Annotated in this window: 51 protein-coding genes (2 of these 51 cut by a window edge); 12 read left to right on the top strand and 39 right to left on the bottom strand. The window is 47.4% G+C overall.

Going from position 1 to position 57,671, the window contains the following annotated elements; genetic code table 11:
* The 5 genes from sucA to sdhC all read right to left on the bottom strand — a co-directional run.
* Window positions 1-315, bottom strand: partial view of a 2-oxoglutarate dehydrogenase E1 component gene (gene sucA / locus AAA946_RS03860; protein ID WP_338163696.1) — the start only. Its footprint begins 2,493 nt before the window's first position; the window shows 315 of its 2,808 coding nt (coding positions 1-315); the start codon lies at window positions 313-315; its stop codon lies off the left edge, out of view.
* Between the two features lie 99 nt (window positions 316-414).
* Complete coding sequence (locus AAA946_RS03855) at window positions 415-1,125, bottom strand: succinate dehydrogenase iron-sulfur subunit (RefSeq protein WP_338163695.1); 711 nt, start codon at window positions 1,123-1,125, stop codon at window positions 415-417.
* A gap of 15 nt (window positions 1,126-1,140) precedes the next feature.
* A complete protein-coding gene (gene sdhA, locus AAA946_RS03850) occupies window positions 1,141-2,907 on the bottom strand; it encodes a succinate dehydrogenase flavoprotein subunit (RefSeq protein WP_338163694.1) in 1,767 nt (588 codons plus the stop codon).
* Window positions 2,908-3,255 (bottom strand): succinate dehydrogenase, hydrophobic membrane anchor protein, encoded by a 348-nt coding sequence (gene sdhD / locus AAA946_RS03845; RefSeq protein WP_112461227.1) that lies wholly within the window; start codon window positions 3,253-3,255, stop codon window positions 2,908-2,910.
* A complete protein-coding gene (gene sdhC / locus AAA946_RS03840) occupies window positions 3,249-3,641 on the bottom strand; it encodes a succinate dehydrogenase cytochrome b556 subunit (RefSeq protein ID WP_112461226.1) in 393 nt (130 codons plus the stop codon). Before sdhC ends, sdhD begins: the two co-directional genes overlap by 7 nt.
* A gap of 394 nt (window positions 3,642-4,035) precedes the next feature.
* On the opposite strand from sdhC, the gene AAA946_RS03835 reads away from it, so the two are divergent.
* Window positions 4,036-5,325 (top strand): citrate synthase, encoded by a 1,290-nt coding sequence (locus AAA946_RS03835; RefSeq protein WP_338163693.1) that lies wholly within the window; start codon window positions 4,036-4,038, stop codon window positions 5,323-5,325.
* Window positions 5,326-5,389: 64 nt separating this feature from the next.
* Here the strand turns inward: AAA946_RS03835 and AAA946_RS03830 are convergent, their stop codons facing one another.
* Window positions 5,390-6,148, bottom strand: coding sequence for a Nif3-like dinuclear metal center hexameric protein (locus tag AAA946_RS03830; protein ID WP_338163692.1), 759 nt, complete (start codon window positions 6,146-6,148; stop codon window positions 5,390-5,392).
* An 84-nt stretch (window positions 6,149-6,232) separates the two neighbouring features.
* Here AAA946_RS03830 and AAA946_RS03825 point away from each other — a divergent pair, with 84 nt between their 5' ends.
* A complete protein-coding gene (locus AAA946_RS03825) occupies window positions 6,233-7,003 on the top strand; it encodes a DUF1853 family protein (protein WP_338163691.1) in 771 nt (256 codons plus the stop codon).
* A 15-nt stretch (window positions 7,004-7,018) separates the two neighbouring features.
* Here AAA946_RS03825 and AAA946_RS03820 read toward each other — a convergent pair whose 3' ends face one another.
* The 21 genes from AAA946_RS03820 to rpsB all read right to left on the bottom strand — a co-directional run bounded on the left by AAA946_RS03820 (window position 7,019) and on the right by rpsB (window position 29,787).
* Window positions 7,019-7,867 (bottom strand): endonuclease/exonuclease/phosphatase family protein, encoded by an 849-nt coding sequence (locus AAA946_RS03820; RefSeq protein ID WP_338163690.1) that lies wholly within the window; start codon window positions 7,865-7,867, stop codon window positions 7,019-7,021.
* A 64-nt stretch (window positions 7,868-7,931) separates the two neighbouring features.
* Window positions 7,932-8,270 carry a nitrogen regulatory protein P-II gene (gene glnB / locus AAA946_RS03815; RefSeq protein ID WP_042500895.1) on the bottom strand — a complete coding sequence of 113 codons (339 nt, stop codon included), beginning with the start codon at window positions 8,268-8,270 and terminating at the stop codon, window positions 7,932-7,934.
* Between the two features lie 174 nt (window positions 8,271-8,444).
* Window positions 8,445-8,756 (bottom strand): c-type cytochrome, encoded by a 312-nt coding sequence (locus AAA946_RS03810; RefSeq protein WP_338163689.1) that lies wholly within the window; start codon window positions 8,754-8,756, stop codon window positions 8,445-8,447.
* A gap of 108 nt (window positions 8,757-8,864) precedes the next feature.
* On the bottom strand, window positions 8,865-10,175 hold the full coding sequence (gene tilS / locus AAA946_RS03805) for a tRNA lysidine(34) synthetase TilS (RefSeq protein ID WP_445206088.1): 1,311 nt from the start codon (window positions 10,173-10,175) through the stop codon (window positions 8,865-8,867).
* A 77-nt stretch (window positions 10,176-10,252) separates the two neighbouring features.
* Window positions 10,253-11,212, bottom strand: a complete 960-nt coding sequence (accA, locus tag AAA946_RS03800; RefSeq protein ID WP_338163687.1) for an acetyl-CoA carboxylase carboxyl transferase subunit alpha — start codon at window positions 11,210-11,212, stop codon at window positions 10,253-10,255.
* Between the two features lie 51 nt (window positions 11,213-11,263).
* On the bottom strand, window positions 11,264-14,743 hold the full coding sequence (gene dnaE / locus AAA946_RS03795; protein ID WP_338163686.1) for a DNA polymerase III subunit alpha: 3,480 nt from the start codon (window positions 14,741-14,743) through the stop codon (window positions 11,264-11,266).
* Between the two features lie 78 nt (window positions 14,744-14,821).
* Window positions 14,822-15,448 carry a ribonuclease HII gene (gene rnhB / locus AAA946_RS03790; RefSeq protein ID WP_338163685.1) on the bottom strand — a complete coding sequence of 209 codons (627 nt, stop codon included), beginning with the start codon at window positions 15,446-15,448 and terminating at the stop codon, window positions 14,822-14,824.
* Complete coding sequence (gene lpxB / locus AAA946_RS03785; RefSeq protein WP_338163684.1) at window positions 15,445-16,587, bottom strand: lipid-A-disaccharide synthase; 1,143 nt, start codon at window positions 16,585-16,587, stop codon at window positions 15,445-15,447. Before lpxB ends, rnhB begins: the two co-directional genes overlap by 4 nt.
* 95 nt (window positions 16,588-16,682) lie before the next feature.
* Window positions 16,683-17,471, bottom strand: coding sequence for an acyl-ACP--UDP-N-acetylglucosamine O-acyltransferase (lpxA, locus tag AAA946_RS03780; RefSeq protein ID WP_338163683.1), 789 nt, complete (start codon window positions 17,469-17,471; stop codon window positions 16,683-16,685).
* Between the two features lies 1 nt (window position 17,472).
* Window positions 17,473-17,904 (bottom strand): 3-hydroxyacyl-ACP dehydratase FabZ, encoded by a 432-nt coding sequence (gene fabZ / locus AAA946_RS03775; RefSeq protein ID WP_418642295.1) that lies wholly within the window; start codon window positions 17,902-17,904, stop codon window positions 17,473-17,475.
* Between the two features lie 179 nt (window positions 17,905-18,083).
* A complete protein-coding gene (lpxD, locus tag AAA946_RS03770; RefSeq protein ID WP_338163681.1) occupies window positions 18,084-19,115 on the bottom strand; it encodes a UDP-3-O-(3-hydroxymyristoyl)glucosamine N-acyltransferase in 1,032 nt (343 codons plus the stop codon).
* 22 nt (window positions 19,116-19,137) lie between these two features.
* Complete coding sequence (locus tag AAA946_RS03765; RefSeq protein WP_042500989.1) at window positions 19,138-19,638, bottom strand: OmpH family outer membrane protein; 501 nt, start codon at window positions 19,636-19,638, stop codon at window positions 19,138-19,140.
* A 63-nt stretch (window positions 19,639-19,701) separates the two neighbouring features.
* Window positions 19,702-22,140: an outer membrane protein assembly factor BamA gene (gene bamA, locus AAA946_RS03760; RefSeq protein WP_338163680.1), complete on the bottom strand. Its 2,439-nt coding sequence runs from the start codon at window positions 22,138-22,140 to the stop codon at window positions 19,702-19,704.
* A 47-nt stretch (window positions 22,141-22,187) separates the two neighbouring features.
* Window positions 22,188-23,546, bottom strand: a complete 1,359-nt coding sequence (gene rseP / locus AAA946_RS03755; RefSeq protein ID WP_338163679.1) for a sigma E protease regulator RseP — start codon at window positions 23,544-23,546, stop codon at window positions 22,188-22,190.
* 47 nt (window positions 23,547-23,593) lie between these two features.
* Entirely contained in the window at window positions 23,594-24,793 is a 1,200-nt protein-coding gene (ispC, locus tag AAA946_RS03750) for a 1-deoxy-D-xylulose-5-phosphate reductoisomerase (protein ID WP_338163678.1), read from the bottom strand.
* Window positions 24,794-24,854: 61 nt separating this feature from the next.
* Window positions 24,855-25,697, bottom strand: a complete 843-nt coding sequence (locus tag AAA946_RS03745) for a phosphatidate cytidylyltransferase (protein WP_338163677.1) — start codon at window positions 25,695-25,697, stop codon at window positions 24,855-24,857.
* Between the two features lie 12 nt (window positions 25,698-25,709).
* Window positions 25,710-26,465 carry an isoprenyl transferase gene (locus tag AAA946_RS03740; protein WP_338163676.1) on the bottom strand — a complete coding sequence of 252 codons (756 nt, stop codon included), beginning with the start codon at window positions 26,463-26,465 and terminating at the stop codon, window positions 25,710-25,712.
* Between the two features lie 94 nt (window positions 26,466-26,559).
* Window positions 26,560-27,117, bottom strand: a complete 558-nt coding sequence (gene frr / locus AAA946_RS03735) for a ribosome recycling factor (protein ID WP_042476355.1) — start codon at window positions 27,115-27,117, stop codon at window positions 26,560-26,562.
* Window positions 27,118-27,200: 83 nt separating this feature from the next.
* Window positions 27,201-27,932: a UMP kinase gene (gene pyrH / locus AAA946_RS03730; RefSeq protein WP_234494393.1), complete on the bottom strand. Its 732-nt coding sequence runs from the start codon at window positions 27,930-27,932 to the stop codon at window positions 27,201-27,203.
* 152 nt (window positions 27,933-28,084) lie between these two features.
* Complete coding sequence (gene tsf, locus AAA946_RS03725) at window positions 28,085-28,927, bottom strand: translation elongation factor Ts (RefSeq protein WP_338163675.1); 843 nt, start codon at window positions 28,925-28,927, stop codon at window positions 28,085-28,087.
* A 128-nt stretch (window positions 28,928-29,055) separates the two neighbouring features.
* Window positions 29,056-29,787, bottom strand: a complete 732-nt coding sequence (gene rpsB, locus AAA946_RS03720; RefSeq protein ID WP_338163674.1) for a 30S ribosomal protein S2 — start codon at window positions 29,785-29,787, stop codon at window positions 29,056-29,058.
* Between the two features lie 388 nt (window positions 29,788-30,175).
* Here rpsB and map point away from each other — a divergent pair, with 388 nt between their 5' ends.
* From map to AAA946_RS03705, 3 genes are all read left to right on the top strand, one after another.
* On the top strand, window positions 30,176-31,054 hold the full coding sequence (gene map / locus AAA946_RS03715; protein ID WP_338163673.1) for a type I methionyl aminopeptidase: 879 nt from the start codon (window positions 30,176-30,178) through the stop codon (window positions 31,052-31,054).
* 115 nt (window positions 31,055-31,169) lie between these two features.
* On the top strand, window positions 31,170-33,794 hold the full coding sequence (glnD, locus tag AAA946_RS03710; protein ID WP_338163672.1) for a bifunctional uridylyltransferase/uridylyl-removing protein GlnD: 2,625 nt from the start codon (window positions 31,170-31,172) through the stop codon (window positions 33,792-33,794).
* Between the two features lie 180 nt (window positions 33,795-33,974).
* Window positions 33,975-34,358 (top strand): DUF3461 family protein, encoded by a 384-nt coding sequence (locus tag AAA946_RS03705; RefSeq protein WP_112461211.1) that lies wholly within the window; start codon window positions 33,975-33,977, stop codon window positions 34,356-34,358.
* Between the two features lie 72 nt (window positions 34,359-34,430).
* On the opposite strand, the gene AAA946_RS03700 is transcribed toward AAA946_RS03705, so the two are convergent.
* On the bottom strand, window positions 34,431-36,017 hold the full coding sequence (locus AAA946_RS03700) for an AbgT family transporter (protein WP_338163671.1): 1,587 nt from the start codon (window positions 36,015-36,017) through the stop codon (window positions 34,431-34,433).
* Window positions 36,018-36,384: 367 nt separating this feature from the next.
* Here AAA946_RS03700 and tsaA point away from each other — a divergent pair, with 367 nt between their 5' ends.
* From tsaA to AAA946_RS03685, 3 genes are all read left to right on the top strand, one after another.
* Window positions 36,385-37,083 carry a tRNA (N6-threonylcarbamoyladenosine(37)-N6)-methyltransferase TrmO gene (gene tsaA, locus AAA946_RS03695; protein WP_338163670.1) on the top strand — a complete coding sequence of 233 codons (699 nt, stop codon included), beginning with the start codon at window positions 36,385-36,387 and terminating at the stop codon, window positions 37,081-37,083.
* A 149-nt stretch (window positions 37,084-37,232) separates the two neighbouring features.
* Window positions 37,233-38,948 carry a proline--tRNA ligase gene (locus AAA946_RS03690; protein WP_338163669.1) on the top strand — a complete coding sequence of 572 codons (1,716 nt, stop codon included), beginning with the start codon at window positions 37,233-37,235 and terminating at the stop codon, window positions 38,946-38,948.
* Between the two features lie 111 nt (window positions 38,949-39,059).
* A complete protein-coding gene (locus tag AAA946_RS03685) occupies window positions 39,060-39,731 on the top strand; it encodes a tellurite resistance TerB family protein (RefSeq protein WP_338163668.1) in 672 nt (223 codons plus the stop codon).
* 67 nt (window positions 39,732-39,798) lie between these two features.
* Here AAA946_RS03685 and AAA946_RS03680 read toward each other — a convergent pair whose 3' ends face one another.
* A complete protein-coding gene (locus tag AAA946_RS03680) occupies window positions 39,799-40,065 on the bottom strand; it encodes a DUF3622 domain-containing protein (protein WP_338163667.1) in 267 nt (88 codons plus the stop codon).
* Between the two features lie 194 nt (window positions 40,066-40,259).
* Window positions 40,260-44,189, bottom strand: coding sequence for a phosphoribosylformylglycinamidine synthase (purL, locus tag AAA946_RS03675; protein ID WP_338163666.1), 3,930 nt, complete (start codon window positions 44,187-44,189; stop codon window positions 40,260-40,262).
* Between the two features lie 296 nt (window positions 44,190-44,485).
* On the opposite strand from purL, the gene mltF reads away from it, so the two are divergent.
* Entirely contained in the window at window positions 44,486-46,060 is a 1,575-nt protein-coding gene (gene mltF, locus AAA946_RS03670; protein ID WP_338163665.1) for a membrane-bound lytic murein transglycosylase MltF, read from the top strand.
* A 553-nt stretch (window positions 46,061-46,613) separates the two neighbouring features.
* Here mltF and tadA read toward each other — a convergent pair.
* The gene (tadA, locus tag AAA946_RS03665; RefSeq protein ID WP_338163664.1) at window positions 46,614-47,186 is read right to left on the bottom strand and encodes a tRNA adenosine(34) deaminase TadA; all 573 of its coding nucleotides are present in this window, start codon (window positions 47,184-47,186) and stop codon (window positions 46,614-46,616) included.
* 7 nt (window positions 47,187-47,193) lie between these two features.
* Window positions 47,194-48,063 carry a LysR family transcriptional regulator gene (locus AAA946_RS03660; RefSeq protein WP_338163663.1) on the bottom strand — a complete coding sequence of 290 codons (870 nt, stop codon included), beginning with the start codon at window positions 48,061-48,063 and terminating at the stop codon, window positions 47,194-47,196.
* Between the two features lie 198 nt (window positions 48,064-48,261).
* Between AAA946_RS03660 and AAA946_RS03655 the strand changes: the two genes are divergently transcribed.
* Both AAA946_RS03655 and fghA read left to right on the top strand, forming a co-directional pair.
* On the top strand, window positions 48,262-49,386 hold the full coding sequence (locus AAA946_RS03655; protein ID WP_338163662.1) for an S-(hydroxymethyl)glutathione dehydrogenase/class III alcohol dehydrogenase: 1,125 nt from the start codon (window positions 48,262-48,264) through the stop codon (window positions 49,384-49,386).
* 54 nt (window positions 49,387-49,440) lie between these two features.
* Window positions 49,441-50,286 (top strand): S-formylglutathione hydrolase, encoded by an 846-nt coding sequence (gene fghA, locus AAA946_RS03650; protein WP_338163661.1) that lies wholly within the window; start codon window positions 49,441-49,443, stop codon window positions 50,284-50,286.
* Between the two features lie 92 nt (window positions 50,287-50,378).
* On the opposite strand, the gene AAA946_RS03645 is transcribed toward fghA, so the two are convergent.
* The 5 genes from AAA946_RS03645 to AAA946_RS03625 form a co-directional block, all read right to left on the bottom strand.
* Complete coding sequence (locus AAA946_RS03645) at window positions 50,379-51,938, bottom strand: AbgT family transporter (RefSeq protein ID WP_338163660.1); 1,560 nt, start codon at window positions 51,936-51,938, stop codon at window positions 50,379-50,381.
* A gap of 403 nt (window positions 51,939-52,341) precedes the next feature.
* Window positions 52,342-52,752, bottom strand: coding sequence for a type IV pilus modification PilV family protein (locus tag AAA946_RS03640; protein ID WP_338163659.1), 411 nt, complete (start codon window positions 52,750-52,752; stop codon window positions 52,342-52,344).
* A complete protein-coding gene (locus AAA946_RS03635) occupies window positions 52,742-54,010 on the bottom strand; it encodes a hypothetical protein (RefSeq protein ID WP_338163658.1) in 1,269 nt (422 codons plus the stop codon). Before AAA946_RS03635 ends, AAA946_RS03640 begins: the two co-directional genes overlap by 11 nt.
* Window positions 54,007-54,615, bottom strand: a complete 609-nt coding sequence (locus AAA946_RS03630) for a PilW family protein (RefSeq protein WP_338163657.1) — start codon at window positions 54,613-54,615, stop codon at window positions 54,007-54,009. The genes AAA946_RS03635 and AAA946_RS03630 overlap by 4 nt, the downstream gene beginning before the upstream one ends.
* A gap of 1 nt (window position 54,616) precedes the next feature.
* Entirely contained in the window at window positions 54,617-55,129 is a 513-nt protein-coding gene (locus AAA946_RS03625) for a GspH/FimT family pseudopilin (protein ID WP_338163656.1), read from the bottom strand.
* A gap of 114 nt (window positions 55,130-55,243) precedes the next feature.
* Between AAA946_RS03625 and AAA946_RS03620 the strand changes: the two genes are divergently transcribed.
* Window positions 55,244-55,660 (top strand): type IV pilin protein, encoded by a 417-nt coding sequence (locus tag AAA946_RS03620; protein ID WP_338163655.1) that lies wholly within the window; start codon window positions 55,244-55,246, stop codon window positions 55,658-55,660.
* A gap of 92 nt (window positions 55,661-55,752) precedes the next feature.
* Here the strand turns inward: AAA946_RS03620 and dnaJ are convergent, their stop codons facing one another.
* On the bottom strand, window positions 55,753-56,895 hold the full coding sequence (gene dnaJ, locus AAA946_RS03615) for a molecular chaperone DnaJ (RefSeq protein ID WP_338163654.1): 1,143 nt from the start codon (window positions 56,893-56,895) through the stop codon (window positions 55,753-55,755).
* A gap of 357 nt (window positions 56,896-57,252) precedes the next feature.
* A protein-coding gene (gene dnaK / locus AAA946_RS03610) for a molecular chaperone DnaK (protein ID WP_103881154.1) crosses the window boundary here: on the bottom strand, window positions 57,253-57,671 show its end. The gene runs 1,495 nt beyond the window's last position; 419 of the gene's 1,914 nt are visible here — the last part of the coding sequence; its start codon lies off the right edge, out of view; the stop codon is at window positions 57,253-57,255.

Raw genomic sequence — 57,671 nt, 5'->3', positions numbered from 1 at the left:
TTGATGCCCGCGGAAGCGGTAAGCATTGATAAGCTGTAGGACTTTTACTTGTTTTGCATCGACCTCGGGGTCACTTACTTGAGCACTTGAATGCTTTGTTTCTTGAGCGAGTCGTCGGAAGTAATCACGGACACGTGAATGCGGCTGTTCCACCACATCAGGCTGCACAGGCAGCCCATCAAATACACGTCTCCACTCCTCACTTACCTGATCGGGATCACTTAGATACAGTTCGTAGAGATCTTCTACGTACGTTGCATTGGCGCCTGCCAAGTGTGAAGACTCGAGCCATGCCTTCATCACACCATTGTGCATATTTTCCCTTAACCAGTAGTTTTCACGTATGCTTCGGTCTACGCCGAGCTATAAGAAGCCGACTCTCCGGGACGTCGAGTCGGCAATTTTTATTTGTTATTACACCGAACGATTCACAAGCATTGATTTGATATGACCAATGGCTTTCGTTGGGTTGAGTCCCTTAGGACATACACTGACACAGTTCATGATGCCGTGACAACGGAAAACACTAAACGCATCATCAAGATTTGATAAGCGTTCATCCGTTGCGGTATCACGACTATCAATCAGCCAGCGATACGCAGCGAGAAGACCTGCAGGTCCAATAAACTTGTCTGGGTTCCACCAGAAAGATGGACAAGACGTCGTACAACACGCACACATGATGCACTCATACAGTCCATCAAGGTGAGCACGTTCTTCAGGCATTTGCAGGTTTTCACGCGACGGTGGCACATTTCCATCTGAGATAAGAAATGGCTTAACTTTCGCGTAGTTATCATAAAACTGAGTCATGTCGACAATCAAGTCTCGAACCACCGGAAGTCCCGGTAATGGTCGAATGACAATCTTGCCACCCTCAAGCGCTGATAGCGGTGTTATACAGGCAAGGCCATTTTTGCCATTCATGTTCAAGCCATCAGAGCCACACACACCTTCACGGCAAGAGCGACGGAACGAAATTGTTGGGTCTTGCTCTTTCAATAGTATTAGAGCATCAAGCACCATCATGTCCGACCCTTCATCCACCTCTAAGGTGTAGTCTTTCATGTAGGGTTTGTTATCTACATCCGGATTGTAACGGTAAAGAGAGAAATTAAGTTTCATAGTATTGTCCTCCCTTTAGTACGTACGTGCTTTCGGCGGGAAAGCTTCACGGTGAACAGGGGTCATGTTGACATCACGCTTCGACATCTGCTCAGTTTCAGGGTTGTAGATTGAGTGACATAGCCAGTTCTCATCATCACGCTCTGGGTAATCAAAGCGAGCGTGAGCACCGCGACTCTCGGTACGGTAGTTTGCTGCGACTGCAGTCGAGAAGGCTGTTTCCATCAAATTATCAAGCTCTAGACACTCTACACGCTGAGTGTTGAACTCTTTCGACTTGTCTGCAAGATGCGCTTCTTTCAAGCGGTCACGAATCACTTTTAGCTCTTCTAGACCGGTTGCCATCGCATCACCTTCACGGAATACCGAGAAGCTGTTTTGCATACAGGTTTGCAGATCTTTACGGATTTGAGCTGGGTCTTCACCCGATGCACTGTTCTCCCAACGCATGGTACGAGCCAGTGAAGCTTCAATGTCTGACTCAGTTGCTGGGCGAGCTTCCGTTTGCGCAGCCAGCGTCTCACCTAGGTGAAGACCGGTTGCACGACCAAACACGACAAGGTCAAGTAGCGAGTTACCACCTAGACGGTTCGCACCGTGTACAGATACAGAAGCAATTTCACCACAAGCGAATAGACCTTGAACTTCCAGATCGTTGCCTGAAGCGTCTTGTTTGATCGCTTGACCAGACACCTGAGTCGGTACACCACCCATCATATAGTGACAGGTTGGGATAACTGGGATTGGCTCTTTCACTGGGTCAACGTGTGCGAATGTACGAGACAGCTCACAAATACCAGGTAGGCGAGACTCAAGAACGTCTTTACCTAGGTGATCCATCTTAAGCTTGATGTGTGGACCCCAAGGGCCATCACAACCGCGACCTTCACGAATTTCGATCATCATTGAGCGCGCAACCACATCACGACCCGCAAGGTCTTTCGCGTTTGGCGCATAACGCTCCATAAAGCGCTCGCCATCTTTATTAAGAAGATAACCACCTTCACCACGACAACCTTCAGTAACAAGTACACCTGCGCCAGCAATACCCGTTGGGTGGAACTGCCACATTTCCATATCTTGCATAGGTACACCAGCACGAAGGGCCATGCCGACGCCGTCACCTGTATTAATATGAGCATTGGTTGTGGAAGCGTAAATACGACCAGCACCACCAGTTGCAAGAATGGTTGCTTTGGCTTTGAAATAGCAAATCTCGCCAGTTTCCATACACAAGGCGGTACAACCTAGTACAGCACCGTCTTGGTTCTTAACCATATCAAGCGCATACCACTCAGAGAAAATCGTGGTCTTGTGCTTAATATTTTGCTGATAAAGAGTATGCAAAAGCGCGTGACCTGTACGGTCCGCTGCGGCTGCCGTACGAGCGGCCTGCTCACCACCAAACTCTTTAGACTGGCCACCAAATGGACGCTGATAAATCGAACCGTTCTCGAAACGAGAAAATGGTAAGCCCATTTTTTCTAATTCGATGACCGACTTAGGACCATTTTTACACATATATTCGATAGCGTTTTGGTCACCGATATAATCAGATCCTTTGACAGTGTCATACATATGCCACTGCCAGTTATCTTTATGAGAGTTGCCCAATGCCACTGTGATACCGCCTTGCGCCGATACCGTATGTGAACGAGTTGGGAACACTTTTGAAAGCAAAGCACAAGAGAGGCCTTGCTCAGAAATTTGCAGTGCAGCGCGCATGCCTGCACCACCAGCGCCGATTACTACGGCGTCAAACTCACGAACTGGAATAGACACTTACGCACCCCACAGAATAAAGAAACCAGAGAAGAAATAACCAAGCAACACAGCGACAATGCCTAGTTGTAGAACACCACGTAACATAGTGTGCTTGATGTAGTCTGTAAGAACTTGCCATAGACCAATCCATGCGTGGATCAGTACAGAGACCAATGCCAACATGGTGAACACTTTAGTGAAAGTACCACCAAAGAAATTAGTCCACGATACGTAGGAAATATCCCCTGCAAAAGCGCAGAAGCTCACGAGATAAATCGTGTATAAAGTCATAATGATGGCGGTAGCACGAATCAAAAGATAATCGTGGACGCCGTTACGACCAAAAGTTGAAACGTTGTTTACCATACCAATACTCCAGCCAGCAGAGACAGGATGCCTGTCACGATGAAGGCAACCTTGGCACTTTTCGCGCCCGATTCGAGCTCTTCAAAGTAACCTAAGTCCATAATCAAGTGGCGAACACCACCCACGATGTGATACGCAAGTGCTGTCAAAATGCCCCAAAGAATAAATTTGACGAAAAAGCCGTCGACGATGTCGGCCGCCTCGACAAACCCTACTGGGGACGAGAGTGATTTGGCTAATAACCAAAGGAGAATACCGATCGACACAAACGTTATCACACCAGACACACGGTGCAGGATAGACGCGATTGCAGTGATCGGAAAGCGAATTGTCTGTAAATCTAGATTAACAGGTCTGGACTTTCTTTCTTTCACGGGCTTGCTCACTCAGCTCCATTGAGCATTTATTGTTATGAATATTTTTTGGTCTGTAAGCCTCAAAAGTTAACATAAACTTAACAAAAATTTCGTGTTACAAGGGAGATAATTGTTGCAACAATGTTAACAAATGAGAATCCAAAACCACCTCACTTCGGTTTGTATACTCGATTTTTAAAGGCTAGGACCAACAATTTCACCGCAACTATACGGTTGGCAACATTCTAATACAATTGATGTAACAAAATATGCTACACAGAACAGATTTTTAACCATTTTTCTATAAAAAATCATAACAAGTGCACACAACATCGTATAAAAATTGACTTTGCCCCCGAAGCAAAGTAAAAAATTGGCACACAAACATCCTGGACGGATTAAATAATAAACAAAGGAGATTGTTATGGCAGATAAGAAAGCGACCCTTCACATTGAAGGTCAAGCGCCAATCGAGCTGCCGATTATGGAAGGTTCTATCGGACCAGAAGTAGTCGATGTTCGTAAGCTTGGAGCGAATGGTTACTTTACATTTGACCCGGGTTTTCTTGCCACTGCATCTTGTGAATCTCAAATCACTTATATCGACGGCGGCAAAGGTGTTTTGCTACACCGTGGCTTCCCTATCGATCAGTTAGCTAACAATGCAGACTACCTTGAAGTGTGCTACATCCTTCTTGTTGGCGAAGCCCCATCACGTGAAGAATATGAAGAGTTCAAGCAAATTGTTACTCGTCACACTATGGTTCACGAGCAAATCGCGAGTTTCTTCCACGGTTTCCGTCGCGACGCTCACCCAATGGCCGTTATGTGTGGTGTAGTCGGTGCACTTGCAGCCTTCTATCACGACTCCCTCGATATCAACAATGACTCACACCGTGAAATTGCGGCTTACCGCCTAATTTCTAAGATGCCAACCCTTGCAGCTATGTGCTACAAGTATTCTATCGGTCAACCATTCATCTACCCACGCAACGACCTAACGTATGCGGAGAACTTCCTACACATGATGTTCGCAAACCCTTGCGAAGAGTACGAAGTAAACCCTATCGTTGCGCGTGCAATGGACAAGATCTTTACCCTACACGCAGACCACGAGCAAAATGCTTCAACGTCAACGGTACGTCTAGCAGGCTCATCTGGCGCTAACCCGTTTGCATGTATTGCAGCAGGTATCGCGTCGCTATGGGGGCCTGCACACGGCGGTGCAAACGAAGCGTGTTTGCGTATGCTTGAAGAGATTGGTTCTGTAGACAAGATCCCTGAGTTCATCGAACGAGCGAAGGACAAAGACGACCCATTCCGCCTAATGGGCTTTGGTCACCGTGTTTACAAGAACTACGATCCACGTGCAACCGTTATGCGTGAAGCGTGCCACGATGTACTGAAAGAGCTCAACATTCAAGATCCACTACTAGATGTAGCAATGGAACTTGAGCGTATCGCTCTATCGGACGAGTACTTCGTAGAGAAGAAACTGTATCCAAACGTAGACTTCTACTCAGGTATCATTCTTAAAGCGATTGGTATCCCTGTGTCTATGTTCACCGTTATCTTTGCTATGTCTCGTACTGTGGGTTGGATTGCTCACTGGAACGAAATGCACAGCGATCCAGATAACCGTATCGGTCGTCCACGCCAGCTATACACAGGTCAAGCTATGCGTGACTTCAAACCGCTACACGAGCGCGAATAACGATAAACACAACATCAAAAAGCAAAAGAGCAGCCTAGGCTGCTCTTTTTTTATCGATTCATCGTTAGACCGGATTATCGATGTCCTTAAACTCAACATCGAGCCCATGCTCTTTAGCCAACCATTCGCCCAACGCTTTAATTCCATAACGCTCGGTTGCATGATGCCCTGCGGCAAAGTAGTGAATATTCAGTTCGCGCGCTGTGTAGGTCGTGCGCTCCGAGATTTCTCCCGAAATAAACGCATCCAAGCCTTTTGACGCAGCAAGCTCAATGTAGTCTTGACCACCACCTGTACACCAGCCAACGGTTTCAATCAGCTTCTCCGCCATATCAGGCGCGATATGCAAAGGCTCACGATTCAACGTTTTGGCAATCTTAGCTGCAAACTCAGCGCCAGTCATCGGCGTCGCCAATTTGCCGAACATCGCCACAGACTGAGGGTGTCCCTCAAGGCCATCAATGACTTCAATATCAAGCAATTGCGCTAATCTAGCGTTGTTACCTAGCTCCGGGTGGATATCAAGTGGCAGGTGGTAGCCAAATAGGTTCACGTCGTTTTTAATAAGAGTACGAATGCGCTTACCCTTCATTCCGCGAATAGGCTCCGGCTCACCCTTCCAGAAATAGCCATGATGAACCAATACGGCATCCGCTCCGACACTCACAGCGTAATCAATAAGCGCTTGTGATGCGGTGACACCGGTAATCACTTTTTTGATATCACTCGCACCTTCGACTTGAAGTCCATTTGGGCTGTAATCTTTAATCAGTTGCGGTGAGAGTTTTTCATTGAGGATAGCTTCAAGCTTTAGGTTATTCATGGCACTTCCTGAGCAAATTCTTGATTTCCGTGGTTATAGCAATTTACTCTAGCAATGTCGAAAGGAAAACGTAAAGAATACGCTATGCAAACCATCAGGGACTTTATTACTTGGATAAATGAAAGCCAGAGCCTCGTCACAGGACATTCGAGCGTGGCTGAAGGTTTTCCCAAGGTATCCAATCAATCGAGCGCACAAGACGATTCAGAGTACCTAGGCAACCCTAGGCTTGGCTTTCTTTATCAGGAGCTGTGTCGACGTTTGTTTGAACAAAGCGACAGCCATAGTGTCTTTGCTGAAGAGATACAACTGCAGCACGATGGACGCACCTTGGGGGCTATCGACTTTCTTATCGAAAAACCAGAACAGCAACAGATCGAACACTGGGAGGTAGCGATTAAGTTCTATTTGCTGAAAGATGGGCTCTGGTATGGGCCGAATGCAAAAGATAGGCTAGATAAGAAAGTGAGCCGCATGCTAGAGCATCAGCTAAAAATGTCTGATACCCCCGCGTTTAAGGCTCAGTTCCCTGATATTGTCAGCCCTTCCCAACATTTGTTGATGCAAGGCCGATTGTATATCAACCCGTTTGACCAAGAGAAGACGCCAACCCAATGCTTAGGCCTTGAGATCAATCCACAGCGCGTTACTGGTTATTGGTGCTACCAATCTCAATTTCATCTTATCAATGAACCGATATACCGGTTAGAAAAACCGCTTTGGGCGACCGGAAAGCCACAACGTGCAGAGTGCGATGCTGTGTCGACGCTACCCAAGCACTTTATTCATTGTCAGGCCAAAAGCGGCCAGTTCTGGTTTGTCGTCCCCGATGACTGGCCGCAAAGCAGTATGTAACCGTAAAGCCGGAGACTACTGAGCCAACACGAACTCAGCCAGCAAGGGGTTATGATCCGATGCATCACTCTCTGGCGTACTCATCGCCTCTAACGTCATGCCTCGATAGAAAATATGATCGAGTGGGAGTCCGGTAACAAAGCGCTTCCTATTATCGGGAGTAAATTTGACCTCTTGGATCTGATAGTCATTGAGGGCTTGTTTGAGTACTGCCATTCGCGACTCACTCCAGCTGTTAAAGTCGCCAGCAATGAGCAGTGGACCTGAGTGAGACTCGAGCACTTGTTTAAAGGAGTCGAGCTGCTGTTTGTACTCTTGGGTGCCAATGGTAAAGTTCACTGAATGAATATTCAGCGCAATCAAGGTTTGCCCATTAGAGAGCGCATATTCCGCATAGAGCCCTGATTTAGGAAGTTGCAACCATGGCTCAACCTGAAGGTTTGCACACGCAACCTTTGGCATGGTTCGACTCAAATTCAAAACACCACTTGAAACATCAAAGGCTTTAAACGCGCTAACCTGGTTACTGCCCCACTCGGAGCGTTGAAGCCAATCGAGAAACTGATCATCTAGGCTTGCCTCTTGAAGCAACACTAACTGCCTGTCTTGAGTTCGCTCTGTTAGCTCAGAGAGAAGGTTCTCCCGGTTTTGTTTGTAGACATTCCACACCAACACATTGAGTCGCCCTTCATCATCAAGCGCCTGCGGTGTTGGGTTGTGATAACACTTCAATTCGGTATCAACCTGCGTGCCGCGAACGGTGGTGATCTCTGGCGTATCAGAAACCGTAAACACACTCTGAAAGCCGCCTACCGCCATGCCTGCTGCGGCCACTATGCCGACTAAAATCCACTTTAACTTCATCGCTCACCCTAAAGTAAAAAAGGAGTAGTTGCCTACTCCTTTTAATGTTAGTGCTACTCGCGGTTTAGATCGCGTCTTCGTCTTCTTCGCCAGTACGGATACGAACAACACGCTCGATGTCAGTGATGAAAATCTTGCCATCACCGATTTTACCGGTTTGCGCCGTCTCGATAATGGTTTCTACACATTGATCCGCAACATCGCTCGCCACCACGATTTCAAGCTTCACTTTTGGCAAGAAATCAACCATGTATTCTGCACCACGGTACAACTCAGTATGGCCTTTTTGACGACCAAAACCTTTCACTTCAGAAACCGTCATCCCCGTGATGCCAACTTCTGCCAATGCTTCACGCACATCATCAAGCTTGAATGGTTTGATAATCGCTTCAATCTTTTTCATGTTCTTCCCTTACATCACTTTTGTTAACGACATTATCTGGTAGGTCGCGATAACAATCAACGAAAACAAAAAGCTCGAAGGCTAGCTTCGAGCTTTTTATCAAAGATATTTGCAACACGTTGTTTTGTTGCGCCTATATCCAACTAGTGGATGTTAGATGTCATCCAGAGCACGCTATTTCAGGCTTGCGTAGTAAGCCGCTAAGTTAGCAATGTCTTCGTCGCTAAGCATTGACGCCTGCGCTTGCATCACTGCCGCCAAACCGCCGTTACGCTGTTTGCTTTTGTATGCGTTAATAGAAGTAACCAAGTACTGCTCGTTTTGACCTTTTAAGTTTGGATATCCTGGTATCACTGCGATACCATCGGCGCCGTGACATGCGGCACACACCGCCGCTTTTGCTTTACCCGCCGCTACATCGCCTGCGACTGCTGCACCGCTCATAAGACCCGCTGCTACCAATGCGCCAATCATCAACTTTTTCATTGCTTTTCCTTGTGATATGTCCATATGTGCTCAGAACCAGCCTACAATACTCTGCTACAAGCCGCTTCCCAGCGTTTATTATAGTTACGATTGTGACATGAAAAAGGGTCATTTGTCCCATACGAGTTCACAATCTGAGCCGTAAAAGTCCTTGTCTACAAATAAGTTAGCAACGGCAACCACTTTATCCCCCATCATCAGAATAGGCGTTCTACGGCGTTGCCAACTTGGGATGTGGTACTCTTGAAATAGCTTTTTAAGCTTACGTGAGCCTGCTCTACCATGGGGGTGAGCCGATAGCCCCTCAGGCTCGAACATGACCACCAGCGGCTCAGTGAGCGTCGTCCGGTCAAGTTGCATTAAGGTATCCCCCCCTGTTTTTTGCGCTAGGGTCAGTCCACCCAGGCCATCGGGCAATAGTACTCGCGCATCAAATGCCACTGACTGCCTCCAATGGGTGATATCTTGATGCGGCGCTATCCAATACAGGTGCATTCTGAATCGACGTACACTTCCTGTAGCCAAAGACATGGTTGGGTTTGCGTCTGGTTTCGCTAGTGCGACATCTTTCCAAAGCTGCTGCAGCTGGGTTTCGCTCGGCAGCACCGTAGTGTGCGTCTCAAGCCACATGCGAAGTAGCTGATCTCGTTTTAAGGCAGAGCAGCGGCTCAATTTATCGACATCAATCCCCGCAAACGTATTTAAGCAAGACTGAAGTTCAGGCTGCAGCAGCTCCGCCAGTAGCTGCTCTTGTTTGGCACACAAGCGAGCACTGCGACGTACTGCTTTACTAAAGCTTGGCCAGCGTTCAGTGATGACAGGTATGACTTGGTGACGCAAGAAATTACGGTCAAAACGAGTATCTTGGTTGCTGTCATCTTCAAGCCAAACTAGCTGCTGAGCGTGAGCGAAATGCTCAATGTCAGTTCGGGATACATCAAGAAGAGGTCGCAATAATTCACCTTCCCCAAATGAAGTCAACTGCGCCATGGATGAAAGCCCCTTTGGTCCACTGCCTCGCTTTAAAGCCAGAAGAAAGGTTTCAGTTTGATCATCTAGGTGCTGCCCGGTCAGAAGTATATCGCCCGTATTGATATGAGAAGCTAACGCTCGGTAACGAGCATCACGTGCCAATTGCTCGACACTGTCACCACTTTCTAAATCAAGCGATACATATTCAGCGACGAACGGGATTTGTTCTTGTTCAGCCCATGCCTGGCACTGCTCTAACCACTGGTCAGCGTATTGGCTCAAACCATGATGAACATGCACAGCAAGCAACTCTAGGTTAGGGCGCTGGGCGCGATAAAGCGCTGCTAGCCGAAGCAAAACGCGAGAATCCACTCCACCACTGAATCCGATAACAACGCGACCTTCATCAGACAGGTGACGCTGCATGGTATCAATAAAGTGCTGCATTAGTGACATAGACAAATTCCTAGAAGCAAAAAATAAGGCGAGCATCATGCTCGCCTTATTATATAAACCAAATCTGCTTAGCAGTAGCCGTAACTCATCAAACGTTGATAACGACGCTCAAGCAGGTTGTCATCATCTAGTTGGTCTAGCTCTTCTAGCTGACGAAGTAGCGTCGCTTTCATGTTCGCTGCCATTTGAATCGTATCACGGTGCGCGCCGCCTAGAGGCTCTTCAATGATCTCATCAATAAGCTCTAGCTCTTTAAGACGTGGAGCAATCAAGCCCATCGCTTCGGCCGCTTGAGGAGCTTTGTCTGAATCACGCCATAGGATAGATGCACAGCCCTCAGGTGAAATAACAGAGTAGGTAGAGTATTGAAGCATGTTCACGTAATCACCCACGCCAATCGCCAACGCGCCACCAGAGCCGCCTTCACCGACAACGTTACAAATAACCGGCACTTTCAGGCCAGCCATCACTTTAAGGTTCATCGCAATCGCTTCTGATTGACCACGCTCTTCTGCACCAACACCCGGGTAGGCACCTGCGGTATCGATAAACGTAATGATTGGCATATTAAAACGCTCAGCCATGCGCATTAGACGCAGTGCTTTACGATAACCTTCTGGCTTAGGCATACCAAAGTTACGTTTTACTTTTTCTTTCGTTTCACGGCCTTTTTGGTGACCGATGATCATGACAGGACGACCTTCAAGGCGAGCCATGCCACCTACAATCGCTTTATCGTCAGCAAACGCACGGTCACCAGCCAACTCGTCAAACTCAGTAAACACGTGCTCAACGTAATCCAGCGTGTAAGGACGCTGTGGGTGACGAGCAAGTTGTGCTACCTGCCATGCACCAAGATCACTAAAGATTTTCTTTTTAAGCTCTAAGCTTTTCTTCTCTAGTTGTTCAATTTCTTTATCTAAGTCAATTGCACTGTCACCACCATGACGCGACACGTCACGCAGTGCTTCAATTTTTGCTTCTAGTTCGGCAATTGGCTTTTCAAATTCAAGAAAGTTCAAGCTCATCTATGAATCCTTTTCGATTCCGCCCAGACACCGATGTGTGCCCAAGCTCAATTAGTTAAATTCGAGTTCTACCTGGTCTTTACCAAGTAACTGCTGTAATTCTTCCAGTAACGCATCATTCGGCGTTACACGCCACTGTGTTCCAAGCGTGAGCTTCGCTCTTGCATCCGCTCGCTGGTAATAAATATTAACAGGTACCGTGCCATCTTTGTGAGGCGTTAATATTTCTGTGAAGCGCTGGTAAAAACGCTCATCAATTTGTTGCTCTAGCAACGAAATGGACAACCCTCGAGTAAATTTCTCTCGAGCGCTACCGAGATCTAAAACTTCGCGGGCGGACATTTTAAGGCCACCATTGAAGTCATCAAAGCTGACCTGTCCCGAAACGACCACTATTTTATCGTTTTCTAACAATTCAGCATATTTATCTAGCGCATCTGAGAACAACATCACTTCCATGCGTCCACTGCGATCATCAAGCGTCATGATACCGATACGAGTACCTCGTTTGGTTGTCATCACGCGTGACGCTATCACCAGGCCCGCCACCGTCAGAGATTGATCTCGACGTGTCGGTGTCGCATCTTTTAGTCGACAACTGGTGTATTTAGTAAGTTCCTTCAGATAGGCGTTAATTGGGTGCCCGGTCAAATAAAGACCCAAAGTTTCTCGCTCACCTTCGAGCCAGACTTTTTCTGGCCACGCAGGCACCTGAGTATACTTATTTTCGACTTCTTCCGGCGCATCCGTCAGCACACCGAACATATCCCCTTGACCGAACGCTTCAGCTTGGTGATGTTGGCTAGCGGCCTTTACCGCGTCATTCAGCGAAGCCATTAACGCCGCTCGATGAGGACCAAGTCTGTCAAGCGCACCTGCCATAATCAGCTTTTCAATCACACGCTTATTGACTTTTTTCAGGTCAATACGGGCACAGAAATCAAACAGATCGCGGAAGTAACCATCTTTGTTTCTTGCTTCAATGATGGCATCGATAGGGCCTTCACCCACGCCTTTTATCGCGCCGATACCGTAAACAATGGCACCTTCGTCGTTGACGTTAAATCGGAATAAACCCGCATTGATATCAGGCGGTAACACCTTGAGTTTCATGCGGAAGCATTCATCGACAAGACCGACGACTTTTTCGGTGTTATCCATATCGGCTGTCATTACCGCTGCCATAAACTCAGCTGGATAATGCTTCTTTAGCCACAGCGTTTGGTACGATACCAACGCATAAGCTGCCGAGTGCGATTTGTTAAAGCCATAACCTGCGAACTTTTCTACCAAGTCGAAGATCTTCATCGCCAATTCGCCGTCGACACCATTGCTAATGGCGCCCTCTTCGAACACGGCACGCTGCTTGGCCATCTCTTCTGGCTTTTTCTTACCCATCGCACGACGCAGCATATCCGCACCACCGAGCGTATAACCCGCTAGGATCTGGGCAATCTGCATCACCTGCTCTTGGTAAAGAATGATGCCATAGGTTGGCTCTAGCGTTTCTTTCAGTGATTCGTGTTGCCACGTTTCATCTGGGTAGGAAACCGCTTCTCGTCCGTGCTTACGGTCGATAAAGTTATCGACCATGCCTGATTGCAACGGCCCCGGACGGAACAATGCCACCAGTGCGATGATATCTTCAAAACAGTCTGGCTGAAGACGCTTGATTAGCTCTTTCATACCACGTGATTCGAGCTGGAATACCGCCGTGGTTTCTGAGTTTTGCAATAATTGGAATGACGGCTGGTCATCAAGAGGAATCGATTCGATACGAACCGGCTCTTTGCCCTCTTTTTCCAATCGTGGGTTAATTAGCCCCAGCGCCCAGTCGATAATGGTTAGGGTTCTTAGACCCAAGAAGTCGAATTTAACTAGGCCGGCCGTTTCTACGTCGTTTTTATCAAACTGCGTTACCGGGAAATGACCTTCAGAGTCCGCATAGATCGGCGCAAAATCGGTGATAGTCGTTGGCGATATAACCACACCACCAGCGTGTTTACCGGCGTTACGAGTACAACCTTCAAGGATGCGACACATATCGATGAGGTCGCGAACCTCTTCATCCGCGTCATACAATTGAGGTAGCGCAGGCTCGACGTCAAACGCTTTTTGCAGCGTCATGCCCGGGTCACCAGGGATCAGTTTGGAGATACGATCCACAAAGCCAAATGGATGGCCAAGTACACGACCTACGTCTCGAATAACCGCTTTTGCGGCCATGGTACCGAAGGTAATGATCTGCGATACCGCATCTCGGCCGTACATTTCTGCGACGTGATCAATTACTTGGTCACGCTTATCCATACAGAAGTCGACATCGAAATCGGGCATGGAGACACGTTCTGGGTTCAAGAAGCGCTCGAACAGCAAGTCGTATTCAAGAGGATCGAGGTCGGTGATTTTAAGCGCATACGCCACCAGCGAGCCCGCACCCGAACCACGACCCGGACCTACCGGTATCGCATTGTCTTTTGACCACTGGATGAACTCCATTACGATCAGGAAGTAACCTGGGAAGCCCATCTGGTTGATAACGTCGAGTTCAATTTGTAAGCGCTCGTCGTACTCAGGCCTGCGCTCAAGTCGCACCTGTTCATCAGGGAATAGGAACTCCAAACGTTCTTCTAGGCCTTCTCTCGACTTCATTACGAGGAAGTCGGTTTCCTTCATGCCTTCTGTCGGGAACGCGGGTAGGAAGTACTCACCAAGCCTAACGGTTACGTTACATCGCTTAGCGATTTCGACTGAGTTTTGCAACGCTTCTGGAATGTCGGCAAATAGCTCGCACATTTCCTCTTCACTACGTAGGTATTGTTGGTCACTGTAGCGCTTAGGACGACGAGGGTCATCGAGGGTATAGCCATCATGAATGGCCACGCGGATCTCATGGGCATCGAACAGCTCTTTATCAACGAACACCACTTCATTGGTCGCCACGACTGGAAGCTCTAACTCTTCAGCGAGATCGACGGCGAAATGCAGGTAGCTCTCCTCGTCGGCCCGTCCAGTACGAATCAACTCAAGGTAATAGCGGTCTGGAAAGTGAGTTTGATAAAAAGCGGCGCACTGTTTGGCTAAGCTTTGATTGCCTTTGAGTAGGGCTTTGCCCACTTCACCGTCCTTTGCGCCAGAGAGCACAATCAGCCCTTCAGACAATTCAGCCAGCCACGCTTTGTCGATGACAGGTTGATGCTGAACATGACCTCTGAGGTATGCCTTGGAGATCAGTAACGTCAGGTTGTTGTAACCTGTGTTATCTGCAGCAAGCACCGTAATGCGAGTCAGCTCATCGCCAAACTCATCCGATTGCACCGCAAAGTCAGCCCCAATCAGCGGCTTAATGCCCGCAGAGTGGGCGTTGCCATAAAACTTTACGAGGCCACATAGGTTAGTAAAGTCGGTCAATGCCATTGCTGGCATGCCAATCTCTGCCACCTTCTTCACCAATGGTGGTACTTTGGACAAGCCGTCCACCATTGAGAAGTCACTGTGAACACGTAAGTGTATAAACTTGGGGTCTGACATAATGAATCCTAAATCGTCATGACATCCTAACAGCTATGATTGAGCCATTAGTGTTTAATTAGCGTTACTCTTCAATACCTAGTCTTCAATGCCTAGGGCGCGCTTTACTGGTTTGAAGCTTTTGCGATGCTGAGCAATCACACCGTGTTGCTCAATAGCCTCAAAATGCGCTTTAGTTGGGTAGCCTTTGTGCTTAGCGAACCCAAACTCAGGGTGCAGAGCATCCAGCTCTTCCATCTCTTGGTCACGCACCACCTTCGCAATAATGGAAGCGGCACTGATTTCAGCAACACGAAGATCACCTTTAACCACGGCTTGTGCACCCATTGGTAGCTCTGGCGTTCGATTGCCGTCAATCAACACCATATCAGGCTGAACCTTAAGTCCGGCGACTGCGCGCTGCATCGCCACCATGGTCGCTTGTAGGATATTGAGCTCATCAATTTCTTCAGGAGAACAGCGCCCTACCGCCCAAGCGAGTGCCTTTTGTTTGATTTCTGGATACAGCGCCAGACGCTTTTTCTCAGACAGCTTTTTCGAGTCGTTCAGACCTTCAATCGGATTGTTTGGATCTAAGATCACCGCCGCTGTCACTACATCGCCAACCAATGGCCCGCGGCCAACTTCATCCACACCAGCAATCGCGGTATAGCCTTGTGGATATTCAAAAGGAGGCAGTTCTACTGGCGTTTTCTTCTTGGTCATAATCTATCTATCAATTTAAGTACGGCGTCTGCCGCCTGTTTATCGGCATCCTTACGGATCCAATGATGCATTTCGGTGAACTTCTCAATCATATCGTGATTGTCACCATTTAGCAGTCGCGTCAGCTCGGCATGCAAGTTTTCGGGTGTGCAGGCATCTAACAGGAATTCTTTGACTATTTCATCATCAGCCAAAATATTTGGCAATGAGACATATTTGGTCTTCACCAAACGCTTTGCTAAAAAGGCCGTGATGGCATTCATCTTGTAGCCAACGACCATGGGTCTTTTTAGTAGCATACATTCTAATGCAACTGTGCCGGAGGCCAGCAATACAGCGTCTGATGCAGTGATCACGTTGCGCGCTGTATCTTGTACAATATGAAAGTCTAACTCGGGCGCATAATGCTGCCATGCTTCGATAAATTGCTGTTTGCGCTTATCGTTAACGGCAGCAACCACAAAACCCAGCGAAGGGTCATCACTATTGAGCTTCTTACACGTTTCAATAAACGGCTGGGAGAGCATCTTGAGTTCGTTACCACGACTGCCCGGCAATACCGCCAACCACTTCCTACCTTGCTCCAGTCCTAATAGCTGCTGCGCAGCAACTTTGTCAGACTCAAGAGGGATCGCATCGGCAAGCGTATGACCAACAAACTCACACGGGACATTAAACTTATCGTAAAACGCTTTTTCGAATGGGAGAAACGCCAACACCAAATTAGTCGCCTCAGCGATGCCATGGATGCGTTTTTGGCGCCAAGCCCACACTGAAGGGCTAACGTAATGCACCGTTTTTGTGCCCGCTTTTTTCAGGTCTAGCTCAAGCCTTAAATTAAAGTCTGGCGCATCGATACCTACAAAAACATCCACAGGATTGTTGGTAAAGTACTTCACCAACTCAGCTTTAACGTGCAACAAGCGCCTAAGGCGCCCTAGCACCTCAACCAATCCCATGACAGCGAGCTCTTCCATGTCGAATAGAGACTGACAGCCCTCGGCAATCATCTTTGGCCCACCAATGCCAACAAACTCAGCGTCGGGATAACGTGCCTTTAGTGCTTTAATAAAGCCCTCACCCAGCGTATCGCCTGAGAGTTCGCCTGCGACAATGCCGATGCGTAACGGTCGTTCCATTGGTGTTCCCTATTTGCGTAAATTTACGGTTTTCTTAAAACAGAAAAAGACCGCCAGTCAGACTGGCGATCTTTTCAGCGTACTCATGCACGGATTTAGCGAATAATGCCACGCTCAGAGGCTTCCAAGATCTCAATGAAGCGACCCACTGAGTTCCATTCTTGAGCCATCTCTTCAAGAACTGGCTTCACTTCCGCAAGCGTCTTACCTGAGCGGTAAATCTCTTTGTAGGCTTTTTGTAGCGCGCGTAGCTCTGGCTTTTCAAAACCATTACGCTTAAGGCCGACAAGATTTAGACCAAACGGTGTGGCATGGTTACCTTGTGCCAATACATATGGCGGTACATCTTGAACAACCGCAGAGCAGCCGCCAACATATGCGTAAGCACCAACGGTACAGAACGGGTGAATCGCCGACAGTGCCATTACACCCGCGTAATCACCAACCGTAACGTGACCACCTAAGATCGCGTTATTACCAATGTGAGTGTGATTGCCAACAATCACATCGTGAGCAATGTGCGCGTTAACACACAACAGGTTGTCATTGCCGACCACTGTTTGTGTTTTATCTTGGGTGGTACCTCGATGGATCTGAACGCTCTCGCGGATAACGTTGCGGTCACCGACGATGACGCGCGTATCTTCGCCGCCATACTTCTTGTCTTGGTTCTCTTCACCAATGATGGCTTGCGGGAACACGCGGTTATCATTGCCAATTGTTGTGTTACCTTTGATCACAACATGCGACATGATTTCGTTATTCTCACCAATGGTGATGTCACCCGAAATGTAGGTAAACGGCCCTACTGTGGTATTCGCACCAATAGTGACATTACCTTCGATAACGGCACTAGGGTGGATAGTTGCAGACTCATGAATCATATTAAAACTCTCTACGAGCACATTTCAGTTCAGCAGAACAAACGATTTCACCATCAACTTTCGCTACACCATTAAAGGCAGCAATGCCGCGGCGCTCTTTGACAAACTCGACTTCAATGACAAGCTGATCACCTGGTACAACAGGCTTACGGAACTTGGCCTTATCTACGCTGGCGAAGTAGTACAGTTCATTGTCTTTTGGTGCACCAAACGACTTAAATGCCAATAGGCCTGTCGCTTGAGCCATAGCTTCTAGGATCAATACACCTGGGAATACAGGCAGCTGTGGGAAGTGACCGGTAAATTGCGGCTCATTCACAGAAACGTTCTTAATAGCGGTCAGATACTTTTCTTCTTGGTAATCGGTCACTCGGTCGATAAGCAGAAACGGGTAACGATGTGGCAATAGTTCCTGAATCTCAGTGATGTTCATAGTTTTAGTATCAGTGCTCAAAGTAAAAATCCTATATCAATTCTTTGCTAGTTCTAGGGGCATTATATACCCAAATGCCCCGCGGTGTCAGTCAGGGAGCGCAGCTCAACCTGAACCAAGTTCACGCACAGAAAAAGACTCGCCTTAAGCGAGCCTTTTTGTTTAAGCCAATAGGAGGGTTAATCCTCTTGCTGCTCGAGCAGTTTTTCTACCGCTTTTAGGCGCTTGTTCATCTCATCGATACGATGAACGCGAGTCGCGGTCTTACGCCACTCTTTGTTAGTCTGAAGAGGAATACCGGACGAGTAGATGCCTTTTTCTGGCAAGCTACGCATAACCATGCCCATACCCGTGACGATTACACCATCGGCGATCTCAATGTGGCCATTTAGTACACTTGCACCACCGATTTGGCAATATTTGCCAATCTTCGTACTACCAGCAACGATAGTACCACCTGCCATCGCTGTGCCATATCCGATGTGCACATTGTGGGCAATCTGCATCTGGTTATCGATGATCACGTTATCTTCGATAATTGTGTCATCTAATGCACCGCGGTCGATGGTAGTACAAGCACCAATCTCAACACGATTGCCAATTCGTACAGTGCCAAGTTGAGGGATCTTAATCCACTCACCTTTTTCATTGGCATAGCCAAAGCCGTCCGAGCCAATAACAGTGCTTGATTGTACTAGGCAGTCAGAGCCCAGTACCACATCATGATAGATAGCTACGTTGGCCCAAAGCTTGGTATTCGCACCAAGTTTTGCGCCTTTACCGATAAAGCAACCCGCTCCGATAACCACGTTGTCATCCAGCTCAGCACCGGCTTCAACAACAGCATTGGCACCAATAGATACGTTGTTTCCTAACGTTGCCTCTGGTGATACTACAGCGCTTGCTGCAATACCTTCGGAAGCTGGGCTAGGTGTACTATCTAGTGCTTGCGCAACTTTCGCGTATGCAACGTATGGATCGGCAACAACAAGCGCATTGGTCTTACAATGTTCAAGTTCTGATGCTTTTACCATGATGGCAGATGCGTTGCATTCACCAAGGTGCTTTGCGTACTTAACGTTGGTTAAAAACGTAATTTCGCCTTCGCTTGCACGATCCATAGGTGCGACGGTGTGAATCTGAACATTCTCATCGCCATGAAGTTCACCACCGGTGATCTCAGCAAGCTGTGCTAACGTCAATGCTGTCATGTTATTCCTACTAGCTAACTAATTACTTAAGAGAGTCGATAACTTTGCTTGAGATATTAAACTCTTCTTTCGCGTAGCCTACCGCTTGAATGTCGATGATCATGTCGTAGCCTTCTTTCTCTGCGACTTTCTCAACAGCTTCTTGGATAGTTTTGAATAGCTTTTGCTTTTCTTCTGCTTCACGACGCTGGCTATCTTTCTCTAGCGCTTGGCCTTTGATCTTGTATTTGCTATCAAGTTGACCAATTTCGATACGTAGTTTTTCTACTTCTTCAGAGCCTAGTAGCTCACCATCACGCTGAAGCTTTTCCATTTTCTTGGTGGCTTCTGCTTGGATTGCTTGAAGCTCAGCCGCTTTGTCTTTGAACTCGTTTTGCAGTTTTTGAAGCGTTGCTTCACGTTGTGGAAGCGCTTGGAAAACTTGTAGCGTGTTCACATAGCCAATTTTCTGAGCCGCTTCTGCTGCTGTCGCAAACATTGAAGAGGTAAGGATAACTAGGCCAAGACCAGCCGCTTTCATCATATTTTTCAAGGTCGATTCCTCTATTTAAAAAAACGTTAAACTGTGGGGAGCGTCCCCACAGGATTAGAATGTATTACCGATAGTGAAGGTGAACGTTTCTGTTTTATCACCTTCAAATTTCTTAACAGGTGTCGCTAGCGAGAATACTAGCGGTCCCATTGGTGACATCCATTGTACTGCCACACCCACCGACGCACGATAGTTCGACGGGTCTGAATAATCGTAATAGTATTGTTTGCCCGGCATATTTGGATCCGGAGCTACATAGCTGAACTCTGTATCCCAAAGACTTGCCGCGTCCATGAACACACTCGTTCGAATCTGGTTGCGGAATTCATCCGACGCAAACGGTGTTGGAACGATAAGCTCGACACTTGCCAAGGCAACAGCGTTACCACCGACTGACTGCTCGGTTGCAGAGTAACATGGGTTGTTGCCACCAACGTTACCACAGCCACCGCCATTTGGATCGTTATAGACCGCTTTTGGACCTACTGAGTTCTGGCGGAAACCACGCAGCGTGGAGAAGCCACCCACATAGAAGTTCTCATAGAACGGCAGTAAGTTGTCATTGCCGTTCGTTTGACCATAACCGTTACCGTAGCCGAGACGACCCTTCAACAATAACGTAAAGCTGTGACTTTGGGTAATCGGAAAGTACTGTCTAACGTCGTATTGTGCCTTGAAGTATTGAACATCCGAACCAGGTACGGTCACTTTTCCGTAAACTTTTTGATGGTTGCCCGCTGTAGGGAAACGACCACGGTTAAGATTGTTACGAGTCCAAGCTGCCGTTAAGTGGAAGTCATCGGTGATCAAATTACCTTCGGCGTCGCGGTTTTTCGCTTGCGCCTGTAGGAATTTCTCGATCTGTACGTACTCTTTGATGTTACCCAAGCGGCTGTGAGTATAACCACCACCAAACTCTAGGTAATTGAGTTCGTCAACAGGGAAACCCCATGTCAACGTGCCACCATAGCTTTGATCGGTATAGTCAATGATACCCGCTTTCGATGCTTCAAACTCGTTGTAGAAGATCTGACCACCCAAACTCACCCCGTCCAGGTTCCAGTATGGGTCACGGTAATCCAGAGTAATGTTTTTCTGATATTTGTTGGTCATGGCACTGATACCAACTCGGTCACCGGTACCTGCAAAGTTATCTTGCTGCAGACCAACCTGGAAGCTGATGCCCGACTCGGTACCATAACCGACACCGAAGTTAACACTACCCGAGTTTGCTTCTTTTACATCATAAACCAGATCAACTTGGTCTTCGCTGCCCGGCACTCGCACAGTCTGTACATCAACGGTTTCAAAGAAGCCCAATCGATTCAGACGGTTTTTACCGGTCTCAATCGATTTTGAGTTCAACCAGCTCGACTCCATCTGACGCATTTCACGACGTAAAACTTCGTCTTTCGTAGAGTTGTTACCGGTGAATCGAATATCGCGAACATAAATTCGGTTGCCCGCTTCAACGTTAATCACCAACGATACTTCATTGGTTTCGTCGTTAAATTCTGGGATCGTTCTTACTTGCGGGTAGGCATAGCCAGATTCACCAAGCACTCGCTTAATGTTCTCTTCCAGTGCCGTCACGCTTGAGCCGTTATAAGTATCACCATCAGCAAATGGCACCATACCCTCAAACTCAGCTTGCTTACCAATCAGCTGACCGCGGAACTTCACGTCTTTGATTCGGTATGCTTCACCTTCATCGATACCCAGCGTGATATATACGCCTTTTTTATCCGGCGAAATCGAGACTTGCGTCGTATCGACTTTGAACTTCAGATAACCGCGATCTAAGTAGTAAGACTTCAGCGCTTCAATATCACCGGCAAGTACCTGTTTCTGATACTTATCGTCTGCCAGGAAGTTCCACCAAGCCACATCCACATTCAAGTTGAATCGAGACAGTAGCTCTTCATCCGGGAAAACCGTATTACCGATAAAGTTAATCTGTTTGATTTTCGCGGAAACACCTTCCGTAAACACAAACTTCAAGTCGGCACGATTACGAGGCAAAGGTGTCACGACCGCTTGAACTTTAGCGTTGTATTTACCCACACTGTAGTAAAAGTCTTCCAGACCCTTCTCAATGTTGCTCAGCGTTGTACGGTCTAGTGCTTCACCGACAACAACGCCAGATGCATCCAAGTTTTGCTGGAGCTGCTCTTCTTTGATCGCTTTGTTACCAGAGAAAGAAATGCTCGCAATGGTTGGGCGCTCTTTTACGCGAACCACGAGTGCATCATTGTCTCGTAGCACCTTAATGTCTTCAAAGTTACCGGACTGGTAGAGAGCATTGATGATTTCTGAAATGTCTTTGCCATCAATAGAATCACCAATACGCACAGGCATTTTTAAAAGCGCAGCACCCAGTGCAACCCTTTGCAAGCCTTCAATACGAATGTCCTGTACAACAAAATCCTCAGCCCCATTCGCCGACACACTTGTCGCCAGTAGAGATGCGAATAGAATATGCTTAATCGCCATACCTGCTCTAATTATTCCTTGCTAATACTGCTGCCTGAATTCTGATATCAAAGGCGTGTAAAATCGTTAAAAATCGCGATGAGCATCAATGAGAAGATAATCGCTCCTCCCACTCGATAGCCCATTTCTTGTACTTTTTCTGGGACAGGTCTTCGAATCACTGCCTCAATGGCAAAAAACATCAAATGTCCGCCATCTAGCATTGGTAGCGGTACCAAATTGATGATCCCTAAGTTGACACTAATCAGAGCCAAAAAACCTAGGAAATAAACCAACCCGTAATCTGCTGTGGTACCTGCGCCTTTGGCGATAGAGATAGGCCCACTCAGATTGTTTAGCCCCACATCACCGACGATGAGTTTTTTCAGCATAGTCATGGTGAGCTCAATAATTTGTCCGGTCTTAACGATGGCTTTGCCCACCGCTTCAATAGGACCGTATTGCAGGTCAAAGCGATAGCTGTCTGGCCACTCACCGACATCAGGGGCGATGCCCGCAAAACCAATCAACGAGCCATCCGGCATTTCTCTTGAGCCAGGAACCAAGGTTACATTGACCGATTCACCTTGTCGCTCAACCGTCAGAGGTAATGGCGTATTCGCACTGCCCTGAATCGCCTCTACGACTTGCTGCCACTCGCTGACTGGCGCACCATCAATCGCCGTAATGGTATCACCCGATTGTAAACCTGCTAGGGCACCAGCACCGTCGGTACTGACATTCTCTAGAGTCATTTTGATCTCTGGGGTGAAAGGCGTAAATCCAAGTGTCCCCATAGCAGACTCTGTTTCTGGATTAAAGTTCCACGATTGCAGATCAAGTGTTAACTTTTTGTCCATTCCTATTTGGTTGTTGGATGACACTGTGATCGTCATCTGGTTATCACCAATGTGTGACACTAGCCCTAGATTGACTGATTCCCAATCCAGTGTTTGTTTACCATCAACCGACAGAATTTGCATGCCTGACTCAAGGCCGGCTTGAGCCGCAATCGAACTAGGCGTTACTTGACCTACCACGGGCTTCACCGCTGGCACACCAATCAAGAACACCAACCAATAGGCAAATACTGCAAAAAAGAAGTTAAATGCTGGTCCAGCTCCTACAATAGCGGTTCTTTTCCACAGTGGCTTTTTATCAAAAGCATACTTGTGATCTACCTCAGAGACTTCATCCACACGGCTGTCGAGCATCTTGACATAGCCACCTAGGGGAATCAGTGAGATGCTGTATTCCGTCCCGTCTTTACCGACTTTTGACCAGATGGATTTACCAAACCCGATAGAGAACTTTTCTACATACACGCCACAGCGACGCGCTACCCAGAAATGGCCAAATTCGTGCACCGCCACCAAGATGCCAAGTGCGACGACAAAGGACGCTAGATTCCACAAAAGTTCAGTCATAACGGAGTCTCATACCAAAACCTGTCTTTGAGTTAAACAAGCTTCATTTAAAACGAGCGCACTATCTCACGCGCATAGCTGCGAGCCATTCTATCTAGCTCGAGAATAGTTTCCAAGTTATCCAATTGTTTAAATTCATTTGATGCACAGACTTTCGACATAACACGTTCATTTACTGAGCTTATATCGGTAAATCGAATGCTTTCAGCTAAGAATGCTTCCACAGCAATCTCATTGGCAGCATTAATGGCCGTCGTGGCATGCTGACCTTCGAAACACGCCTCCATCGCTAATGCCAAACATGGGTAACGTGAATAATCTGGCTCGAGGAAAGTCAGCTCACCCACTTTAGTGAAATCAAGTGGCTGCACCCCAGCTGGAATTCGGTCCGGGTATGACATGGAATAAGCGATCGGCGTTGCCATATCTGGCTCACCCATTTGTGCTAATACTGACCCATCGTTGTATTGCACCATAGAATGGATTACAGACTGCGGATGAATAATCACTTTAAGCTGCTCTTTAGCCGTGTTAAACAACCAACGCGCCTCAATGAACTCCAAGCCTTTGTTCATCATAGTCGCTGAATCGACGGAAATCTTTGGTCCCATAGACCAATTGGGATGTGCAATGGCTTCGGCGGGCGTTTTGCTCTGTAGCTCGGCCACATCGGTATAACGGAACGGACCACCAGAGCCCGTCAGAAGGATATGGTTAATACCCGATTCGCCAAGCTGGCAATGACCAAGGTTGGTTTGAATGCTCGCCGGCAAACATTGGAAGATAGCGTTATGCTCACTGTCAACGGGCAGCAATGAAGCGCCATGCTCTCGCACTGCATCGATAAATAACTGACCAGACATGACCAACGCTTCTTTATTTGCTAACAGCACACGTTTCCCAGCTTTCACTGCAGCCAGCGTTGGCATAAGACCCGCAGCGCCAACAATCGCCGCCATGACCATGTCCACATCGCTAGCACTCGACACGTCACACATCGCTTGCTCACCAAATAACACCTGAGTGCGTGCACCTGGCACCAGCAATGACTTTAACTGCTTAGCATCCGCTTCTTCGCTCAGCACCGCAAACTGTGGCTGCCAAGCTGCGCAGAGTTCAGCCATTTTAGTGACATTTTTGCCACCAACAAGCGCGTAAATGCTGAAAGCTGAAGGGTTTTCCGAGACAACTTTTAATGTGCTAGCGCCAATAGAGCCTGTAGCACCAAGAATGGTGAGATTTTGCATGCGAATTACAACCACTGTTAAACCAAAGAGAGAGTGACAAATTCACTCTCTCTTTGAAACATTAAAACACGAGATATAGGAGGGCAAAGACTGGGAAGGCTGCTGTTAAGCTGTCAACACGATCAAGCACCCCTCCATGGCCTGGTATGATGTTGCTACTGTCTTTAATTTTCGATACGCGCTTAAACATACTCTCAACCAGGTCACCCAACACAGAAATCACAACTGTTGCTAAAGTAATGATAGCCATACTAGTGAAGCTGGTAAATTGGATATCAAAGATTGCTGAGCTGCCCCAAGCGACGATAAGCGCTGCCGCGATACCACCTAACAAACCTTCAATGGTTTTGTTAGGACTGACATTCGGAGCCATTTTTCGCTTACCCAGACTCTTACCGGCAAAGTACGCGCCACTATCGGCTGCCCAAACTATCAGGCAAACAAACAGCACCAACTTAGAGCCATAGTACGGATCAAGGTGGTAATGCTGACCACGAAGAATAACGATACTCCACAAGAATGGAATAAGCGTTAGGATCCCGAACGTGTGTCTAAGAAAGTTAGAACGCTCCCACAGCACCGAGGACTTAGGATAAGTCATCGCCAGTCCACTCGCGACCAACCACCAGCCAAAACCAATGCCTAGGATTGCAATGTGCGTTGGAGCAATGGTATTGAGCGATGCGACATCAAACGGTACCAGTGCCAAAGAAGCAACCAGTGCTGCCGTCGTTGGTAGCATAGCAACAAGACGAGATGGTGTTTTTGTAAATTGAGCCCATTCCCAGACGCCGATCATCGTAATCGCAGAAATGAGTCCTAAAAACCACAGAAGTGGCAAAGAAAAGATCCCCCAGACCACCAGCGGCGCTAGGATCAGGGCGGTAATAATTCGTTGTTTCAAATTAAATCGTCCTTAATTGGCTTCCATTAACGCTTTGACTTGCTCTCCGGTACACCCGAAGCGTCTCTCTCGGTTAATAAACCAGGTAATCGCTTTAACCAGAGTATCTTCGTTAAATTCTGGCCAGTACTCATCCATAAAGTACATTTCAGCATAGGCCATCTGCCATAGCATAAAGTTACTGATGCGACACTCTCCGCTGGTGCGAATCAGTAGATCGACATCTGGCAAGTCCGACATAGTGACATGCTGACTGATCATGTCTTCGGTAATATCCGATGCATTCAGCTCGCCTTTTTCAACCATCGCAGCCAAAGTTTTGGTCGCTTGCAAGATATCCCATTTGCCGCCGTAGTTTGCTGCAACATTAACCACCGTGCCGGTGTTGTTTGCGGTCAGCGCTTCCGCTTCCGCAATTTTGCGTTGCAACCTATCATTAAAACGCGACTTATCGCCGATAATACGCAGCCTTAGGTTATTCTTATGGAGTTTTTTTATTTCACTAGATAGAACCGTGATAAACAGCTCCATCAATAAGCCAACTTCGTCCTCAGGACGACGCCAATTCTCGCTGCTAAACGCAAACAAGGTTACGGCTTGAATATTTAGCTTAGCCGCCGCTGAAATCGTTTTACGAACCGCGGAAACCCCTTTTTTGTGCCCAAATACGCGAGGCTTACCCTTGGACTTAGCCCAACGGCCGTTGCCATCCATGATGATCGCGATATGTTTAGGGAGGGCGTCGTTGAAGGTGTCTGAGTTCTGCATAAAAGAGTGTAGTTATAATTGGGACGAACAGAGTAGCATAAAAAAACGCTGTGCTGTCAGCACAGCGTCTTTACAAGAGTCAATCGATGAAAATTTAGACTTCCATCAACTCTTTTTCTTTCGCTGCTAGCAACTCGTCAACGTTCTTAACGGCTGCATCAGTGATTTTCTGGATTTCGTCCTGCGCTTTACGATCTTCGTCTTCAGAGATCTCTTTGTCTTTCAGTAGCGCTTTTAGTTCGCCGTTAGCATCACGACGGATGTTACGGATAGCAACGCGGCCACCTTCTGCTTCGCCACGAACGATCTTAACTAGGTCTTTACGACGCTCTTCTGTTAGTGGTGGAAGTGGAACACGGATAACCGTACCCGCTGACATTGGGTTTAGACCAAGGTCAGACATCATGATCGCTTTTTCAACTTTAGGCGCAAGCTCTTTGTCGAATACCGTGATTGCTAGAGTACGTGCATCTTCAGCGATAACGTTAGCAACTTGGTTAAGAGGCGTTGGTGCACCGTAGTACTCTACAGAGAGACCTTGAAGAAGGCTTGGGTGTGCACGACCTGTACGGATTTTAGTTAGGTTGTTTTTTAGTGCTTCAACACTTTTTGCCATGCGCTCTTGAGCGTCTTGTTGGATTTCGTTAATCACAATATCACCTTAAATAATAGTAACCTGAAAGCCAGTCTGCTTTCAGGCTATGTCCTTCGATAATTCTGGTTAAGAGTGTACTCTTATTCTGCGTCGCTGATAAGCGTGCCTTCTGCTTCACCCATCACAACTCGGCGAAGTGCACCTGGCTTGTTCATGTTAAATACACGAATTGGCATCTTGTGATCACGTGCCAATGTGAATGCAGCCAAGTCCATTACTTTCAGTTCTTTTTCCAAAACTGAGTTGTAAGTGAGCTTATCACATAATACTGCATCTGGGTTAGCCACTGGATCAGCCGTAAATACACCATCTACTTTAGTTGCTTTAAGAACCACGTCAGCTTCGATTTCAATACCACGTAGACACGCAGCAGAGTCAGTGGTGAAGAATGGGTTACCTGTACCTGCAGAGAAGATAACCACGCGACCTTGACGAAGTTCGCGGATCGCGTCAGCCCAGTTGTAATCGTCACATACACCTTTAAGTGGAATAGCAGACATTACACGAGCATTTACATAAGCACGGTGTAGAGCATCACGCATTGCTAGACCATTCATTACAGTCGCAAGCATACCCATGTGGTCACCAACAACACGGTTCATGCCAGCTTCAGCAAGACCCGCACCACGGAATAGGTTACCACCACCAATTACAACACCAACTTGAACACCCAGTTCTACTAGCTCTTTTACTTCTTGAGCCATACGATCCAAGATTTTAGGGTCGATACCAAAGCCTTCTTCGCCTTGTAGAGCCTCGCCACTAAGTTTTAACAGAATACGTTGATAAGCAGGTTTTGGGTTCGTTGTCATGGAGTATACCTTCCAAAGAGTTATCGATTAACGGTCATGGGTTGAGACTAGCACAGGAATCTCAACTCATGACGATTAAAAAATAACAGATAGCCTAGTCGTAAAAAGACCGCAGCCAAGGCTACGGTCTCTTATCAACAAATCGTCAAGGATTAACCTTTCTGAGCTGCTGCTACTTCGTCTGCAAAGCTCATTTCTTCGCCTTTGTCGATGCCTTCACCAACTTCTAGACGAACGAAAGTCGCTACAGATGCGCCACGCTCTTTTAGGATTTCGCCAACAGTTTTCTTTGGCTCCATTACGAACGCTTGACCAGTTAGAGAGATTTCGCCAGTGAATTTCTTCATGCGGCCAACAACCATCTTCTCTGCGATTTCAGCTGGTTTGCCTTCGTTCATAGCGATTTCAACTTGAACTGCTTTCTCTTTTTCTACTACGTCTGCAGGTACGTCTTCTGGGTTAACGAACTCTGGACGAGAAGCAGCAACGTGCATAGCAACGTGCTTAAGAGTTTCTGCGTCGCCTTCACCAGCAACAACAACACCGATTTTCTCACCGTGACGGTAAGCAGCGATTGCAGCACCTTCAACGTACTGTACGCGACGGATGTTGATGTTCTCACCGATCTTAGCAACAAGAGTAACACGCTCTTCTTCGAACTTAGCAACTAGCTCTTCAACAGAAGCTTTAGATGCTAGTGCGTCAGCTGCAACTTTCTCTGCGAATGCAGTGAAGTTACCATCTTTAGCAACGAAGTCAGTTTGGCAGTTAACTTCAAGAAGAACAGCAACGCCGTTTTCTTCTTTGATGATGATCGCGCCTTCAGCAGCGATGTTGCCCGCTTTCTTAGCAGCTTTAGCAGCGCCAGACTTACGCATGTTTTCGATAGCAACTTCGATGTCGCCGTTAGTTTCAACAAGCGCTTTCTTACATTCCATCATGCCTGCGCCAGTACGGTCGCGCAGTTCTTTAACTAGAGCAGCAGTAACAGCCATTCTCTATTCCTCGATTGATTCTAATTAGGGTAAAAATCAGGGGCACATATGCGGCCCCTGATCTAACTATAACTCAGTTTATATGAAGACTCAGTGTCATCCAAAACTAAGTGAGGCTAAAGCCGCAATTATTCAGCTTCTTCTACGAAACCGTCTTTGTCAGCTACAGCAGCAACATCTTTGTTACGACCTTCTTTAACCGCGTCTGCAGCAGCGTTTAGGTAAAGCTGTACTGCACGGATTGCGTCGTCGTTACCTGGGATAACGTAGTCAACGCCGTCTGGGTTAGAGTTAGTATCAACAACAGCAAATACTGGGATACCTAGGTTGTTTGCTTCTTTAACAGCGATGTGCTCGTGATCAGCGTCGATTACGAATAGAGCGTCTGGTAGGCCGCCCATGTTCTTGATACCACCAAGAGACTTCTCTAGCTTCTCAGTTTCGCGAGTACGCATTAGAGCTTCTTTCTTAGTTAGTTTCTCGAAAGTACCGTCTTGAGCTTGTGCTTCGAAATCTTTTAGACGCTTGATAGACTGACGAACAGTTTTGTAGTTCGTTAGCATACCGCCCAACCAACGGTTGTTCACGTAGAACTGGTCAGCGTTGATTGCAGCTTCTTTAACAGCTTCAGATGCAGCGCGCTTAGTACCAACGAAAAGAACTTTACCTTTCTTCTCACCGATTTTAGCTAGCTCAGCTAGTGCATCGTTGAACATTGGTACAGTTTTTTCTAGGTTGATGATGTGTACGCGGTTACGAGCACCAAAGATGAATGGCTTCATTTTTGGGTTCCAGTAACGAGTCTGGTGACCGAAGTGAACACCAGCTTTTAGCATATCGCGCATTGATACAGTTGCCATTTTAAATTCCTCTATGGGGTTAGGCCTCCACATTCCCCATGTATCCGACTTGGTATGAATGATTACTCAAGCACCCCGGAACATGTGACGAAATGTGTGTGGATTTAAATTAAAGTTTAGTTGATGCAAAACCTAACTCGCCATTCTTCATCAATAGAGAGTGAAGAGACTAAGTCCTGTCATCGGCGCGCTTTATACCATATTTGAGGGGTCGATTTCCAGAAAAATCGCAATAAATGTACAAAGAGACACCAGCATAATAGAGGAAGTCTGTGTGAACCCCAGCTACACTGAGTAACGTATCAACAGGGAAGTGAGAGTTATTCTTGTTGCGCTTAATCTCGCCACTGATAGAATAACGCGTCAATTTAAAATGCAGAGAACACAGATGTCTATCAAAATCAAAACTGAAGCTGAAATCGAAAGAATGCGAATCGCAGGTAAGCTTGCAGCAGAGCTTTTAGAAATGATCGAACCTCACGTAAAAGAAGGGGTCACGACTGAGGAGCTAGATAGAATTTGTGCTGAGTATACTCGTGAAAAAGGGGCGTATTCAGCGCCGCTCGATTACCACGGTTATCCAAAATCAATCTGTACATCCATCAACCATATCGTTTGTCATGGCATCCCAGCTGAAGAAGACGCTATGGGTACAACAGGTAAGCTCAAGCCAGCGGTACTTAAAAACGGCGATATCGTCAACGTCGACGTGACGGTTATCATCCCTAACGATGAAAATGCGTCTCTAGATACTCGCCCAGAAGGCTACCACGGTGACACATCTAAAATGTTCCTAGTCGGTGACGTGTCTCCAGCGGACAAGCGTCTCGCCATGGTTGCGCAAGAAGCGCTATACCTAGGTATGAAAACCGTTAAGCCGGGCTCGACGGTTGGCGCCATCGGTACTGAAATCGAAAAGTTCATCAAAGCGAACAACAAAAAGAACCCACGTAACAAGTTCTCTATCGTAAAAGACTTCTGCGGTCACGGTATCGGCTCTGAGTTCCATGAAGAGCCGCAAGTGGTTCACTACAAGAACAACGACCGCCGCGTGCTAAAAGAAGGCATGGTGTTTACTATCGAACCGATGATCAACGCTGGTAAGTTTGGTTGCAGCATCGACGCAGAAGACGATTGGACAGTGTACACAGGTGATGGCAAAAACTCCGCGCAGTGGGAGCACACCATTGTCGTGACTAAGACGGGTTGTGAAGTACTGACACTTCGTAGCGATGAAAGCATTCCTCGCCACATGAACAACCTTTAAGCTTCACTAATCACGTTTGTAAAAATATCCCCACTCTCTGGGGATATTTTTTTATCCGCCCTATTTTGGTATAACCCTTGTTAGTGACATTTTTTTGCTTGCACGGATTGCACACATGACTTTTCAAAGCCCAACATCGCTCAGTGATGAGCAACTCAATATTCAAGAGCTCAAAGCTCAACTCGAAACCTTTGCTGAACATCAAAAACAAGAGTTTCTCAATCATCACCCAATCACCGATCTTGTGCTGGGTCGCTCAGATTATATCGATCAATTGCTTCGTCGCTTGTGGTCCGCCTCTGAGCTTTCAAATCAGACCTATTTGTCACTAGTTGCCGTCGGCGGCTATGGCCGTGGTGAACTCCACCCATTGTCTGATATCGATATTTTAGTAGTATCACGCAAAAAGATACCCGCTAAGCTGGAAAGCACCATCAGTGAGTTCATTACCCTACTTTGGGATCTCAAACTAGAAGTGGGCCATGCGGTACGAACCGTCGATGAATGTATCGAGATTGGTCAATCTGATTTGACCGTCGCCACCAACTTACAAGAAGCCAGACTTCTGTGTGGCAGTGAAGACACCTTTTCGCAGTTAAAAGCGCAAATAGACTCCGACAACTTCTGGCCATCGGAAACCTTCTACCGCGCTAAAATCGAAGAGCAGCGAGCACGTCACGCCAAATATCACGACACAACGTACAACCTTGAGCCCGACATTAAATCCACCCCAGGCGGCCTGCGTGACATTCATACACTGAGCTGGGTGGCTCGCAGTCACTTTGGCGCGACGTCGCTCTATGAGATGAGCCGCTTCGGCTTTCTTACCGATGCTGAGTACCGAGAACTGGTGGAATGTCAGAACTTCCTATGGCGCGTACGTTTTGCTCTACACATTGAGCTTAGACGTTATGACAATCGTTTGATGTTTGCTCATCAAGCGCAAGTGGCAGAAAATCTTGGCTTTGTCGGTGAGGGTAATGTCGCTGTAGAAACCATGATGAAAGAGTTCTACCGCACGTTAAGGCGTGTTGCAGAGCTCAACAAAATGCTCTTAAAGCTGTTTGATCAAGCGATTATCAACAAAGGACAGATCCAGCAAGCAGAAATCATCGACGACGACTTTCAGCGTCGTGGTAAGCTGATTGAAGCAAGAAAGCCGGCACTGTTTCAAGCTCGTCCTGAAACCATCCTCGATATGTTTATCCATATCGCCAACGACTCCAGTATCGAAGGAGTGAGCCCTGCAACGCTAAGGCAGCTTCGCACCGCAAGACGCAGACTGAACAAGTTCTTGCACACTATCCCTGAAGCGAGGGAGAAATTCATGGACTTGGTACGCCACCCCAATGCCCTTCATCGAGCATTTCGATTGATGCATAAACTTGGCGTACTGGCGGCTTATCTACCGCAGTGGAGTCAAATCGTCGGCCAGATGCAGTTCGATCTGTTCCACGTTTATACCGTTGATGAGCACAGTGTACGCCTTCTCAATCACATTCATACATTCAGTCTCGAAGAGAGCTACAGTAAGCACCCTATCTGCTGCGAAGTCTATCCGAGAATGCAAAAGAAAGAGCTGCTAATCCTAGCAGCGATTTTCCATGATATCGGCAAAGGACGCGGTGGTGATCACTCCGAAATCGGTGCTGTGGAAGCATTTGAGTTTTGCATGGAGCACGGCCTGTCGAAACCTGAAGCCAAACTGGTTTCTTGGTTAGTTCAAAATCACTTGTTGATGTCAGTGACTGCCCAACGTCGCGACATTTACGATCCCGATGTCATTATCGAGTTCGCTAAAAAAGTGCGTGATGAAGAGTACCTTGAGTACTTGCTTTGCTTAACCGTCGCCGATATATGCGCCACCAACCCGGAGCTTTGGAACAGTTGGAAACGTACCTTACTGGCGGAGCTGTTTTACTCAACTCAACGCGTGTTACGCCGTGGATTAGAAAACCCTGTCGATGTACGGGATCGTATCCGTCACAATCAGCAGCTAGCTTCTGCGCTACTTCGTAAACAGGGCTTTGTTGCAAGAGAAATTGAAGTGTTGTGGCAGCGCTTTAAAGCCGATTATTTCCTGCGCCATACTCACAAACAAATTGCGTGGCACAGTGAGCATATCTTAAAGCTTGATGATCCTTCCAAGCCGCTGATCTTGATGAGCAAGCACGCTACTCGAGGAGGCACAGAAGTCTTTGTGTATAGCAAAGATCAACCAGCCCTATTTGCGACCGTTGTAGCAGAACTCGATCGACGCAACTTTAACGTTCATGATGCTCAAATCATGACCAGTAAAGATGGGTTTGTACTCGATACCTTTATGGTACTCGATCAGCATGGTGACGCGATTGATGCCAACCGCCACGCAACGGTTATCAAGCATCTATTGCACGTATTGGAAGATGGTAGACCGACTAAAATCAAGACGCGCCGTGCACCAAGAAACCTCAAGCACTTTAACGTCAAAACCAAAGTCGACTTTTTGCCGACCAAAGGCAAAAAGCGCACTCTTATGGAACTGGTCGCTCTCGACGCACCCGGCTTACTCGCCAAGGTGGGGGCAACATTTGCCCAACTCAATTTGAGTATTCATGCCGCGAAGATCACCACCATTGGCGAACGGGCTGAGGATTTATTTATCTTAACCGGTGAAAATGGCTCACGTCTTACTGACGAAGAACAAGCCATTCTCAAGCAAAAGCTTCAAGAGAATATTTCAGAGCAAATAACTAACTAGAGCTCATTATCCAGCGATTGCAGCTGGCCAAAACTCAGTCAATAGTAGCTTCGCACAAAGGAGATCGTCATTTAGGCGATCTCCTCCACAATTCTCTGTAAACTGCACTTTAATCAGCTATCTACCCCCTTCATTGCCTGCTACAGTTGTAAAAGAAACACACAACCTAAGAGGTCATCTATGTATCCAAACCTCATTGGTTTAGGCATTCAAGATCCTAAACAAATAGAGCGTTACTCCCTACGCCAAGAAGCGCATAAAGATGTGTTAAAAATCTATTTTCGTAAGCAGAAGGGCGAGCTTTTTGCGAAAAGTGTTAAGTTCAAATATCCAAGGCAAGTCAAAAACGTCCGTACTGACAGTAGCAGCCAAAGCTACAAGCAAGTCACTGAAATCAATCGCAACCTAACGCTGGTTATTGATGAGCTGAACCGTCTCACCAAGCCGATTGAAGCCACCGAAGTCGATGTTAAACAGAAGATCCTTTCCGACCTTCGCCACTTAGAAAAAGTCGTGTCGAGTAAGATTGCAGAGATTGAAGCAGACCTAGAGAAGCTAAAATAGCACCCAGTTCAATCCATAAAAAAATGCTCCCAGTCGGGAGCATTTTTTTTATATCGATAATTGAGTCTTCGCTTAAGGCGTGTAGTACGTTGCCGCACCAGGGCCAACTGGCAGACCTAGTAGGAATACCCACACGTAGAACAAGATACTCCAACCTACAATGAAGCAGATTGAGTAAGGTAGCATGGTCGCAATCAGCGTACCGATACCTAGGTTCTTCATGTAGCGAGTCGCTACTGCAAGGATAAGACCGAAGTAGCTCATCATTGGTGTGATGATGTTAGTGGTTGAGTCACCGATACGGTAAGCCGCCTGAATGGTCTCAGGAGCGTAACCGACTAGCATTAGCATAGGTACGAAGATAGGCGCTGTTACCGCCCACTGAGCCGATGCTGAGCCGATCATCAGGTTGATGAAACCACACATTAGGATAAATGCGAAGAACAGAGCTGGACCTGTTAGACCAATAGTCTGTAAGAAGTCTGCACCCGCTACAGCGAACACTTGACCGAAGTTAGTCCACTTAAAGAAAGCTACAAATTGCGCGGCAAAGAACACCAGTACAATGTACATACCCATTGAAGACATGGACTTCGACATCGCATCAATCACATCACGATCATTCTTCATAGAGCCAGTCACTTTGCCGTAAACAAAGCCTGGAATTGCGAAGAATACAAAGATAAACGCTACGATACTCTTAAGGAATGGAGAACCCGCGATTTGACCATCAGCAGTACGAAGTACACCGTTCTCTGGAACAACCGTAGAAGCGATAATTGCACTCACTAGAAGAACCGCAATACCCGCCATTTTCAGGCCTTTCTTCTCAACCGCAGTCAAAGAGCCCATGCTGTCGTTAGACAGATCTTCTGAGGCTTCTTCATCGTTGTATTTACCAAGTTTTGGTTCAACGATTTTCTCGGTAACAAACGCACCTGTAATAGCGATAAAGAACGTCGATACAAACATGAAGTACCAGTTCGACTCAGGGCCAACGGTGTAGTTTGGATCAATCATTTGAGCTGCTGTTTCAGTGATACCTGATAGCAGTGGGTCTACCGTACCAATAAGTAGGTTCGCAGAGTAACCGCCCGATACACCAGCAAACGCAGCAGCAAGACCGGCTAGAGGGTGACGTCCTAGAGAGTGGAACAGCATTGCTGCCAACGGAATAAGTACGACGTAACCAAGCTCTGACGCAGTGTTAGAAATGATACCCGCAAATACGACTGTGACCGTTACCATGCGCTTAGATGCGCCCATAACTAGACCACGCATTGCCGCTGAAAGCATGCCTGAGTGCTCAGCGATCGCGACACCAAGCATCGCAACGAGCACGGTACCAAGTGGTGCGAAGCCTGTGAAGTTTTTCACTAGGTTAGTAACAATTAACTGTAGACCTTCAGCATTAAGAAGGCTCACAACTTCAATCATACCGTTCGCAGCACGACCAGCAGCGCCTTCAGGGCGAGGGTCAGCAACGGCAACATCGAAGTATCCAGCGATGCCAGACATGACAAGAATAGCTAGACAGAAAATCGCAAATAGTGTGATTGGGTGGGGTAATAGGTTCCCCAAGTACTCAACGCCGTCTAGAAAACGGGTAAATAGAGGCTTTTTTGGCTTGTTGTGTTTCATTGTGGCAGATGAACTCATCTGTCCCCTCCTTTTTTATATTGTCCTAGCTGTTAACAAAGTTCTTTACTTCAGATGACACTCATCGGTCTTATTTCTGACAACTTTGTAAAAAGCAGGCGCAGGGTACGTGAGCGAGCTCAATAATAAAAGCCTAAAATGTTGCCAATTGTAAATTCAGTGCGATTTTTAACCATGATGTTAGCAACTATACAATGACTTATATTGATCTAAATATAAAATAAACTATAACATTCTTGTGACATATTCATCTTTTCACCCTTATGACAGGGAATTAGCTCTAAAAAAACCTCAACATATCGAGATTGAAAAAAAACCGCGCGTCTGAAATGATGAATATTGAATTATGTGAACCAGGACTCAGTCAATGAGCTACTCTCTGCACCCTATTGGTACCATTCATTCCCCCTATAAAGAGAAGTTTGCCGTCCCTAGACAGCCCAGATTAGTGCCCAGTGCCACGGCCTCAATTGCCTTACAGGGAGACATTAATTGTCTAGAAGCCGTACGCGGTCTCGAGCAGTTCTCGCATCTATGGCTGTTATTTCTGTTTGACCAAAACCTAGAAGCGGGCTGGAAACCAACGGTAAGACCGCCACGCTTGGGTGGTAATGAACGCATTGGTGTGCTTGCTAGCCGCGCCACATTTAGACCAAATGGTATAGGAATGTCTGCAGTTGAATTTCGAGGGGTTAGACAGAAGGGTCAACAAGTGTTTATCGATGTCGGTAGCGTCGATTTGGTCGATGGTACCCCTATTGTAGATATTAAACCCTATATCCCCTATTCCGACTCCATCACTGATGTAAAAGGGGGATACGCAGAATCCGAGCCCGAGGCAACACCAATCATGTTCACACCCCACGCGCTTGAGAGTTTAACTAACAGCCCAGACGGCCAACATAAACAGCAAATCATCAGCGAAGTGCTCGCACAAGACCCAAGGCCAGCCTATAAAAAAGGCAAAATTGACGACAAAGAATATGGCGTGAGACTGTTCGATTGGAACGTAAAATTTAAAGCCAATAGCGATCACATTGTCGTCACCGCCATTGAGACTCTCTAAACACCGGATCCTAGCGGTTTATTGATGAGACCTATTTGCTAGCAAAGTCATTTGGTAGAAAGGCGTTTGGCTGATATCATAGGCGGCTTAACTCAATTTGGGCGCCTCTGCCCAGATTTACTATCAACATGATGAACGGATACCCATAAATGCGTACCAGTAACTATCTTCTTTCTACTCTGAAGGAGACACCAAACGACGCAGAAGTTGTAAGTCACCAGCTCATGCTGCGTGCAGGTATGATTCGTAAGCTAGCTTCAGGTCTATACACTTGGCTACCTACGGGTCTACGTGTTCTGCGTAAAGTCGAAAACATCGTTCGCCAAGAGATCGATAATGCAGGTGCAGTTGAGACTTTGATGCCCGTAGTGCAGCCGTTTGAACTATGGGAAGAGACAGGCCGATCTGAAAAGATGGGTGATGAGCTTCTTCGCTTCACTGACCGTCATGAGCGTCCGTTTGTACTAAGCCCAACAGCAGAAGAAGTGATCACTAGCCTTGTGCGTAACGAAGTTAACTCGTACAAGCAGCTACCACTTAACCTGTACCAAATCCAAACTAAATTCCGTGATGAGCGCCGCCCACGTTTTGGTGTGATGCGTGCACGTGAATTCTCAATGATGGATGCGTACAGCTTCGACATCGACAAAGACGGCTTAGAGAAGTCTTACGAAGCGATGCACGATGCTTACTGCAAAGCGTTTGACCGCATGGGTCTAGACTACCGCCCTGTGCTGGCTGATACCGGTGCTATCGGTGGTAACGGCTCACACGAATTCCACGTATTGGCAGAAAGCGGTGAAGACCTTATCGCCTTCTCTTCTGAGTCTGACTACGCTGCAAACATCGAAAAAGCAGAAGCACTAGCGCCTGCAGTAGAGCTTGCCGCTCCAACTCAAGAAGTGACTTTGGTTGATACGCCAAATGCGAAAACCATTGCTGAGCTTATTGAACAGTTCGACCTACCAATCGAGAAAACAGTGAAAACGCTGTTTGTTAAAGCTTCTGATGAAATCGAAGCGCCGCTTGTCGGCCTTATCATCCGTGGTGACCACGAGCTTAACGAAATCAAAGCTGAGAAAATTGCTGAAGTTGCCTCTCCTCTAGAAATGGCAACAGAAGAAGAAATTCGCGCTGCAATTGGCGCAGGTCCTGGTTCACTAGGTCCGGTTGGTCTTGAGCTACCATTTATTGTTGACCGCTCGGTTGCAGTAATGAGCGACTTTGGCGCTGGCGCTAACGTTGATGACAAGCACTACTTTGGCATCAACTGGGGTCGTGACGTTGAGCTTGGTAAAGTAGAAGATCTACGTAACGTTGTAGAAGGCGATCCAAGCCCATGTGGTCAAGGTACTATCCTGCTTAAGCGTGGTATCGAAGTCGGCCATATCTTCCAGCTAGGTAAAAACTACTCTGAGAAGATGAACTGTGGCGTGCTTGGTCCTGACGGTAAGAACGTTATCCTAGAGATGGGTTGTTACGGTATCGGTGTTTCACGTGTGGTAGCAGCAGCTATCGAACAGAACAACGATAAGTACGGCATCATCTGGCCTGACGCTATCGCACCATTCCAAGTTGCGATCGTACCGATGAACATGCATAAGTCTGAGCGCGTTAAAGAAGCAGCAGAGAAGCTATACGCAGAACTGACTGCGGCTGGTATCGAAGTGCTATTTGACGATCGTAAAGAGCGTCCAGGCGTTATGTTCTCTGATATGGAGCTTGTCGGTGTTCCTCATACTGTAGTTATTGGTGACCGCAGCATGGACGAAGGTAACTTCGAATACAAGAACCGTCGTACTGGTGACAAAACGCCAATCGCTATCGATAATATCGTGGCTCACGTGAAAGCTCAGCTAGCTTAATCGTTACCCAATTATCCTAAAGGCCGCTATGCGGCCTTTTTTATTGCCTTCATACTCTGTTCATGTTCGCTTTCTTATGATGGTGGAATGCCACCTGACTAGGAGTAACAGATGAACCTAAGATCACTGCTTAACCAAGCCCTTAATTCAGATATCGTCAATCAAGCTACCCAAAAAGCGAGCCAATCTTCGTCAAGCATCGGCCAAGCGCTCGGCGACAAGAAAACTCTTGGAGCCCTTGGTGCTGGTGCGGTAGGCGGAGGTTTACTTGGTATGCTAATGGGCTCTAAGAAGACCAAAAAAATGGGCAAAACTGCGCTAGGTGTGGGTGGTGCCGCGGCATTAGGTGCGCTCGCTTACAAGCTCTATAACGATTACAACAAGGGAGAGTCCACGACTTCTAGCTCACCGCAAACCCCGGATAACTTTACCCAAACTTCGCAACACGATGAATCGGTGCTCAAAGCAATGATCGCAGCAGCCAAGGCTGATGGACATATTGACGAGCAAGAAATGGCAAAGATCGAGCAAGCGCTCACCCAAATCGATGCTGACGTATCAGTACAACAATTGATTCAAGCGGAGATAGCAAAGCCTCTTGATCCTACTGAGATCGCTCGATTAGCCGTGTCACCAGAACACGCGACAGAGATATACCTAGCCAGTCTATTAGTGGCTGATGAGCAAAACTTTATGGAAAAAGCGTATTTGAAAGAGTTGGCAACCCAACTTGGGTTAGAGGATGGTTTGGTTGAGCAATTGAACGCTCAGGTAAGTCAGTAGAACTGAGTTAAAAGTGATAATGCGTTCCTAGGGGTATCCCTAGGAACCACCATCAGAGCGAAAAGAACTACTCTTCGCTATCTGCTTCAGCTTTCGCTGCTGCTTCTGCTTTCGCTGCGCGAGCTTCTGCTTTGCGCACATTGCGCTTTGCTTGGTTTTCGATAAAACCAGCAAGCTCTTTATCCGCCCACGCTTGAGCCAACTCTTGGCTCTCAAAGCCCATCTCACGCTTAGACACAACCGTGCGACGAGAAGTCACTTGACGAATGATCTCTGCAGACCAGCCGTTACGCTTTTCCGTTAGACGGATAGTAAATTTTTTATTTTCAGACATTTATGTATTTCCTAAAGACTTTGTTAAGGGATATTCCAGCAATGTAATACTGACCATCCCTAAGCCAGCGCGGTATTAGAACACAAATCGAGCGCTGACGCTCAGAGTTTTTATAAGAAAAAGTCCCCAGTGTTTCCACTGAGGACTTCATTAACTATTTGGTTGTAACCTTTGAGGCAGTTGCCTTAGTTTGATTACTTACCTACGTTCACGCGAGCGTTGCGGAACATGCGCATCCAAGCACTGTCTTCACCCCAAGACTCTGGCGCCCAAGAGTTAGCAACCGTACGGAATACACGCTCTGGGTGCGGCATCATAATAGTTACACGACCGTCACGAGTCGTTAGACCTGTGATTGCGTTTGGTGAACCGTTCGGGTTGTTTGGATATTGCTGCGTTGGGTTGCCGTTGTTATCAACGTAACGCACCGCTACCGTACCTGATGCTTCAATCGCGTTTAGGTGGTCAGTGTCGCGAACCTCTACGCGGCCTTCACCGTGAGAAACTGCGATTGGCATACGTGAACCTTCCATGCCATCGAAGAAGATAGAGTCAGACTTCTGCACTTCTACTAGGCTAAAGCGAGCTTCAAAGCGCTCAGATTCGTTACGAACGAAGCGTGGCCATAGGTCTGCACCTGGGATCAGCTCTTTTAGGTTCGATAGCATCTGACAGCCGTTACACACACCTAGTGAGAAGGTGTCTTCGCGATGGAAGAAGCTCTGGAACTGGTCACGCGCTTGGTCGTTGAACAGGATAGACTTCGCCCAACCTTCACCCGCACCAAGAACGTCACCGTAAGAGAAGCCACCACAAGCCACAAGACCTTGGTACTCTTCTAGAACTGCTTGACCCGTAAGGATGTCGCTCATGTGGATGTCTGTTGCTTCAAAGCCAGCACGGTCAAACGCTGCTGCCATTTCAACGTGAGAGTTCACACCCTGCTCACGAAGAATTGCCATCTTAGGCTTAGCGCCCGTCGCGATGTATGGCGCTGCAACGTCTTCTTTAACGTCGAAGCTCAGTTTCACGTTCAGACCTGGGTCAGAGTTGTCTTTCTTCGCTTCGTGCTCTTGGTCTGCACACGCAGAGTTGTCACGCAGAGACTGCATCTTGTGCGTCGTTTCAGCCCAGATAGTACGTAGCTCTGTACGAGAGCGCTCGATAACAACCGCATCACCAGAAGTGATCACGAAGTCGTCAGACGCTTCAACGCTGCCGATGACGTGAGAACATGCTTCTAGGCCGTTCGCCGCTAGAACCGCTTTCACCGCTTCTAGGTCGTCATTCTTAACCTGAACAACCGCACCCAGCTCTTCGTTAAATAGCGCCGCTAGTGTATCTTCGCCGTTCTCTGAAGAAGACAGGCTTGCGATGTCAGCTTTCACGCCACAGTGACCCGCAAATGCCATCTCAGCAAGGGTTACGAATAGACCGCCATCGCCTTTATCGTGGTAAGCCACCAGCTTGTCATCACGAACAAGGGTTTGCATCGCATCGAAGAAGCCTTTTAGCTGCTCTGCGTTGTCTACGTCTGCTGGCTTATCACCAAGCTGCTTGTAAACCTGTGCCAATGCTGTTGCACCTAGACGGTTTTTACCGTTACCTAGGTCAACAAGAACAAGAGACGACTCGCCTAGTCCTTCCAAGGTCTCTGGGGTGCGAAGCTGCGGCGTGACCGTCTTACGAACGTCTTCCACACGACCAAATGCAGTGATAACCAGTGAAAGTGGCGACGTGACTTCTTTGTCTTCACCATTCTCGTTCCACTTGGTCTTCATCGACATTGAGTCTTTACCTACTGGAATCGTTAGACCCAGTGCTGGACATAGCTCTTCACCTACCGCTTTCACCGCTTCGTAAAGACCAGCGTCTTCACCAGGGTGACCCGCTGGAGACATCCAGTTAGCTGATAGCTTAATACGCTTAATATCACCGATGTCTGTTGCTGCGATGTTAGTCAGAGACTCACCTACCGCTAGACGCGCAGACGCGCCAAAGTCTAGAAGAGCAACTGGCGTGCGCTCACCCATAGACATCGCTTCACCGTGGTAAGTATCGTAGCTCGCTGCTGTGACTGCGCAGTTTGCTACCGGCACCTGCCAAGGACCAACCATCTGGTCACGAGCAACCAGACCTGTAACGGTACGGTCACCGATGGTGATTAGGAATGTTTTCTCTGCAACTGTTGGTAGGCGAAGAACGCGGTCAACCGCATCGTTCATTTCAATGCCTTCGCGAGAGATAGCAGGGCTGTCTACTTTCAGTGTTTTCGCATCACGGTGCATCTTCGGCGTTTTACCAAGAAGGATGTCCATCGGCATGTCAATTGGCGTGTTGTCGAAGTGTGAATCTTCAAGTTTCAGTTCACGCTCTTCTGTTGCCACACCCACCACTGCGTATGGTGCGCGCTCACGCTTACAGATAGCATCGAATGCTTCCATGTTCTCTGGCGCAACCGCCATTACATAGCGCTCTTGAGATTCGTTACACCAGATCTCAAGTGGGCTCATGCCTGGCTCATCATTAGGTACGTCACGTAGTTGGAAGATACCGCCGCGCTCACCATCGTCCACAAGCTCAGGAAGTGCGTTTGAGATACCGCCTGCGCCCACATCGTGGATAAATGCGATTGGGTTGTCTTCACCTAGCTGCCAGCAGCGGTCGATCACTTCTTGACAGCGACGTTCCATCTCTGGGTTTTCACGCTGTACTGACGCAAAGTCTAGGTCTTCAGCAGACTGACCAGACGCCATAGAAGACGCCGCACCGCCACCAAGACCGATGTTCATTGCAGGACCACCAAGTACGATTAGGCTTGCACCTACTGGGATCTCTTTCTTCTGAACGTGCTCGTCACGGATGTTACCCATACCACCAGCAATCATGATCGGCTTGTGGTAACCACGCACTTCTTCACCTGCGTGAGACGTTACCTTCTCTTCGTAAGTACGGAAGTAACCCAGTAGGTTTGGACGACCAAATTCGTTGTTAAATGCTGCGCCACCTAGTGGACCTTCTAGCATGATATCCAGTGCATTAACGATACGACCTGGCTTACCAAAATCTGTTTCCCAAGGCTGCTCAAAACCAGGAATGCGAAGGTTCGACGTAGTAAAGCCTACAAGACCTGCTTTTGGCTTACCGCCAATACCTGTTGCGCCTTCGTCACGGATTTCGCCGCCACTACCTGTCGATGCGCCTGGCCATGGAGAAATCGCTGTTGGGTGGTTGTGCGTTTCCACCTTCATTAGGATGTGCGCTTTCTCGTGGTTGTAGCCGTACTGACGTGTTTTTGGATCTGGGAAGAAACGACCCACTTCAGAGCCTTCCATAACCGCTGCATTATCTTTGTATGCAGACAAAACGTGGTCTGGCGTCGTTTCAAATGTGTTTTTGATCATCTTGAACAGCGACTTGTCTTGCTTAACGCCGTCAATAGTCCAATCTGCGTTGAAGATCTTGTGACGACAGTGCTCAGAGTTCGCCTGTGCAAACATCATCAATTCGATGTCTGTTGGGTTGCGCTCTAGCTTAGTCACAAAGCTTTCAACTAGGTAATCAATTTCATCTTCTGCAAGTGCAAGACCAAGCGTCACGTTCGCGTCTTCTAGTGCTTTGCGACCGCCTGTAAGTAGGTCAACATCGGCAACCGGTGCTGGCTCTGCCACTTGGAACAGCGCTGCCGCTGATTCGAAGTCAGAGAAAACCACTTCCATCATACGGTCGTGGATCACCGCTTTAAGCTCAACAAGTTGAAGCTCAGTCAGTTCGCTTGATGTCTCTACATAGTATGCAGTACCGCGCTCTAGACGAGTCACTTTGTCTAGGCCACAGTTATTCGCGATATCCGTAGATTTAGAAGACCATGGCGAGATGGTGCCAGGGCGAGGTGTCACTAATAGCAGTGTGCCAGTCGGCTCGTGCTCTTCGATAGTTGGACCGTAAGTCAGCAACTTCTCTAATTTTTCAACTTCAGACGCATCCAGGTCTGCCGTTAGGTCGGCAAAGTGGGCAAACTCAGCGTAAATACCTGTTACTGGTAGGTTTAGTTCACGACAAAGCTCTAGTAGCTTGTTAACACGAAACTCAGAAAGAGCTGGGGAACCACGCAAAATTCTCATGTGCTTAGGTCTCTTATGCAGTTGATTTAGGTGAAATTCTTATAAATTCAATCAGTTAATATTAAAAACTGAACTTATAACGATTTCTCCTACCTTGATGCGGCGGTATTATAGAGGATTTTTTTTTGTGACGTAAGCGTTGGCGCAAACGTTTTCGTCATTTTTTTTTGTTTTGCCGAAATACGCTAGAGATCGATGATAAAGTGACCACTCTCGGTTGTTTCTGCTATCTCGCTTTGCCAACACGCACAGCTTTGGTATAAAGGCAGCACTAACGTTGTGAGATCTATGAATTAATGCAAAGTCCATCTGTTGTTCGTTGGCCTAACCGCCGCTGGTTAAAATTGCTGTCTGCCTGTCTACTCACTATTGGCTTGGCAGGCTGTCAAATCGATTCTGATCCAAAGAGTGAATTAGAAAGCATCAAAGAACGCGGCGTGCTTCGTGTTGGTACTCTCAATAACCAGCTCTCCTACTACATCGGCCCTGACGGTCCAACCGGGCTGGATTACGAGCTTGCAAGACAGTTTGCCGATGCGCTGGGTGTGAAGCTAGAAATGAAACCGGCATTCCGCCAAGCGAGCCTCTTTCCAGCTTTGCAAAAAGGCGAAATTGATATCATTGCCGCAGGCTTGAGTCAGTCGCCTGAACGAATTCAGAAATTTCGAGCTGGCCCGGCTTACTATTATGTCAGCCAACAAGTGGTGTATAAAAAAGGTCAATGGCGCCCACGCAACCTAGAGCAATTGCTGAATACTCAACAAGAGCTGATAGATAAAGCCGATGGCGAAGAGGTGTTTGCCATCGTCAAAGACTCACATTTCGAAAAAACCTTAGCCTCGGTTGCCAACCAACACCCAGATATTCGCTACTACGTCGATGCCAATGCGGACGTCAATGACCTGCTCAAGCAAGTATCAGAAGGTAAACTGCGCTTTACCATGGCGGATTCGGTTGAGCTATCATTATCACAACGTATCTATCCAGATTTGGCGCTCGCTTTCGAGATGACCGAAGACCAACCGATTTCTTGGTATATGCGCCAATCAGAAGATGAAAGCCTATATGCCCTACTCATCGAGTTTTTCGGACAGCTCAAGCAAACCGGTGAGCTGGCTAATTTAGAAGAGAAGTATATCGGTCACATAGGCGTATTCGATTACGTCGATACGCGCGCATTCATTCGCGCTCTCGACAACAAGCTACCTAAATGGTCACCACTATTTAAGAAGTACTCGAAAGAGTTCGACTGGCGTTTGATTGCAGCACTGGCCTATCAAGAATCGCATTGGAATCCCATTGCCAAGTCGCCAACAGGAGTACGCGGAATGATGATGCTGACGCTCCCGACCGCGAAAAGCGTTAATGTTACCAATCGTCTTGATCCTGAGCAGTCTGTTCGTGGCGGTGTTGAGTACTTAAGACGTATCGTTGATCGCGTGCCAGACTCCATCACTGAGCACGAAAAGATCTGGTTTGCCCTGGCTTCTTACAACGTTGGCTTTGGTCATATGATGGATGCAAGGCGCCTGACGAAACGTCAAGGTGGCGACCCTGATGCTTGGGCGGATGTGAAAGATCGCCTACCGCTACTCCGTCAGAAAAAGTTCTACAGTCAAACACGTTATGGCTATGCACGTGGTGATGAGGCGCGTAATTACGTTGAGAACATTCGCCGTTACTATCAAAGTATCATTGGCCATGTTGACAAGCAGCTTGCTGAACAAGCTGAGCAAGAGCTAACGACCGACGGTCTGATCGTGATACCACCGCTGCCTCCAGTATCGGGTGCGGTTTCAGCTGCGGAGTCCACGAGTAGTGGTGCTCAACCTGCAGTAAAACCTACCATAGGTGGTAATACGGGCCGCTAACTATTGATGGTTTCTATAACCAAGTCTTTGTGTGCGAAACAAACTGCTTTCGCACACTTGAAATCCGACCAGCAAGGCCTTACATTACTGGTTGAGAGCAGCGAGAAATTCGTACTGATCGCTCGTTTTAATCCATTGTTCTGATGCATTATTCGCTCTCAACTGGCAGGTACATCCGTACCAACCAACACTGTTCACACGTTTTGACTACTCAAACTATTGAGTGGACGCCGTGTGTTTGGGACTCCGACAACGCTCCACTAATAAGGACATCGAATACGCCCAATGCGTAGGGATTTAGATCGGAGAGGTTTACCCGTAGTAAAAGGAGGTTGTTTTATGCTGGCGAAGAAAAGAACCCAGGCTAAACACCTTAATAAGACGGTGGCCGCAAACCGCCGCAGACGTATGATGGCCAACAATAAGAAGAAAGTTATTTGGCGTCATCGTTCGTTTATGCAGTTACTATCTTCGTAGAAGAGACACTGTAAAGCAAAGACAGCAAGCATCTGCCACGCAGATGTTTGCTAAATATCCCCACACTGCCCTTCCATTACTTATCCATTTTCTGCCCTAACTGCTCCTGCTGCTCTTGCCTCTGTTTTTCTTGCTTAGCGGCTTTGATCTCTTTTCGACGACGTTTAAAAAAGGCTTGCAGCTGATGACGACACTCTTGCTCAAGTAACCCAGACTCAACATCTGCATAGTGATAAGACGCTTGGCTTTCAAACAGATTTAATACCGTACCTGCTGCGCCCGCTTTTAAATCGGGTGCACCAAAGACAACCCGTTTTACACGGCTATGTAAAAGTGCGCCAGCACACATTGGGCAAGGCTCTAGGGTGACATATAGCGTGGTATCAAGCAGTCGATAGTTTTCCAACACCTTGCCTGCTTTGCGGATAACCTGCATTTCTGCGTGAGCACTGGCATCATGCGCGCCGATAGATTGGTTCCAACCCTCAGCGACGACCTCACCGTCTTTTACCAGCAACGCACCTACCGGGACCTCACCTTCTGCTTCGGCAAGAGAGGCTAGCTCCATCGCTCGGCGCATAAAAGTATGATCTTGTTCGCTAAAGGTGGTGTCTGTCGAAGTCGTTGACGGTGTAGGCTTGTCAGTCATGAGGCTCTCATTTTAATGCTTCGGATAAATAGTCAATCAGGGTTCTTATCTTTGAGGTTAGCATGCGGTTCTGTGGGTAGAGTGCCCAGATGCCCTCTTGATCACCACGATAGGGTGTCAGCACTTCCACTAATTCACCAGCCTCTAAATAAGGCTGCACATAATAATCGGGAAGCTGAACAATTCCCAATCCTTTTAATGCGGCATCCACCAACGCATACCCACTATTACACTGTACGCGGCCATCAACGTGTATCAACCGTTCTGTACCCTTATCTTCAAAGCGCCAGTATTTGGTTGAACCTCGAAGACACTGGTGCCGCTTCAACTCAGACAATGTGTGTGGCTCACCATGTTTGGTTAGGTATTCAGGGCTAGCACAGACGAACATGTGCCGGTCGAGCAGCTTACGAGCCATCATGCTCGAGTCATCAAGCTTACCCAAACGCACGGCAAGATCGTAACCTTCTTGCACCAGATCCATCTTCTGATTGGACAGAACCAAATCCAGCTCAATCTGCGGATACTGCAATAAAAATTCATGCATGAGTGGCGCAAGCACCTGTTCACCAAAGGTGACTGGCGCGGTCATCTTGATTTTGCCTGTCGGGCTCGCTTGCAATTGAGTAATCGCAAGCTCAGCCAACGCCAGCCCATCTACGAGTGGCTTACAGTGCTGATAATAGGTTGCCCCGACTTCGGTCACTGACACCTTTCTCGTGGTGCGAACAAACAGCTTCACCGCCAGCTTATCTTCTAATGCATTAACTCTGCGGCTGATGTTAGCAACGGAAGTCGACAGGCGCTCTGCCGCCGCAGTAAAGCTCTGTGTTTCGACCACCGCCACAAACTCATTAATGCCTTCCCAATTTGCCATGACTCAATCCGATTATTACAAATTGGTAATAGTGTATTTCATATTTACGTAATTATCATTTTTTAAGAAACAAATATACTGCTTGCCATCCGATGCAAACGGGCTGAACTGAACTAACCTTACTGGGTTAGCCGTTTGTTTTCTTATATATAGATTCGTGACCTTGAAACCACTACCTTGAGAGAATAAGGAAAAACCATGACTGAACAATTTATTAAATCACGTGCTGCTGTCGCATGGGGTCCAAACCAACCACTAAAAATGGAAGAAGTCGATGTCATGCTACCAAAGGCGGGTGAAGTATTGGTGAAAATCGTGGCGACTGGCGTTTGCCACACCGATGCATTCACACTATCTGGCGACGATCCAGAGGGCATCTTCCCAAGCATTCTTGGTCATGAAGGTGGCGGTATCGTTGAAATGATTGGCGAAGGTGTTACCAGCGTTGAAGTCGGCGACCACGTTATCCCACTATACACAGCGGAATGTGGCGAATGTAAATTCTGTAAGTCGGGTAAAACTAACCTATGCCAAGCGGTTCGTGAAACCCAAGGTAAAGGTCTGATGCCAGACGGTACCACTCGTTTCTATAAAGATGGTCAACCTATCTACCACTACATGGGCTGCTCTACGTTCTCTGAGTACACTGTACTCCCTGAGATTTCACTGGCTAAAGTAAACAAAGAAGCTCCGCTTGAAGAAGTGTGTCTACTTGGCTGTGGCGTAACAACGGGTATGGGCGCAGTGCTTAACACGGCTAAAGTTGAGAAAGGCGATACCGTCGCTATCTTCGGTCTTGGTGGTATCGGTTTATCTGCAATCATTGGCGCTCGCATGGCTGGCGCAAGCAAAATCATTGGTGTAGACATCAACGAAAGCAAGTTCGAGCTTGCTCAGCAACTTGGCGCAACTGACGTGATTAACCCGCAGAAGTTTGATAAGCCGATTCAAGAAGTGATCATCGAGATGACTGACGGTGGTGTTGACTACTCTTTCGAGTGTATCGGTAACGTCAACGTGATGCGTCAAGCACTTGAGTGCTGCCACAAAGGTTGGGGTGAGTCGGTTATCATTGGTGTTGCTGGTGCAGGTCAAGAGATCTCGACTCGTCCATTCCAACTGGTTACTGGTCGCGTATGGCGTGGTAGTGCATTTGGTGGCGTTAAAGGCCGCAGTGAACTTCCAGAGATCGTAAATCGCTACATGGCAGGCGAGTTTGGACTACAAGAGTTCATCACGCACACTATGCCTCTGGAAAACATCAACGAAGCCTTCGATCTTATGCATAAAGGCGAAAGTATCCGTACCGTAATCCACTACTAAACTCTGACTTAGGGCTCTGACATACAGAGCCCTATTTTCATTTAGGTTAATAGAATGACAATAGAAAACCTTAGCCAAGCAAAAGTGTTTGGTGGTTGGCACAAGCAATACCAACATAGCTCTAATGTACTCAACTGCTCGATGCGCTTTGCGATTTACTTGCCACCAGAGGCAAGCGCCGACAATCCAGTGCCAGTCCTTTATTGGCTATCAGGCTTAACCTGCACCGATGAGAACTTCATGCAGAAAGCGGGCGCGTTTCGCGCTGCCGCTAAGCTTGGTATTGCCATCGTCGCACCGGATACCAGCCCTCGTGGAGAAGGCGTGCCGGATGATCCAGAAGGTGCTTACGATTTTGGGCTCGGTGCTGGCTTTTATGTTAATGCCACTCAAGCGCCTTGGAATCAGCATTACCAGATGTACAGCTACATCGTCGATGAACTGCCAATGCTAATCGAAGAGCATTTTCCGGTCACTAGCGTACGCTCTATCTCTGGGCACAGCATGGGTGGGCACGGTGCTTTGACCATTGGCTTAAAGAACAGTGAACGCTACCGCTCTATTTCTGCGTTTAGCCCAATCAGCAATCCAATGAACTGCCCTTGGGGACAGAAAGCGCTCAGCCATTATTTAGGTAACAACACCGAAGATTGGAAACAATACGACAGTGTTGAACTACTGCAAGGGGCACAAGCCATACTGCCTATCCTAGTCGATCAAGGTGAAGACGACGGATTTTTGCAAGAGCAGCTCAAACCTGAATTACTGCTTGCCGCGGCGGAAAGCTCAGGCAGTGATGTGAAACTTCGTATGCAGCCTGGTTACGACCATAGTTACTTCTTTATCCAAAGCTTCATCGATGACCATTTACGCTTTCACGCAGGATTCTTAAAGGCCTAGCGAGTCATAACAGCGGAAATCTAAACCAGAACCTGAAAACAAAAAGCCCGCCTAGGCAATCTGCCTGGCGGGCTTTTTTGATATCTTTTAGCTTACATAGTGTAAGTGTATGGCGCTTGGATACCTAGTGGGATACCTAGAGCCCAGTAAGCTAGCAAGAAGATAGTCCAACCAATCAGCATAGCGATTGAGAATGGCATCATTAGAGAAGCTAGCGTACCGATACCTGTAGACTTCACGTAGCGTTGGCAGTAAACCACAACCAGCGGGAAGAATACCATCAGTGGAGAGATGATGTTCGATACAGAGTCACCAACACGGTAAGCCGCTTGAGATAGCTCAGGAGAGATACCAACCGCCATTAGCATTGGAACTAGGATTGGACCAATCAGTGCCCATTTCGCTGATGCAGAGCCAACCAGTAGGTTAACAAATGCAGTCAGTAGAATCATACCAACGATAGTCGCCTGACCTGGTAGGTTCATCGCTTTCAGACCTTCAGCACCGTAGAGCGCCAGCATAGTACCAATGTTTGACTGACCAAATGCAGATAGGAACTGTGCACAGAAGAACGACATTACGATGTATGCACCCATCGTTGCCATTGTGTCTGACATCGCTTTGATGACATCGTTGCTAGTCTTGAACGTACCCGCTACACGGCCGTATACGTAGCCTGGGATGATGAACAGAATGAAGATCAATGGAACGATAGACTTCATTAGCGGTGCAGAGAACGCAGTAATCTCACCTTCTGGAGAACGAAGCGCTGATGTCTCTGGAATGATCGCAGCAACAAGCAATGCGATACCCGCCATCATTGACCAACCTGCTGCGCGGAACGCTTTTGATTCTGTCTCTGTGAACGTACCTAGATCTGGTGCTTCTTCAGCATCTTCATCAACAGGTGTGTTTACTAGGCGTGGCTCAATGATTTTCTCTGTTACATACCAACCGATAGCAACAATGATCACTGAAGATAGACCAGTGAAGAAGATGTTTGCTAGTGGGTTAACGATGTATTCAGGGTCAAGAACCTGAGCAGAAGTTTGCGTGAAACCTGCTAGTAGTGGATCGATACCTGAAGGGATAAAGTTTGCAGAGAAACCACCTGATACACCAGCAAACGCTGCTGCGATACCCGCTAGTGGGTGACGACCTGCTGCGTGGAAGATGATGCCACCTAGAGGAATAACCAGAACGTAGCCTGCATCCGCTGCTGTGTGCGATACGATCGCAACAAGAATCAGCATAGGTGTTAGCAGTTTCGCTGGCGTGAAGTTCAGCATCTTCTTAAGGCCAGTTGTGATGAAGCCTGAAGAGTCAGCCACACCTACACCTAGCATCGCAACCAGTACGATACCCAGTGGAGCAAAGCCTGTGAACGTCGTAACCATGTTAGCAAGGAAACTTGCTAGCGCTTCACCCGTTAGAAGGTTAGTCACTTCTAGAGGTGTACCGGTACGTGGGTTAATCAGATCGAAACTGACATTAGATAAAAGTGCTGATGCAACCCAAACAATAACGAGTGCCCAGAAAAACAGAATAGCAGGATCTGGGATCTTATTACCCGCTTTCTCAATAAAGTTTAAAAAGCGATCCATTCCAGTCGGCTTTGGAGCAGGCGCTTGATTAATCGATTGGTTACTCATGGTAACTCCGTGTGTGTGATGTTGTTATTTGTGAATCTCAAGGCAAGTTTCACTGTGACATAAAATCTGCGTGACTATTTTATTTAAAAAAGATGAAAAGAGTAGATAATTCGGAACTTTTTCCATATTTGTAGACTTATTTTGCAAAAAACACCGATTAACATAACATTTAACCAACACAAAAATGCACAATTGCAAAACAATTATCTAACTAGCACGTAAAACACCCGATAATATAAAGATAGCTTATAAATAGGGCGCAATCGAAAAGGGAGAAGCACTACAGCAGCGCTGCATAGGTAGGCGTGTTTCTGTATTGGCTTATGATTCAGAGGATTAACAGCAGGGAAAGAGCGTGTAAATATTTAACAAATCAAGCGTGGGCTTTGAGACGCTTTGGCGGCTAATCAAACTCGCTATAACGTGAGATCTGAGTTTTCAAACTTAGACGTCGCGACTCACCTAACCGGTCTGTCCAATCGACATCCACTTCAACCGTTTTGACATTACCTTCCATAGAGGTGCTGGGAACGCGCCAGCTAAGAACATATGGAGGATGATTTTCGGAGCCTGTTACGATGTCAGTATCAAAGTCGGCCACTACCATATCGGAATGGGCACTATCCGCGCCACGGGTTCGAAACCACTCGAGCTTCGCTTCCGCCAACCCTAAGGCTTGAATGCTGTTGTACGCATAGTTTGAACGCTGCTCAATATACGCTTGCATCTTCACCAAACCAAGCGCTCCAACACCAACTAGACAAATGGCAATCATAACTTCAACAAGACTAAAACCACGTTGCTTAGAAATCACGCCAGGCTCCTTTTTTCCAGGTGTAAGCTCCTTTCAGGAAAGTTGGACGATAGCCAGCATTGAAGTTAAGGTTCATATCACCAACCAGCGTTGATCTACCGCCCTTAGTATCAATGATCAAGCCACCATTTGGTGCGCTAGAATAGAACTGAACACCGACCGTATCATTAGTAATGTACGGTTTGTAAACAGTTTCAGTGTCTCGCTTTTTCTGCCAAAAATTCTTGATAGAAGAGGAAACTGACTTATCCGTTGAATCTACTTTATGATAAACAAGACCATTAAAAGCAAATGCTCCAAACAAAGCAAAGGCTCCATTCTCAATAACCAGCATCTGCCCTTGAGTTCCTGTTTCATTAACTGCACCTGAAATCTCACAGTTTCCCACAAGCCAAAGACCGAGTTTTTCAGTACTGCTAAAGTGATTGCTAATCAATGTCCCGCAATCGCTTCCAGAAACGACTTTCTTAACAAACATCTCGGAATTGCCAGATATTGTCGCAACATTCTGTTTGTTTCCCGAAACACCAAATAACTCTCTAAACAGGTCCATTTTTGTATCGGGTAAAAAGTCCTTCGCAAATGCTGGAGACCCCATAGGGTTTGAAGCATCTATAGATACCGCAGCACTATCTTTACCTAGCGCCGTCACGTAATCATCGTGGCAGTTCTTGTCAGCGTTTAAAGACGATGTCGAATAACCGTACTCGAGCTGGTCAAACCCCTGAACAGAATCATACCTAAAGGTAAAGGAATCAGAAAACCGGACGCTAGTACATTCGTACTTTTCCTCAAGCTCACCCGCTACCTTAGCACCAACACTTGGGGTTATAGTAACCGTTCCTACCATCTCCAAATCACCGCTAACTTGGATGGCCCCTTTAGGTTGACTCACACCATTAACCATTGCTCGAGTAAGTGTGCTTGTATTTGATGTCGCAGTGAGGACATAGTCAGTGCCTTTCGAAACCACCAAGGAGATATTTCCTCGATTTGCTATACATCCAGCTGTGAAGTCTTCTGGTCGACTTGCCGTATCTTCAAGAACATCTACACCTTCCCCTGAAGATCGAAGGTACCCTAGCGTACACTCTAATAATCCTTCCGCTTTCCAATAGTTTTTACGCGACTCTACCTCATTCTGAGCTCGCTTGATCTCATACAGGGAGGTCTTATAAGCCCCCATTGTCACCACAAGCGCAACAACCAGTAGTAAGCTTGTGGTCATTAAAGCAATAACGCCGCTCTGCTTTTTCATTGGCCATTCCTCACCATGAACTGACGTGTTAACGAGCTGAATATACTAGGGTTGCCTCTTAGTTCTGCATCGATGGTTAGATTGATATATTGGTGGGTGGCGCTATTACTCCCTACCGTATTCGTCACCAAAGAAAAATCGTTTACTTTAATAAGGTTAGGTTCAAAAATGGACGTGCAACCTGTCGAGTTAGAGAATGCGGTCGTTTTCGTTCCAGTCGAAATGCTCGTTTTAGCTCGGCAAATTGACAATTTCCCAGCCTCTTCTGAGAACTGCCACACAACATTCTCAATCGGTGCTTCTCCCCTATCATCTCGATACGCATACTGCGCCACCGCCCCGCTCTGAGACACATAAATGGTAGTGCTCGCTCCAAAAGGCACCCAGCTGTTGCTTTCCTCACCATTGTAACCAGCACGGAGCATGTCGTTTTGGATACGGCGTGCCGTCGTTGCGAGGGCTTGGTTGAGAAGTAACAGTTGAGAGCGATCTGAGGCGTGGTTTTGCACCGATACATACAAAGAGCCCACAAGAGAAATCGCCATAATGCCAGCCGCCGATGCCACCAGCATTTCGATGATAGTAATGCCTTTCTGACGCTTCATCCTAGCAACCCCCTAACCCATATTCACCACCACTTTGACAAACTCGAACCCTCCCCGATGCTGCATCACTGACAATCTTGGCGAGTTTTTCACTGCGGGGATAAGGTTTAATCGTGATGTTGCCTGGTGCGCGCGCTGCGCCAGTAATGTGATCAATTTTGAGCTGTTCACCATTAAAATTAAGCTCAATAGTCGTGCCATCAAATGGCGCTCCGGACATAGTGAATAGCCGCGTTACATTGCTATCAGACAGACTATCTTTGTTGGCAACCACCGCCGTCCAATTACCATCAGATGCACCATCGGGTAAGCCTTCAAAGTGCAGCCACAATGGTTCGTTACGTAATATCGCTTCTGCTTGTGTTTGAACGATTACACCATATAGTTCAAGAGCCGCACGCTTGACTTTATTCGACTTGGAGACATCGGTGAACGTCGGTGCCATCGCCATCAGGACGATGCCCGAGATCAGGACAGTGATGATCAATTCCAAAAACGTAAAGCCGCGAACCATTTCCCAAAATCCTATGAAACTGGTAACAAACAAACCTATCTACTTGCGTTAATCCTAGCAGCAGAGAACACTAGAAAAGTCTTTTAAAATAGTCGGTTGGATTGACTTAAAATAATGAAATGCAAACAAGGCGGGAGCAGACAAAGAGGTTTGACGTTGATCGAATTATTGATCACGTTAGCCATACTCGGCATTCTGACTTCTGTGGCCTACCCAAACTACACGCAACAAGTGCGAGAAAGTCATCGAATGATTGCGCTGGGTGATTTACTGGAAATGCAGTTGGAACTCGAACGCACCTATAGCAGTGGCTACAACTTTGCGTCTGTCATTTCTGGAGGAAGTTGTACTGTGTGTGAGTCGCAGGTCAACCGCTATCAATTTGAAGTCGTGAGCAGCGCTGGCGCCGCCTATACCATTAAAGCTATCGCGCAGACGACCACCCGCCAATCTGACGATAGCTGCCTTGAGGCGGATAAAACCATGAGCTTGACGTCCAATGGCGATGTGACGCCATTGGCGTGCTGGTAACGCAGAGTATCGAAATAGCATCAGCTAAAAAAGCAATCGGCCCGCGATAACGTTCATTATCGCGGGCCGATTTAATTTAGATTTGCGAGCGTTTAGCTAGTTAAATCATCGAAGAACTTCTTCACACCATTGAAGAAACCTTCTGATTTTGGCTTATGCGTGTTCGCCGCATCGCCGCCACATGACTCTTCAAACTCGTGCAAAAGTTCTTTCTGACGTGCGCTTAGTTTCACTGGCGTTTCGACCACAAGCTTCACGATTAGGTCACCCACACCGCCACCACGAACGCCTTTCACGCCTTTACCACGCATACGGAACATGCGACCAGTTTGCGTTTCTTCTGGCACTTTCAGGCTGACACGGCCGTCTAGCGTTGGAACTTCTACTTCGCCGCCCAGAGCAGCTTGAGCAAAGCTCACTGGCACTTCACAGTACAGGTTGTTGCCTTCACGCTCAAAGATGTGGTGCTCTTTTACGTGTACTTGTACATACAAGTCACCTGCTGGTGCACCATGCTCGCCCGCTTCACCTTCGCCAGATAGACGAATGCGATCGCCTGTATCCACGCCAGCAGGGATCTTAACATTAAGCGTCTTAGTCTTCTGTACGCGACCTTGACCATGACAGCTGTTACATGGGTCTTTAATGATCTTACCGGTACCGCTACAGGTTGGACAGGTTTGCTGAACCGCAAAGAAGCCTTGGCGCATTTGAACTTGGCCATGACCATGACAGGTGCCACAGGTTTGTGGTGAAGAACCTTTCTTCGAGCCAGAGCCGTCACACGTCTCACACTCAACCAGCGTTGGGACTTCAATCTCTTTAGAAATACCGCGAACCGCTTCTTCTAGCGTTAGCTCCATGTTGTAGCGCAAGTCTGCACCACGCTGTGCACGATGACCACCGCCGCCACGACGACCGCCACCAAAGATATCACCAAATACGTCACCGAAGATGTCACCGAAATCAGCACCGCCGCCGCCGAAGCCGCCGCCACCCATGCCACCTTGTTCAAAGGCTGCGTGACCGTATTGGTCGTAGGCTGCTTTCTTCTGAGGCTCAGTTAGGATCTCGTACGCTTCTTTTACTTCTTTAAACTTCTCAGCTGCTGCTTCATCACCTTGGTTTCTATCTGGGTGATACTTCATCGCAAGACGCTTATACGCCTTCTTGATGTCGCGCTCTGATGCGTCACGATCAACGCCTAATACTTCGTAAAAATCACGTTTTGACATATTGCTTGTTACCAATTACTTCGACAAACAGCCCGACGCTGTTTGGGGATTGTATCGTTCTAGATAAAGATTTTGGTCCTTGGTCCTTGGTCCTTGGTCCTTGGTCCTTGGTCCTTGGTCCTTGGTCCTTGGTCCTTGGAGGTAGTTTCCTTATCTAGAGCGACAATGTTTACAAATTTGCGGGCGTAAAGGTTACCCCAAACGCCCGCAACAATCACTTTTCGAGAACCCAGAAGAGAGAATTCTCTAAGCTAGAAGGCTCAAGCTCAAGGAGATGCTGCGAAGTTTACCTATTCTTCAAAGAGAAGGGCAAATGAGCATCATCGACGCCGAGATTGGGTCTTCTAGCGACGAGAATTATTTTTTCTCGTCTTTTACTTCTTCGAACTCAGCATCAACAACATCGTCGTCTTGCTTAGGCTGTTCGCCAGCTTCAGCGCCAGCACCTTGTGCTTGAGCTTGCTGCTGTGCGATTTCCATTAGCTTCTGAGCTGCTGCCATTAGCGCTTGAACTTTCGCGTCAATCGCTTCTTTGTCTTCACCTTTGCGAGCTTCTTCTAGCTCAGTGATTGCAGCTTCGATCTTCTCTTTCTCTTCTGCAGGTAGCGCTTCACCAGCTTCTTCTACTTGCTTACGAGTACCGTGAATCATTTGGTCAGCTTGGTTACGTGCAGTTGCTAGCTCTTCGAACTTCTTGTCCGCTTCTTTGTTAGCTTCTGCTTCTTGTACCATTTTCTCGATGTCTTCATCGCTCAGACCGCCAGACGCTTGGATAG

Origin of the sequence: Vibrio sp. 10N, assembly GCF_036245475.1 — a bacterium.
In the GTDB taxonomy this organism is placed as follows: domain Bacteria; phylum Pseudomonadota; class Gammaproteobacteria; order Enterobacterales; family Vibrionaceae; genus Vibrio.
The sequence above is the reverse complement of the archived record's forward strand: the minus strand, read 5'-3'. Positions and strand labels throughout refer to the sequence as shown.

What these genes read in the sequence shown, in the direction of transcription:
- AAA946_RS03705 (WP_112461211.1), top strand. Translation starts at nt 33,975, where the DNA reads ATGTATCCAAACCTCATTGGTTTAGGCATTCAAGATCCTAAACAAATA.
- purL (WP_338163666.1), bottom strand. Translation starts at nt 44,189, where the DNA reads ATGAGAATTTTGCGTGGTTCCCCAGCTCTTTCTGAGTTTCGTGTTAAC.
- bamA (WP_338163680.1), bottom strand. Translation starts at nt 22,140, where the DNA reads ATGGCGATTAAGCATATTCTATTCGCATCTCTACTGGCGACAAGTGTG.
- AAA946_RS03765 (WP_042500989.1), bottom strand. Translation starts at nt 19,638, where the DNA reads ATGATGAAAGCGGCTGGTCTTGGCCTAGTTATCCTTACCTCTTCAATG.
- AAA946_RS03810 (WP_338163689.1), bottom strand. Translation starts at nt 8,756, where the DNA reads ATGAAAAAGTTGATGATTGGCGCATTGGTAGCAGCGGGTCTTATGAGC.
- AAA946_RS03635 (WP_338163658.1), bottom strand. Translation starts at nt 54,010, where the DNA reads ATGAAAAAGCAGAGCGGCGTTATTGCTTTAATGACCACAAGCTTACTA.
- tsf (WP_338163675.1), bottom strand. Translation starts at nt 28,927, where the DNA reads ATGGCTGTTACTGCTGCTCTAGTTAAAGAACTGCGCGACCGTACTGGC.
- AAA946_RS03700 (WP_338163671.1), bottom strand. Translation starts at nt 36,017, where the DNA reads ATGAGTTCATCTGCCACAATGAAACACAACAAGCCAAAAAAGCCTCTA.
- AAA946_RS03825 (WP_338163691.1), top strand. Translation starts at nt 6,233, where the DNA reads ATGCAAACCATCAGGGACTTTATTACTTGGATAAATGAAAGCCAGAGC.
- sdhD (WP_112461227.1), bottom strand. Translation starts at nt 3,255, where the DNA reads ATGGTAAACAACGTTTCAACTTTTGGTCGTAACGGCGTCCACGATTAT.
- AAA946_RS03660 (WP_338163663.1), bottom strand. Translation starts at nt 48,063, where the DNA reads ATGGCAAATTGGGAAGGCATTAATGAGTTTGTGGCGGTGGTCGAAACA.
- dnaE (WP_338163686.1), bottom strand. Translation starts at nt 14,743, where the DNA reads ATGTCAGACCCCAAGTTTATACACTTACGTGTTCACAGTGACTTCTCA.
- fghA (WP_338163661.1), top strand. Translation starts at nt 49,441, where the DNA reads ATGACAATAGAAAACCTTAGCCAAGCAAAAGTGTTTGGTGGTTGGCAC.
- AAA946_RS03690 (WP_338163669.1), top strand. Translation starts at nt 37,233, where the DNA reads ATGCGTACCAGTAACTATCTTCTTTCTACTCTGAAGGAGACACCAAAC.
- map (WP_338163673.1), top strand. Translation starts at nt 30,176, where the DNA reads ATGTCTATCAAAATCAAAACTGAAGCTGAAATCGAAAGAATGCGAATC.
- tadA (WP_338163664.1), bottom strand. Translation starts at nt 47,186, where the DNA reads ATGACTGACAAGCCTACACCGTCAACGACTTCGACAGACACCACCTTT.
- AAA946_RS03835 (WP_338163693.1), top strand. Translation starts at nt 4,036, where the DNA reads ATGGCAGATAAGAAAGCGACCCTTCACATTGAAGGTCAAGCGCCAATC.
- lpxB (WP_338163684.1), bottom strand. Translation starts at nt 16,587, where the DNA reads ATGGAACGACCGTTACGCATCGGCATTGTCGCAGGCGAACTCTCAGGC.
- AAA946_RS03630 (WP_338163657.1), bottom strand. Translation starts at nt 54,615, where the DNA reads ATGAAGCGTCAGAAAGGCATTACTATCATCGAAATGCTGGTGGCATCG.
- fabZ (WP_418642295.1), bottom strand. Translation starts at nt 17,904, where the DNA reads ATGAACATCACTGAGATTCAGGAACTATTGCCACATCGTTACCCGTTT.
- pyrH (WP_234494393.1), bottom strand. Translation starts at nt 27,932, where the DNA reads ATGACAACGAACCCAAAACCTGCTTATCAACGTATTCTGTTAAAACTT.
- AAA946_RS03655 (WP_338163662.1), top strand. Translation starts at nt 48,262, where the DNA reads ATGACTGAACAATTTATTAAATCACGTGCTGCTGTCGCATGGGGTCCA.
- glnB (WP_042500895.1), bottom strand. Translation starts at nt 8,270, where the DNA reads ATGAAAAAGATTGAAGCGATTATCAAACCATTCAAGCTTGATGATGTG.
- AAA946_RS03620 (WP_338163655.1), top strand. Translation starts at nt 55,244, where the DNA reads ATGAAATGCAAACAAGGCGGGAGCAGACAAAGAGGTTTGACGTTGATC.
- AAA946_RS03645 (WP_338163660.1), bottom strand. Translation starts at nt 51,938, where the DNA reads ATGAGTAACCAATCGATTAATCAAGCGCCTGCTCCAAAGCCGACTGGA.
- ispC (WP_338163678.1), bottom strand. Translation starts at nt 24,793, where the DNA reads ATGCAAAATCTCACCATTCTTGGTGCTACAGGCTCTATTGGCGCTAGC.
- AAA946_RS03680 (WP_338163667.1), bottom strand. Translation starts at nt 40,065, where the DNA reads ATGTCTGAAAATAAAAAATTTACTATCCGTCTAACGGAAAAGCGTAAC.
- tilS (WP_445206088.1), bottom strand. Translation starts at nt 10,175, where the DNA reads ATGCAGCACTTTATTGATACCATGCAGCGTCACCTGTCTGATGAAGGT.
- AAA946_RS03830 (WP_338163692.1), bottom strand. Translation starts at nt 6,148, where the DNA reads ATGAATAACCTAAAGCTTGAAGCTATCCTCAATGAAAAACTCTCACCG.
- rnhB (WP_338163685.1), bottom strand. Translation starts at nt 15,448, where the DNA reads ATGACCAAGAAGAAAACGCCAGTAGAACTGCCTCCTTTTGAATATCCA.
- AAA946_RS03685 (WP_338163668.1), top strand. Translation starts at nt 39,060, where the DNA reads ATGAACCTAAGATCACTGCTTAACCAAGCCCTTAATTCAGATATCGTC.
- tsaA (WP_338163670.1), top strand. Translation starts at nt 36,385, where the DNA reads ATGAGCTACTCTCTGCACCCTATTGGTACCATTCATTCCCCCTATAAA.
- dnaJ (WP_338163654.1), bottom strand. Translation starts at nt 56,895, where the DNA reads ATGTCAAAACGTGATTTTTACGAAGTATTAGGCGTTGATCGTGACGCA.
- AAA946_RS03740 (WP_338163676.1), bottom strand. Translation starts at nt 26,465, where the DNA reads ATGCAGAACTCAGACACCTTCAACGACGCCCTCCCTAAACATATCGCG.
- lpxD (WP_338163681.1), bottom strand. Translation starts at nt 19,115, where the DNA reads ATGACAGCATTGACGTTAGCACAGCTTGCTGAGATCACCGGTGGTGAA.
- AAA946_RS03625 (WP_338163656.1), bottom strand. Translation starts at nt 55,129, where the DNA reads ATGGTTCGCGGCTTTACGTTTTTGGAATTGATCATCACTGTCCTGATC.
- AAA946_RS03820 (WP_338163690.1), bottom strand. Translation starts at nt 7,867, where the DNA reads ATGAAGTTAAAGTGGATTTTAGTCGGCATAGTGGCCGCAGCAGGCATG.
- mltF (WP_338163665.1), top strand. Translation starts at nt 44,486, where the DNA reads ATGCAAAGTCCATCTGTTGTTCGTTGGCCTAACCGCCGCTGGTTAAAA.
- rseP (WP_338163679.1), bottom strand. Translation starts at nt 23,546, where the DNA reads ATGACTGAACTTTTGTGGAATCTAGCGTCCTTTGTCGTCGCACTTGGC.
- lpxA (WP_338163683.1), bottom strand. Translation starts at nt 17,471, where the DNA reads ATGATTCATGAGTCTGCAACTATCCACCCTAGTGCCGTTATCGAAGGT.
- glnD (WP_338163672.1), top strand. Translation starts at nt 31,170, where the DNA reads ATGACTTTTCAAAGCCCAACATCGCTCAGTGATGAGCAACTCAATATT.
- rpsB (WP_338163674.1), bottom strand. Translation starts at nt 29,787, where the DNA reads ATGGCAACTGTATCAATGCGCGATATGCTAAAAGCTGGTGTTCACTTC.
- AAA946_RS03855 (WP_338163695.1), bottom strand. Translation starts at nt 1,125, where the DNA reads ATGAAACTTAATTTCTCTCTTTACCGTTACAATCCGGATGTAGATAAC.
- accA (WP_338163687.1), bottom strand. Translation starts at nt 11,212, where the DNA reads ATGAGCTTGAACTTTCTTGAATTTGAAAAGCCAATTGCCGAACTAGAA.